The organism is Geodermatophilus sp. SYSU D00691 (assembly GCF_054050275.1).
The window spans coordinates 1-48,095 of sequence record NZ_JBJGYZ010000043.1 but is presented as its reverse complement, the minus strand read 5'-3'; the positions used below and the strand labels follow the sequence as shown (position 1 = coordinate 48,095).

Genomic DNA, 48,095 nt, shown 5'->3' with positions numbered 1-48,095 from the left:
ACCACCGCCGGCCCACCGTGCCCGACGTCCCCGCCCGCCGCGCAGCCGCCTCCGTGGACAACCCCGCACCGACCCCGCGCCAGAACAACCGCCGCATCAGCTGCAGCTCAACCGTCCTCGCCATCAAACCCCCCGGCCTCAGGAGGTGTTGCATTCACCCCCTGAAACCGGGCCACCTGATCCCGACAGGTCCTCCCCCACGGTGCAGCGTGAGGGAGGAGCTATCACGATCAGGTGGGCTGATCGTGGCCGGGCCTCTCAGCGCGGGAGCTCCCACCCGGCGGTCACCGAGCGGCGGCACGGCTCGGGCTGGTCCCCGGCCTCGAGGAACACCGCGGTGGCCAGCGCCGGCCCGTGCACGTCCAGCGCGTCGCCGCCCAGGACGCCGGTGACCACCAGCATCGCCAGGCCGTGGCCGGCCGCCCAGAAGCGGACGGCGACGTCCTCCGGAGCCGCCGCGAAGCGCCCGTCCGACCTTGCTCGCTCGGCGCACCCGGCCAGCGCGGCCAGGCCCGCGCCCGCCGCCTCGGGGTCCTCCAGCTCCGCGGCGGCGTCGAACATCGCCCGGTACAGGTGCGGAACGGCCACCGCGACGCCGCAGTAGGCCGAGCCCAGGGCGGCGAGGTCGCGCACCGGGTCGTCGGTGCGAGGGACGGCCTCCAGGGCGGCGTTGAGCCGGGTGAAGCCCTCCTGCCGGACCGCCCGCCACAGCCCCGGCATCCCCCCGAAGTGCGTGTAGACCGCCATCGTCGAGGTGCCGGTCGCCTCGACCAGCCCGCGCAGGGTCACCGGTTCGCGGCGGGCGAGCAGCTCGGCGGCCCGCTCGACGAGAGCGGTGCGGACGGCGGGATCGGCGGCGCGGGGCACTTGCCCAGGATACATAGACCTGTTATGCATAACCCCGTCATGCAACCCCGAGGAGGGATCCCCGTCATGCCGGTCCAGCTGCTCGACCCCGCCGCCCTGCCCCAGCCCGAGCACTACCGCCAGGTCGCCGTGGCCACGGGCTCGCGCACCGTCTACCTCGCCGGCCAGGTGGCCCGCACCGCCGACGGCACGCCCGTCGGCGCGGGCGACCTCGCCGCGCAGGTCGAGCAGGCCTACCTCAACGTGTCCGCGGCCCTCGAGGCCGTCGGCGGCAGCTTCGACGACGTCGCCAAGCTGACCGTCTACGTCGTCGACTGGAGCGCCGACAAGCTGGCCGCGCTCGGCGAGGGCGTGGCCAGGGCCGCGGCCCGCATGGGCAAGGACCCGGTCAAGCCGGTCACCCTGCTCTCGGTCTCCGGCCTCGGCGAGCCCGACCTGCTGGTCGAGGTGGAGGCCGTCGCCGTCCTGCCGTGAGGGGTCAGCGGGCGCGCAGCGCCCGCAGCGCGTTCTTGCGGGCGTCGCCGGTCAGCCGGTCGAGGAAGACCGTGCCGTCGAGGTGGTCGACCTCGTGCTGGAGGCAGCGGGCCATGAGCCCCTCGCCCTCCAGCCGCAGCGGCTTGCCGTTGACGTCGAAGCCCTCGGCGGCGCACCACATCGCGCGCACGGTCGGCGCCCAGATGCCGGGCACCGACAGGCACCCCTCGTCGCCGTCCTGGGTCTCCTCGGAGCGCTCGGTGATCACCGGGTTGACCAGGTGCCCGATCTCGCCGTCGATGTTGTAGGAGAAGACCCGCAGGCTGACGCCGATCTGCGGACCGGCCAGCCCGGCCCGCCCGGGGTGGTCGACGGTCTCCTCGAGGTCGCGGACGAGGGCGGCGAGGTCCTTGTCGAACGCCTTGACCTCGTCGGCGGGCGTGCGCAGCACCGGGTCGCCGAGCTCGCGGATGGGTCGGACGGTCACGGTCGCAGTCTGTCAGCCCAGCGACGGGCGCCGGACCAGCACCATCTCGTCGCGGTGGACGACCTCCCGCTGGTACTCCGGCTCCAGCTCGGTGGTCTTGCGGCCGAGCAGCGCCGGCAGCTCCCGGGAGTCGTAGGCGACCAGGCCCCGGGCGACGACGACGCCGTCCGGTCCGACCAGCTCCACCGGGTCGTCGGCGAGGAACTCCCCCACCAGGCCGGTGACGCCGGCGGCGAGCAGCGAGGCGTGCCGCTCGCGGACGGCGGCGACCGCGCCCGCGTCGAGCAGCAGCCGCCCGCGCGGCCGGGTGGCGAACCGCAGCCAGAACTGCCGCGTCCGCGGCCGCGGCGCCATGACCGCGAAGTGGGTGCCCACCTGCTCGCCGGCCAGCGCCTCGGCGGCCTGGGGGGTGGAGGTGACGACGACGGGCACGCCGGCGTGCGCGGCGATGAGCGCCGCCTCGACCTTCGTGGCCATGCCGCCGGTGCCGACGCCGTTGCGCTTGGCGGTGCCGAGCTCCACGGCGTCGAGGACGGCCGGGTCGGTCACGGTGTCGATCAGCCGGGCCGGGCCCTTGCGCGGGTCGCCGTCGTAGACGCCGTCGACGTCGGAGAGGAGGACGAGCGCGTCGGCCCTGACCACGTGCGCCACCAGGGCGGCGAGCCGGTCGTTGTCGCCGAAGCGGATCTCCTCGGTGGCCACGGTGTCGTTCTCGTTGACGATCGGCAGGGCGCCGAGCGCGATCAGCCGGTCGAGGGTGCGCTCGGCGTTGCGGTAGTGGCTGCGCCGGGTGAGGTCGTCGGCGGTGAGCAGCACCTGCCCGACGGTGACCCCGTGCCGGGCGAAGGCGTCGGCGTAGGTCTCCACCAGCCGCAGCTGCCCGACGCTGGCCGCCGCCTGCGCGGTGGCCAGGTCGCGCGGCCGGCCGGAGATGCCGAGCGGGGCAAGCCCGGCGGCGATGGCGCCGGAGGAGACCAGCACGACCTCGCGGCCGGCGGCGCGCAGCCCGCCGAGGACGTCGACGAGCGCGGTCAGCCGCTCGGCGTCCAGCCCGCCGGGCAGCGTGGTCAGCGACGACGAGCCGACCTTGACGACGACCCGCTGCGCCTTGGCGATCTCCGGGCGCGCCGTCACTCCAGCCCCTCCAGCTCCTCGTCGGTCCAGCCGTCCTCGGTGACCTCGTAGGGCACCCGCCGGGCCTTCTTGGCCGCGAGCCGCTCGGCCGCACCGACCCGCCCGGTCGCCTCCAGCCGGTTGTCGGTGCCGCGGCCGCCGAGGCCGGCGGCCTCCTCGGCCGACAGCGTGCCGGCCGGCAGGGTGGGCACCCAGTCGAAGGTGACGTCGCCGATGGTGACCGCGTCGCCCTCGACCGCGCCGGCCCGCGCCAGCTCCTCCTCCACACCCAGCCGGTTGAGCCGGTCGGCGAGGTAGCCGACGGCCTCGTCGTTGGCGAAGTCGGTCTGCCGCACCCAGCGCTCGGGCTTGGCGCCGCGGACGACGAACGCTCCGCCCTCGCCCGGCCCCGCCCCGGCCGGGTCGCGCTCGACGGTGAACCCCGAGTCGTCGACCGCCCGCGGGGTGAGCGTCACCCGCACCGGCTCCGGCGGCGGCAGCGTGGCCCGGTGCTCCTCGACCGCGGCGGCCAGGGCGTAGCCGAGCTCGGGCAGCCCCTCGCCGGTGGCCGCGCTGACCGGGAAGACCCGCAGGCCGAGCCTCTCCAGCGACTCGCGCACCAGGTCGACCAGGTCGCGCGCGTCCGGCACGTCGATCTTGTTGAGGACGGCGAACCGCAGCCGCCCCACCAGGTCGAGCTCGTCGCCGCCGTACTCGCGCAGCTCGTGGGTGAGCACCTCGATGTCGGTCTCCGGGTCGCGGCCCGGCTCCATGGTGGCCATGTCGACCACGTGCACCAGGACGGCGCAGCGCTCGACGTGGCGCAGGAACTGCAGGCCGAGGCCCTTGCCCGTGGAGGCCCCCGGGATCAGGCCGGGGACGTCGGCCATCGTGAAGGTGACGTCGCCGGCCCGGACGACGCCGAGGTTGGGCACCAGCGTGGTGAACGGGTAGTCGGCGATCTTGGGGCGCGCGGCCGACATCGCGGCGACCAGCGACGACTTGCCGGCCGAGGGGTACCCGACCAGGCCGACGTCGGCGATGCTCTTGAGCTCCAGGACCGCGTCGACCGCCTCGCCGGGCTCGCCGAGCAGGGCGAAGCCGGGGGCCCGGCGCCGCGGGTTGGCCAGCGCGGCGTTGCCGAGGCCGCCCTTGCCGCCGGCGGCGAGCACCACGCGTGTGCCGGCGCCCATCAGGTCGGCGACGACCTCGCCGTCCACGACGACGACCGTGCCCTCGGGGACGCGCAGCACGCGGTCCTCGCCCTTCGCGCCGTTGCGGTTGCTGCCGGCGCCGGGGCGGCCGTTGCCGGCCTTCTGGTGCGGGCGGTGGTGGAAGTCCAGCAGCGTGTGCACGCTGGGGTCGACCTCCAGGACGACGTCCCCGCCGTCCCCGCCGTTGCCGCCGTCCGGCCCGCCGAGCGGCTTGAACTTCTCCCGGTGGACCGACGCGACGCCGTGGCCGCCGTTGCCGGCGGCGACGTGGACCGTCACCCGGTCGACGAACGCGGCCACCGCTGAACTCCTACCTGGGAAAAGCAAAGGCCCCTCTGCAGGGCCCCACCGCGAGCGTGCGAGCGGTGGGGGGCAGAGGGGTCCTTCGTCAGGCCTCGACGGCGGTGATCGACACCGTCTTGCGGCCCCGGCGGGTGCCGAAGGTCACGGCACCGGGCTCGAGCGCGAACAGCGTGTCGTCGCCGCCACGGCCGACCCCGAGACCGGGGTGGAAGTGGGTGCCGCGCTGGCGGACGATGATCTCGCCGGCCTTGACGACCTGGCCGCCGAAGCGCTTGACGCCGAGCCGCTGGGCGTTGGAGTCGCGGCCGTTGCGGGAGGACGAGGCGCCCTTCTTGTGTGCCATCTCGGCGTCAGCCCTTCGTGATGTCGCGGACCACGACGTCGGTCAGGGGCTGACGGTGCCCCTGCCGCTTGTGGTAGCCGGTCTTGTTCTTGAACTTGTGGATCTTGATCTTCGGGCCCTTGCCGTGGCCGACGATCTCGCCGGTCACGGTCACCTGGGCCAGCGCGGCGGCGTCGCTGGTGACGCTGTCGCCGTCGACCAGCAGGATCGCCGGGAGGGTGACGGTGTCGCCCGCCTCACCGGCCAGGCGGTTGACCGTGAACCGGTCCCCGACAGCCACCTTGTGCTGGCTGCCGCCGGCCTTCACGACTGCGTACACCACTGACTCCTCGTTCTCGCTCTAGCTCTGTGTCCTGCGCGCACGATCCGGTTCGGCGCCGGGTGCTGGACGGGTCGCGCTCGCCGGCGCGGCGGCACCGGGAGGTGCGCAGCCGGGGCGGTGCAACCCGACCAGCGTACCCGAGGGACGCCGGGCCGGTCGAACCCGCCCTCAGGCGACCGGCGGTCCGGCCGGGCGGCTGGCGGCCCGCCGGCGGCGCGGCCGCGGCACCGACCCGACCTCCGGGGGGACCTCGGCGTCCGCGGCGGGCGCGGGCTCCTCGGTCACCGGCTCGATCGGCGCCTCGTCGGTCACCGCGACGGTCTCGCCGGGCAGCTCTACGACGTCCTCCACGACCGGCTCGGGAGCCGGCTCGGGAGCCGGCTCGGCCTCGACGGCGATCGCCTCGTCGCCGGCCGGCGGCTCCTCGGTCGCGGCGGCGTCGGCGCCGACCTCGACCGGCACCTCGTCCAGCGTCGCGGTGAGCACCGCGGCGTCCTCGGCGGCTCGCTCCTCCCCCGACTGGCCGCGGTTGCGCCGGCCGCGGTTGCGCCGGCCGCCGCCGGAGCGGACGACCTCGCCGTCCTCGTCGGTCGTGACCTCGGCCGCAGAGGCCGCGGAAGGCGCGGAAGCCGCGGAAGCCGCGGGGGCCTCGGGCTCCTTGGCCTTCTCGGCACCCTTGTCGGCGCCCTTGTCGCGGTCGCGCTCGGCGCGGCCGGAGTCGCGCCGGCCGTTGCCGCCGCCGTTGCTCCCGCCGCCACCCCCGCGGCGCTTCTCGTCGACGGGGTCGGTGTGCACGAGCACGCCCCGGCCGCGGCAGTGCTCGCACGGCTCGGAGAAGACCTCGAGCAGGCCCTGGCCGACCCGCTTGCGGGTCATCTGCACCAGGCCCAGCGAGGTGACCTCGGCGACCTGGTGCTTGGTCCGGTCGCGGCCGAGGCACTCGGTGAGCCGCCGCAGCACGAGGTCGCGGTTGCTCTCGAGCACCATGTCGATGAAGTCGATGACGATGATGCCGCCGATGTCGCGCAGCCGGAGCTGGCGGACGATCTCCTCGGCCGCCTCCATGTTGTTGCGCGTGACGGTCTGCTCGAGGTTGCCGCCGGAGCCGGTGAACTTGCCGGTGTTCACGTCGATGACCGTCATGGCCTCGGTGCGGTCGATCACCAGCGAGCCGCCCGAGGGCAGCCACACCTTGCGGTCGAGGGCCTTGGCCAGCTGCTCGTCGACGCGCAGGTCGGCGAACACGTCGCCGGTGCCGGCGTAGCGGGTCAGCCGGCCGACCAGCTCCGGGGAGACGTGCGCGACGTAGGCCTCGACGGTGTCCCAGGCGTCGTCGCCCTGGACGACGAGCTCCTTGAAGTCCTCGTTGAAGACGTCGCGGATGACCCGGATGGCCAGGTCCGGCTCGCCGTACAGCAGGGTCGGCGCGTTGCTGGTCGACGAGGCCTTCTGGGAGATGACCTCCCACTGCGCCTTGAGCCGGTTGACGTCGCGGGTGAGCTCCTCCTCCGAGGCGCCCTCCGCGGCGGTCCGGATGATCACGCCGGCGTCCTCGGGGACGATCTTCTTGAGGACGTCCTTGAGCCGCTGCCGCTCGGTGTCGGGCAGCTTGCGGCTGATGCCGGTCATCGAGCCGCCGGGGACGTAGACCAGGAAGCGGCCGGGCAGGTTGATCTGCTGGGTCAGCCGGGCGCCCTTGTGCCCGATCGGGTCCTTGGTGACCTGCACCAGCACCTTGTCGCCGGACTTCAGCGCGGTCTCGATCGAGCGCTGCTTGCCCGACAGGCCGGCGGCGTCCCAGTTGACCTCGCCGGCGTAGAGGACGGCGTTGCGGCCCTTGCCGATGTCGACGAAGGCCGCCTCCATGCTCGGCAGCACGTTCTGCACGCGGCCGAGGTAGACGTTGCCGGCGAACGAGGTCGCCTGCGCCTGGGTGACGTAGTGCTCGACGAGGATGTCGTCCTCGAGGACGGCGATCTGCGTGCGCTCGCCGCGCTGGCGGATGACCATCTTGCGGTCGACGGCCTCGCGGCGGGCGAGGAACTCGGACTCGGTGAGGATCGGCGTCCGCCGCCGGCCGTTGTCGCGGCCGTCCCGGCGGCGCTGCCGCTTCGCCTCCAGGCGGGTCGAGCCGGTGACCCCGCGGACGTCGTCGTCGCTGGTGGTGCGGCCGTCGCGGCCGGCCCGCTCGGGGCGCTCGTCGTCGCCGGTCTCGCCGCGGTCCTCGCTGCTCCCGCGGCGACGGCGGCGTCGCCGGCGGCGGGTGGTGGAGCCGGTCTCGGCCTCCTCGGTGTCGCCGTCCTCGTCGGCGTCGCCCTCGGTCTCCTCGGCGTCCTCGGCGTCCTCGGTGTCGTCGGCCTGCTCGTCGCGGGCCTCGTCGCCGTCCTCGTCGGAGTCGCCGTCCTCGCTGGTGCGGCCCCGCCCGCGGCCGCGGCGGCCGCGCCGGCGGCGCCGGCTGGCGGTGGTGGAGCTCTCGTCGCGGTCGGCGTCCTCGTCGCCGGCCTCGTCGGTCTCCTCGACGTCCTCGTCCTCGGTGGTGGTCGCCTCGACGTCCTCGGGCTCGGGACGGCGGCGGGACCGGCTGCGGCGCGGCCGGGACGGCGCGGCGTCCTCGTCGGCGGCGGACTCGGGCGCGAGGTCGGCGTCCTCGACCTCCGGGCTCTCGGCGGGCCGGCGGCTGCGGCGCCGCGGCGCGGGGGCGGCCTCGGCGTGCGGGGCCACGAAGCTCACGAACGCGGGGACGGCCGCCGCCGGCGGGACGACCGGCTCGACCGGGTCGGGGTCGGGCGCGGCGGCCGGGCGCGTGGCCCGGCGGCGGGGGCGGGCGACGACCGCGGTCGGCTCCGGGGAGCTGAACTGAGCCCCGAACCGGGAGACCGGCTCGGGCTCGGGCTCGGGTTCGTGCTCGGGTCCGGCGACCTCGGTGGTGGCCTCCTCGGCCTCCTCCTCGGGCACCGGCGGGGTCTCGTCGGCGAGCGGCTGCTCTGCGCCGTCCGCCTCCGGGGCGGCTGCGGTCGTGTCGTCGTTCTGGTCTGCCACGAGGGCCTCCTCGTACGTCCCCGGGCGCCGATCTCTCGACTGGCGGCCGCGCAGGAACGCGGGGTCAGGGCGGGGCTGGGCGACCGCACGGGGTGCGGCGGGTCGCCCGACCCGCGAAGTCTGTGGGCGGTCCCTGCGCGGCGGTTGCCGGCCGGGGACCGGTGGTGCGGGGTGCTGCGGTGGTGCCGGGTCTTCGGGTGCGGCACGCCTGGCAGCCGTGCGCGCGTACGGCGCGGGGCGCCGGTTCGCCGGTCAGACCGCCGCGTGCTCCCCCTGGCAGCGGGTGCGCGCCGCACGGTCGGGACCGAGCGGATCGGCCACGGTCCCGTCGTCGTCGAGCCGGCCTTGCGCCTCACGCACGGCCCGTGGGGGCGACGGCGGGCGCAGGTCGGCGACGGCAGCGAGAGCGGCCACCACGTCGTCTGGTCGAACAGCGGGCGTCACCTGCCGGACGACCACGTCCAGTATGGCACAACCTGCCTCCTCGCCCGCCGACGCGCGGGCGACGGCGGCCCGCGCGTCGACGTCGCGCAGGCCGTTCTTGGTGCGCCGCGGCACGGTGACCTCGGCGCGGGCCAGGAACTCGGCCACGGCCGCGCGCAGGTCGGCGGGCGGCACGCCGGGCAGCTCGACCCGCCAGCAGGACGCGTCGATCCGGTCGGCCAGCGACCCGGTGCCCTCGGCGGCCTCCACGCACTCGAGGACGGCGACGTCGGGCGGCAGCGCGGCGTCCAGGGCGGCCCGGACCTCCTCCGGGTCGCGCCGCTCGGCCAGCCCGAGCTCGACGTACTCGGCCTCGCTGGCCGCGCCGGTCGGCGCCGCGCCGAGGTAGGAGATCTTGGGGTGCGGGGTGAACCCGGCGGAGAAGGCCATCGGCACCCGGGCGCGCCGCAGCGCCCGCTCCAGCGCCCGGGCGAGGTCGCGGTGCGAGGCGAAGCGCAGCCGGCCGCGCTTGGCGTAGCGCAGGCGCAGCTTCTGCACGGTCGGGGGCGGCGGCGGCCCCTCGGGCATGCGGGCCACTAGCGGCCGACCACCGTCAGCGGCAGCAGGCTGCGCCCGGTCGGGCCGATCTGGATCTCGGTGCCCATGGTCGGGCAGACACCGCAGTCGTAGCAGCCGGTCCAGCGGCAGTCGCCGACCTCCTCCTCGGAGATCGCCTCCTGCCAGTCCTCCCAGAGCCACTCCTTGTCCAGCCCGGAGTCGAGGTGGTCCCAGGGCAGCACCTCGTGCTCGGTGCGCTCACGGGTGGTGAACCAGTCGAGGTCGACCCCGAACGCGGCGAGCTCCTCGGCGGCGGCCGCCGTCCACCGCTCGAAGGAGAAGTGCTCGCTCCAGCCGTCGAACTTCCCGCCCTCGCGCCAGACCCGCTCGACCACGCGGCCGACGCGGCGGTCGCCACGGGAGAGCAGGCCCTCGACGATGCCGGGCTTGCCGTCGTGGTACCGCAGGCCGATCGAGCGGCCGACCCGCTTGTCCGCGTTGATCGCCTGGCGCAGCACGCGCAACCGGTGGTCGATGGTCTCGGCGCTGGCCTGCCCGGCCCACTGGAACGGGGTGTGCGGCTTGGGCACGAAGCCGCCGATCGAGACCGTGCAGCGGATGTCGCGCGACCCGCTCGCCTCGCGGCCGGCGCGGATGACCTCGACGGCGAGCTCGGCGATCTCGAGGACGTCCTCGTCGGTCTCCGTGGGGAGCCCGCACATGAAGTAGAGCTTCACCTGCCGCCAGCCGTTGGCGTAGGCGGTGGTGACCGTGCGGACGAGGTCCTCCTTGGACACCGTCTTGTTGATCACCCGCCGGATCCGCTCGCTGCCGCCCTCGGGCGCGAAGGTGAGGCCGCTGCGCCGTCCGTTGCGGGACAGCTCGTTGGCCAGCGTGACGTTGAAGGCGTCGACGCGGGTCGACGGCAGCGACAGCCCGGTGTTGGTGCCCTCGTAGCGGTCGGCGAGCTCCTTGGCGACCTGGCCGATCTCGGAGTGGTCGGCGCTGGACAGCGACAGCAGCCCGACCTCCTCGTAGCCGGTGGCGCGCAGGCCCTGGTCGACCATCGAGCCGATGCCGGTGATCGTCCGCTCGCGCACCGGGCGGGTGATCATCCCGGCCTGGCAGAAGCGGCAGCCGCGGGTGCAGCCGCGGAAGATCTCGACGCTCATCCGCTCGTGGACGCTCTCGGCCATGGGCACCAGCGGCGTCTTCGGGTAGGGCCACTCGTCGAGGTCCATCACCGTCCGCTTGGACACCCGCGGCGGGACGTCGTCCCGGGTGCGGGTGACGGCGGCGATGGTGCCGTCGGGGGCGTAGGAGACGGCGTAGAAGCGGGGCACGTAGACGCCCTCGACCCGCGCCAGCCGGGCGAGCAGCTCCTCCCGGCCGCCGGGGCGGCCCTGCTGCTTCCAGGCCCGGACGACGTCGGTGATGTCGCCGACGACCTGCTCCCCGTCGCCGAGGACGGCGCAGTCGACGAAGTCGGCGATCGGCTCGGGGTTGAACGCGGCGTGCCCGCCGGCGACCACCACCGGGTGGGTCTCGTCGCGGTCGACCGCGTGCAGCGGCACGCCGGCGAGGTCGAGCGCCTCGAGCAGGTTGGTGTAGCCGAGCTCGGTGGCGAAGCTGACGCCGAGCAGGTCGAAGGCGCGCACCGGCCGGTGGCCGTCGACGGTGAACTGGCCGACGCCGTGCTCGCGCATGAGCGCCGCGAGGTCGGGCCAGACGGCGTAGGTGCGCTCGGCCAGGGCGTCGGGCCGCTCGTTGAGCACCTCGTAGAGGATCATGAGGCCCTGGTTGGGCAGCCCCACCTCGTAGGCGTCGGGGTACATCAGCGCCCAGTGGACGTCGACGGCGTCCCACTCCTTGACCTGGGAGTTCAGCTCACCGCCCACGTACTGGATCGGCTTCTGGACCTGGGCCAGGAGCGGCTCGAGGACGGGGTACAGCGACTCACCAGACATGACCGGTCCAGGGTAGCCGCCGCTGCGGAACGCCCTCCCCCGGCGACATCGGCGATCTCGCACGTCTTGACGGCTCAAAGCGTGCGACATCGCCGATCTCGCCGGCGGAACGGGCTACTTCAGGAGCAGGTTGCCCAGGCGGCGGGCGCCGATCGCCAGCCCGACCAGCCCCATGACCAGCAGGTACGCCGCGTGGCCCAGCAGCCACCAGCCGACGTCGCCGGTCACCAGCCCGCGCACCAGCTCGATGCCGTGGTACAGCGGCGTGCACCGGACGACGACCTGCAGCGGCTCGGGGTAGGTCGACAGCGGGTAGAAGGTCGTGGAGAACAGGAACAGCGGCAGCAGCGCCAGCTGGACGAACTCGAAGTCCTGCCAGCCGCGCAGGAACGTGGTGGCGGCCAGGCCGACGGCGGCGAACGCGAAGCCGATGAGGACCGCCGCCGGCAGCGCCAGCACCGCCCACCACGAGCCGACGAGCCCGAGCACGGTCATGATTACCAGGAACGCCGCCGAGTAGGTGGCGCCCCGCAGCAGCGACCAGATCGTCTCCCCCACCGCGGCGTCGGGCGCCGACAGCGGCGTGGCCAGGACGGCGTCGTAGAGCTTCGAGTACCGCAGCTTGAAGAACAGGTTGAAGACCGAGTCGTAGATCGCGCCGTTCATCGCCGCGGCCGCCATCAGCCCCGGCGCCACGAACTGCTGGTAGGTCAGCGCCGACCCGGAGTCGGTGACCACGGTGCCGACCAGACCGCCGATGCCCACGCCGATGGACAGCAGGTAGAAGAACGGCTCGAAGAGCCCGGAGACGAACAGCAGCCAGGTGCGCCGGGCGACCAGCAGGTTGCGGGCGACCAGGTGCCCCGCCCGGCGGGCCGACAGCGGGTAGAGCGGGAAGACCCGCCACAGCAGCGCCTGCCGCGGGGCCGCGGCCTCGACCGCGGTCACGTGACCAGCCGCCGGCGGAACGCCCGCCCGGCGAGACGCACGCCGACGACGAACCAGAGCAGCAGGTAGCCGACGCTCACCAGCGCCGGCCCCGCCTCCAGCGTGCCGAGCGCCAGCCCGCGGGACAGCGCGACGCCGTGCCACAGCGGGGTCGCGTAGGCGATCCACTCGAAGACCGCCGGCAGCTGGCTGACCGGGAAGAACGTCCCCGAGAACAGGAACATGGGCAGGATCAGGAACCGCTGCAGCCCGGCGAACCCCGAGTCGTTGTCGAGCGTGGCCGCGAACGCGGTGATGGGCGCGGCGAACGCCAGCCCGGTGAGCAGAGCGGCCGGCAGCGCGAGCAGCACCAGGGCGCTGTCGGCGGCGCCGAAGAGCACGAGCACGCCGAGGAACAGCGCCGCCGACGTCCCCACCCGGAACGAGACGTACAGCAGGTGACCGACCAGCAGGTCGCGGACGCCGGCCGGGGTGGCCAGCACCGCCTCGTACGTCTTGTCCCACTTGATCGAGCCGAGCACCGGGTAGGTCGACTCGAAGCTGGCCAGCTGCATCGCGGCGGCGGCCAGCAGCCCCGGCGCCAGGAACGACAGGTAGCTCACGCCGCCGGGCAGCTGGCCCGGCCCGCGGTCGACGAGCACCCCGAGGGTCAGCCCCATCGCGGCGAGGAACAGCGCCGGTTCCAGCACGCTGCTCACCAGGCTGCTGCGCCAGTAGTGCCGGTAGGCGGTCAGCCGGTGGGCGGCGAAGGCCAGCGCGCCGGGCGCGGGAGCGGTCACCTCAGTCGACCAGCGTCCGGCCGGTGAGCCGGAGGAAGACGTCCTCCAGCGAGCTGCGCCGCACGAGGCTAGACAGCGGGTGCACGCCGCCGGCGGTCACCGCCGAGAGCGCCGCGTCGCCGTCGGCGGTGTAGAGCAGCAGCCGGTCGGGCAGCACCTCGACCCGGTCGACCGCGCCCCGCTCCACGACCGGGTCGAGCTCGGGCACGTACCGCTCCGGCCCGGGCTGGCCCTCCAGCAGCGGGAACCGCAGCTCCAGCACCTCACGGGTGGAGTAGCGGCGGATCAGCTCGGCCGGCGAGCCCTCGGCGGCGATCCGCCCCTTGTCCATGACCACCAGCCGGTCGCACAGCTGCTCGGCCTCGTCCATGTAGTGCGTGGTGAGCACGAGGGTCACCCCGCGCTGCTTGAGCCGGTACAGCCGCTCCCACAGCACGTGCCGGGCCTGCGGGTCCAGCCCGGTGGTGGGCTCGTCGAGCAGGACGACGTCGGGCTCGTTGATCAGCGAGCGGGCGATGGTGAGCCGCCGCTTCATCCCCCCGGAGAGCGGCTCGACCTTGTCGCCGGCGCGGTCGGCGAGCTGCACGAACTCCAGCAGCTCGGCGGCCCGCTCGCGCAGCAGGGGCTTGGGCAGCCCGAAGTACCGGCCGTACACCAGCAGGTTCTCGGCGACGGTGATCTCGAGGTCGAGGTTGTCGGTCTGCGGGACGACGCCGAGGCGGGCGCGGATCGCCGGGCCGTCGACGGTCGGGTCGAGCCCCAGGACCCGCAGCTCCCCCGCCGTCGGCGGCGAGACCGCGCCGATCATGCGCATCGTCGAGCTCTTGCCGGCGCCGTTGGGGCCGAGGAACCCGAACGACTCCCCCGGCGCCACGTCGACGTCGATGCCGTCGACGGCGGTGAAGTCGCCGAACTTCTTCACCAGGCCGCGCGCGCTGATGAGGGCCGTCCGCCGTTCCACGCGCCGCACCCTAGTGACGCGCACCGACAGCGGACGAGCGAGTTCCGCAGGGGACGTGGCGACGGTCACGTCGCCCTCGGGTGGCCGCCGTCGGCCGGACCCGCCAGGATCGGGAACGTAACCTTCCGGCTACGGTCCGTGAAAGATCAAGGGGACCAGGTGGACGCAGCAGCGCAGATCTCCGCTGCCGGTGGCCTCACCCGTCTCCGCCGTCCGTTCCTCGGCCGCGAGCTGCCCGACGAGCAGTGGGCCGAGCACCACGGCTTCGTGCTGCGCACGCTGGTGGCGCTCTGCGTCGCCGTCGCCGGCTACGCCGTGGTCCGGGGCCACCCGCCGCTGCAGTCGGCCGCGCACGCCGCGCCCCTCGTCGCGCTGACCCTCGCCGCCCGCGCGACCGTGCTGCCCCGGGTCTACCGGGCGACGGCCGGGGCGGCGGCCCTGATGACCGCCGCCGCGCTGGTCGTGCACCTCTCCGGCGGGCGGACCGAGGCGCACTTCCTCTTCTTCGCGCTGCTGCCCCTGGCCACGCTCTACGCGACGCCGGTGCCGTTCGTGCTCGCGGTCGCCTACGTCGCGGTGCACCACTTCGTCTTCGGCTCGCTGTTCCCGGGGTCGGTCTTCGCCGACGACGTGACGCCGCTGGGGATGGCCGCAGTCCACGCCGCCTTCGTCGTCCTCGAGAGCTGGGCGTGCGTGGTGGCCTGGCGGCGGTTCGAGGACCGGCGGACCCGGGTCGAGTCGCTGGTGACCAGCCGGACGGCGGAGCTGCGGGCGCAGCGCGACGAGCTCGCCCGGCTGGCCGCCGTCGTCCAGTCGACCGACGACGCCGTCGCCACCCTCGCCCCCGACGGCCGGATCCTCACCTGGAACCCGGGTGCGGAGAAGCTCTACGGGTGGACGGCGGAGGAGGCCGTGGGCCGGACCGTGGCGATCCTGGTCCCCGACGACCAGCCCCGGTCGTCGCGGGCGGTCCTCGACGAGGTCGTCGCCAACGACGGGCTCAGCGTCGAGCGGGTCCACCGCCGCCGCGACGGCCGGCGCTTCGACGCGCTGCTGACGCTCTCGACCATCCGCGGCGACGACGGCGCGATCACCGGCATCGCCGCGATCGCGCGGGACATCAGCGGCCAGAAGCGCAGCGAGGCCGAGGCGCTGGCCGCCGCCCACCGCCTGCAGGAGCAGGCCGACGAGCTGGCGCGCCTGGCGCTGCACGATCCGCTCACCGGGCTGGCCAACCGCGCGCTGATGCGCGACCGGCTCGAGCACGCGCTCGCCGCGCGCCGGGTGCCGCGCCGCGACGCCGTCCTGCTGCTCGACCTCGACGACTTCAAGTCGGTCAACGACGTGTTCGGCCACGGCGCCGGCGACGCCGTCCTCACCGAGGTGGCCCGCCGGCTGCAGGCCTGCGTGCGCCCCGACGACACCGTCGCGCGGCTGGGCGGCGACGAGTTCGTCGTCCTCATGGAGGACGTCGACGGCCGCGGCGACGCGTCCGCCGTCGCCGAGCGCCTGCTCTCGGCCATCGGGCGGCCGGTGCCGTGGGGCGCCGAGCGGTTCGAGGTCGGCTGCAGCATCGGCATCACGCTCACCGGGACGCTGGACCGCCGCGGCCCCGACGAGCTGCTCCGCGATGCCGACATCGCCATGTACGCGGCCAAGGCGGCCGGCCGCAACCGGGCGCGGCTGTTCGAGCCCGGCATGCACGACGACGTCGTGGCGCACAACCGGCTGGTCGGCGAGCTGCGCGAGGCGATCCCCGGCGGTCAGCTGCGGCTGCTGTTCCAGCCGCAGGTCGACCTGCGGTCGGGCCGGGTGGACGGCGTCGAGGGGCTGGTCCGCTGGGAGCACCCCGAGCGCGGGCTGCTGGCGCCGGACGCCTTCCTGCCGGTGGCGGAGAGCACCGGGCTGGTCGACGAGATCGACGACTGGGTGCTCGAGACCGCCTGCACGCAGCTGCGCGCCTGGGCCGATGCCGGCCTGGCGCCGCTGCGGATCGCGATCAACGTCTCGGCGCGCACGCTGGCCCGCGGCGACCTGCCGGCCGCGGTGGCCGCGCGCAGCGACCGGGCCGGGGTCGACGTCGGCCGCCTGGAGCTGGAGGTCACCGAGACCCTGGCCATCGGCTCGGACACCGACGCCGCCGGGACGCTGGACGGCGTGCGGCGGCTGGGCACGTCGGTCGCGATCGACGACTTCGGCATGGGCCACTCGTCGTTCAGCCGGCTGCAGGCCTTCCCGCTGGACCGGCTGAAGATCGACCGGTCGTTCGTGGCGCCGCTGGGGCCCGGGACGGCGGAGCGCTCGATCGCCGGCGCCATGATCGCGCTGGGCACCAGCCTCGGGCTCGGCGTGGTCGCGGAGGGCGTCGAGACCTGCGAGCAGCTGGCCGCGCTGCAGGAGCTGGGCTGCCGCAGCGCCCAGGGCTTCCTGTTCTCGCCGCCGGTGCCGGCCGACGAGGTGGAGCGCCTGGTGCGCGACGGCGCCCCGCTCCTGCCGCGCTAGGAGCGTCGGCGACGCGGCTCAGCCCAGGTCGGGGAAGAAGAGCTTCACCTCGCGCGCGGCCGACTCGGGCGAGTCCGAGCCGTGCACGATGTTCGACTGCACCTCGAGAGCGAAGTCGCCGCGGATGGTGCCCGGCGTCGCCTTGACCGGGTCGGTGGCGCCGGCCAGCGCGCGGAACGCCTCGATGGCCCGCGGGCCCTCGGCGACCAGCGCCAGCAGCGGCCCGCTGGTGATGAACTCGACGAGGGAGCCGAAGAACGGGCGCTCGCGGTGCTCGGCGTAGTGGGTCTCGGCGACCTCGGCGGTCAGCGTGCGCAGCTCGGCGGCGACGAGCCGCAGGCCCTTGGCCTCCAGCCGGGAGATGACCTCGCCGACCAGGCCGCGGGCGACGCCGTCGGGCTTGACCAGGACCAGGGTGCGCTCAGCAGTGGGTGCGGACACGAGGCGGCAGCCTACGGGGTCCGCCCCGCTCACCCCGCGAGACCACCGTCGACGACGAGCGTCGTCCGGGTCATGAACGCGCTCTCGTCGCTGGCCAGGTAGAGCGCGGCGGCCGCGATCTCGTCCGGCGAGGCGTGCCGCTTGAGCGGCAGCAGGTCGTCGAACACCGCCGCCGCCTCGGCCCGCGGCAGGCCGGTCGCCGCCATCTCGATCTCGTCCTGGAAGGCGGTGGACGTGGGCCCGGGGTGCAGCGTGTTGACCCGGATCCGCCGCGGGGCCACCTCCGCGGCGACGGACCGCATGAGCCCCACCTGACCGTGCTTGGCCGCCACGTACCCGCAGATGCCGGCGAAGCCGACGACGCCCACGACGCTCGAGGTGATGATCACGCTGCCGCCGTCCCGCATCCGCGGCAGCCCGTGCTTGAGCACGTGGAAGGCGCCGGTGACGTGCACGGCGAGCGTGCGGGTGAAGACGTCGGAGGGGTAGTCGAGGACGCCGCTCACCGCCCCGCTGATGCCGGCGTTGCTGAACAGGACGTCGAGCGTGCCGAACCGGTCGACCGCGGCCTGCAGACCGTCCCGGACGGCGGCCTCGTCGGTGACGTCGGCGACGGACCAGCCGCAGGAGGTCCCCAGCTCCTGCTCGGCGTCCTTCAGCCGTCCCTCGTCCAGGCCGAGGATGTACACCTCGGCCCCCTCGGCCACGAAGCGGCGGGCGGTGGCGAGACCGATCCCGCTCTCGCCCCCGGTGATGACCGTGACCTTGCCCTGCAACCGCGCCATGGCGCACCCCCTGGACCTCGGCCGGCGCCCGGTCGGGCACCGGACCGGACGAGCGTGCGCCCGTCGGCGGTCGTGCCGGTATCGCGGAAACCTCGTAGTGGAGGCAGGGCGCTCAGCCGGACCGCCGCAGCGCGAAGGCCGTGGCCTCCGCCCGGTTGCGGGCGCCGATCTTGCTGTACACGTTCGTGACGTGCCGCTCGACGGTGTGCACGCTGATCGCCAGCCGGCGGGCGATCTGCTTGTTGGCCGCCCCCTCGGCGAGCAGCCGGAGCACCTCCCGCTCCCGATCGGTGAGCGCGGCCGGCGCCCGCTCGGGGACGTGCCCGCCCCGTCCCGGGAGCGCGGCGAGCGCGTCCAGGCTGGCGCGGATCCAGGGCACCGCCGCCCAGGCCTCGTGCTGCCGGAGCCCGGACCGCAGCAGCCGCTCGGCCTCGTCCTCCCGGCCGAGCGCCGCCGCGGTCAGCCCCAGGTAGTGGTCGACCGCGCCCCACCACACGACGACCCCCTCGATCACGACGGCTCCGCTGTGCGGCAGGAGCAGGCGGTGCAGGGTCTCGGCCTCCGCCCGGCGTCCCAGGCGGACGGCGGCGAGGGCCAGCTGGGCGACGCCGGACAACCACAGCGCGTCCGGCGGCACCGCCCGGCAGCCGTCCGCGGCCAGCTCGCCGAGCAGGGCCTCGGCCTCGTCCCGCCGTCCGGCCTCGGCGAGCAGCAAGGCGAGGGAGCAACGGAAGGTCACCACGCGCGGGTAGGCGAGGACGGTCTCCCGCACCTGCTCTTCCGCCTCGGCACCCCGACCGCACTGGCGCAGGAGGAAGAACCGCTGCCCCACGCCGTACATCGCCGCCGGGTGCGCGCCGATCCGCCGTCCGAACGCCTCGGTGCGGTCGACCAGCTCGAGGCCCTCTTCCGGACGGCCCGCCAGGCCGGCCCGCACGCACTCGTTGACCATGACGTGCCAGCGCGCCACCGGGCGGCGGGTCTCGCGGGCCAGGACGTCGAGGTCCCGCAGGTCGGCGTCGACGGCGGCCAGGTCCTGCTGCCAGCGGTCGGCCAGCAGCAGCCGGCGCGCCTGGACCTCCAGCGGCTCGTCCCCGAGCGCGCGTGCGTGCCCGACGAGCTCCTCGCCCAGGCGGGCCCGCTCCGCCAGGTGGCCCGGGCCGCGCAGCGCGTACTGCTGGGCCGAGAGGGCGACGGCGAGCGCCCCCCGGTCGCCGAGCCGCCGGGCCGCCGCGACCGCGTCGGACGCGATCCGCCGGGCCTCGGGCAGGCGCGGGCCCCAGTACACGGCGACGGCCAGCCGCGCGGCGAGCCGGATGCGGACCTCCCGGGCGGCGGGGTCCGCCCGCGCGAGGCTCTCCTCGAGCTGGTGCACCAGCTCGGCGTCCACGGTCCCGGGCGCGTCGACCACCGCGCCCAGGCCGAGCGCGACCTGCGCGAGCCGGTCCGCCCGGCCGCTCGCCCGCGCCAGCTGCCAGGCCTCGTCGTAGGCGGCTCGGCTCAGGGGTACCAGCGAGGCCCCACCCGCGCTGGCGCCGAGCGCCATGAGCAGCGCGAACCGCTCCTCCGGCCCCTCCGGCCCGAGCCCGAGGGCGCGCTCGTACCAGGCGGCGGCCTCCTCGTGCGCCAGCCGGCCGAGCGCCTCCTCCGCCGCCTCCTCGGCCAGCCGGCGGGCCCGCTGCCGGTCCTCCGGTGTCCGCACCGCGCGCGCGGCGTGGCTGGCGAGGTCGCCGGCCCCGCTCTCCGCCCCCGCGGCCGTCAACGCCGTCACCACGCGCCCGTGCAGCGCCGCCCGGCGCACCGGCGGGATCGCCGCGTAGAGCGCGTCGCGGACCAGCACGTGCGGGAAGCGGTACCCCGAGGCGCCGGCCTGCAGCAGGCCGCTGTCCACCGCGGCGGCCAGTCGGGCCTCGACCCGCTCCCCCGGCACCCCGCCGAGCACCTCCAGCAGCCGGACGGAGCACTCCCGCCCCACCACGGCGGCCAGCTCCAGCAGCCGGCGGGTGGCCGCGGGCAGGCGCCGGACCCGGGCCGCGATCGCCGCGCTGACCGTCGTCGGCACCGCCGCCCCCTCCTCCGGGCGCAACCGGAGCAGCTCGGTGAGGAAGAACGGGTTGCCGTCGCTGCGCCGCTGCAGGTCCGCCAGGGGCAGCGCGCCGCCGGCCGGCGCCAGCACCGCGACCAGCCGGGCGACGTCCTCCTCGCCGAGCCCGCCCAGGGCCAGGTGGTCCGTGCCCGCGGCCCCGACCCGCTCCCCCACGAGGGCCGCCAGGGGGTGCGGCGCTCGTACCGCGGTGTCCCGGTACGTGCCGATGAGCAGCAGCGGCACGTCGCGGGCGGCGGGGACGACGAAGTCGAGCAGGCGGAGCGAGGCGGCATCGGCCCGGTGCAGGTCGTCCAGCACGAGCACCAGCGGCTGCCGGGCGGCGCAGGCGCAGAGCCGGGCCAGCACCGCGTCGAACAGGCGGAAGCGGTCGGCCTGCCGCGGGACCGCGGATCGGCGCTCCAGCAGAGGGCGCAACTCGTCGGGGACGGCCGCACCGGGATCGGCCAGCACGACCTGCAGGACCTGGGTCCACGGCCAGAAGGCCGGCGCGCCCTCGGTCTCGCGGCAGCGCCCCCACACCACCCGGCACCCCTGCCCGGTCGCCCGCCGGCCGGCCTCCTCGGCCAGGCGGCTCTTGCCGATGCCCGGTTCCCCGGCGAGGAGGACGAGGCCGCCGCGGCCGGCCACGGTCTCGGACACGCGGCGGTCGAGGACCGCGAGTTCCCCGGTCCGCCCCACGAGGGCGGCGCCGGACGTGGTCTGCGTGGAGGTCATCGGCGATCCCGTCGCATGCCCGGCGCATCGGTGCGCCGGATCGGGCACCAGGACGGTGCCGAGCATCTCGCACCGGCGCGGGTCGGAGGAGCCCCCCGCGCGCCCGCCTCGTGTCAACTCCGGTTGACACCTGTCGGGCGTCAACCTACGTTGACAGTCATGGCCTCACCCACCGACGTCACCACGGCCGCGGCCGCCGACGACCCGGACACCGGGTTGCGGGCGGTGCGGGCGCTGCGCGACCTCGCCGAGCGTCTCGAGGTGCTCCAGGTGCGCAACGCCCGCGACCGCGGCTGGTCGTGGCAGCAGATCGCCGACGCCCTCGGCGTCACCCGGCAGGCCGTGCACAAGAAGCACGCCCGCGGCAGGAAGGACGGCTGACGTGTTCGAACGCTTCACCGAGGAGGCCCGCCGGGCCGTCGTCCACGCGCAGGAGGAGGCACGCGACCTGCGGGCGTCCCGGATCGAGCCGGTGCACCTGCTGCTCGCGCTCAGCCGCGACCCGGCCCGCGGCGGCGGCGCGCTGCACGCCGCCGGGGTGGACGCCGACCGGCTGCAGTCGGCGTTGCGGCGGTCGGCCGGGCTGGACGCCGACGCGCTCGCCGCCGTCGGCATCGACCTCGACGAGGTCCGCGCCGCCGCCGAGGCCGCGTTCGGCCCGGGCGCGCTCGACCGCGGCGGGCCCCGCTCACCCGGCCACCTGCCCTTCACCCGCGACAGCAAGAGGGCGCTGGAGGAGTCGCTGCGCGCCGTCCTGCGGCACAGGGGGCGGCGGATCGACAGCGGGCACGTGCTCTCCGGCGTCCTCGCCGTCGACGACCCGACGGTCACCCGCGTGCTGCGGCAGCTGGGCGTGGACGCCGACGCGCTGCGGCAGCGGCTCGAGGGCTCAGCCGCCGCCTGAGAAACGGGGTCGCGCGCCGGCCGCCGGCCCGGTCAGGGTGGGCCGGTGCGCGAGGTGTGGTTCGACGAGCGGGTGGCGGCCGGCTACGACGAGGACTCGCGGGAGATGTTCGCCCCCGCCGTCCTCGATCCCGCGGTCGACCTGCTCGCCGAGCTCGCCGCCGGTGGACCCGTCCTCGAGTTCGCCGTCGGCACCGGCCGGATGGCCCTGCCCCTGGCCCGGCGCGGGCTCCGGGTCAGCGGGATCGACGTCTCCGAGCCGATGCTCGCCCGGCTGCGCGCCAAGCCGGGCGCGGCGGCCGTCGCGGCGTCGGTGGGCGACTTCACCACGACCCGGGTGCCGGGCCGCTTCTCCCTCGTCTACCTGGTCTTCAACACGATCATGAACGTGACGTCGCAGCAGGAGCAGGTGGCGACGTTCCGCAACGCCGCCGCCCACCTCGCCCCCGGCGGGCGTTTCGCGGTGGAGGTGGGCGTCCCGGCGCTGCAGCGGCTGCCGCCCGGCGAGCGGGTGCGGGCGTTCGCGCTCACGCCCGAGCACCTGGGCTTCGACGAGTACGACGTCGTCACCCAGATCGTCCGGTCGCACCACTACCGGCTCGCCGACGGCCGGGCGGAGCTGTTCTCGGCACCGTTCCGCTACGTGTGGCCGGCCGAGCTCGACCTCATGGCCCAGCTCGCGGGGCTGGAGCCGGAGCACCGCTGGGCCGACTGGGCGCGCTCGCCCTTCGGTGCGGACAGCACCGCGCACGTGTCGGTGTGGCGGAAGCCTTAGCCCTCGCCGTCCTCGGGCGCCGGCGTGGGCGGGCCGAACGTGCTGCCCAGCAGCTCCTTGCGCACCTGCAGCAGGTACAGCCAGATCAGCGCGAAGATCCCGCCGAGCAGCCACATCACGCTGTTGAACAGCCCGGTGAGGACGACGGGCACCTGCAGCACCGTGCCGATCAACAGCCCCTGCGGCCGGCGCTGCAGGCCGGCGGCCACCACCAGCAGCGCGAACAGCACCAGCAGCGCCGTCAGCCGGAAGCCGGTGAGCCCCGGGCCGGACTGGGCGATGCCGCGCGGCACGAACAGGATGACGACGGCCTCGAGCAGCAGCGCGGCGGCCGCCCCGCCGTTGAGGGCCTTGGCGGCGCGCGCCGGGTCGAGCGCCCTCACGAGGTGGCACCCCCGAGCAGGGCCCGGGCCTCCCCTGCGGTGATCACACTGCCGGTGACCAGGACGCCGGAGCCGCCGAGCGCGTCGTCGGGACCGGCCTCGGCCAGCTCGATCGCCGACTCCAGCGCCTCGGGCAGCAGCGGGTGCACGCTCACCCGGTCGGCGCCGAAGACGTCGACGGCCAGCGCGCCGAGCTCGTCGGCCGGCATCGCCCGCGGCGAGCTGTTCTGGGTGACGACCAGCTCGGCGCAGATGTCCTCGAGCGCGGCGAGCATGCCCGGGACGTCCTTGCCGCGGACGCAGCCGACCACACCCACGAGCCGGGTGAAGTCGAACGACTCGCGGATCGCGCCGACCGTGGCGGTCATGCCGGCCGGGTTGTGCGCGGCGTCGACCAGCACGGTCGGCGAGCTGCGCACCCGCTCCAGCCGTCCGGGCGAGCGGACGGCGGCGAACGCGCTGCGCACCGTCTCCACGTCGACCGGCCCGGTGGCCGCACCCGCGCCGAGGAACGCCTCGACGGCGGCCAGTGCGGTGCTGGCGTTCTGCGCCTGGTGGGCGCCGAAGAGCGGGAGGAACACCTCGGGGTACTCGCCGCCGAGGCCCTGCAACCGCAGCAGCTGGCCGCCGACGGCGACCTTGCGCTCCAGCACGCCGAACTCGGTGCCCTCGCGGGCCAGGGTCGCCTCGACGTCGACCACCCGGCGGACCAGCGCGTCGAGCGCGGCCGGCTCCTGGTGGGCGAGGACGGCGATCGAGTCGCGCTTGATGATCCCGGCCTTCTCCCCGGCGATCGTTCCGACGTCGGGGCCCAGGTACTCGGCGTGGTCCAGCGCCACCGGGGTGACGACGGCGACGCGGGCCTCGGCGACGTTGGTGGCGTCCCACGTGCCGCCCATGCCGACCTCGATGACGGCGACGTCGACCGGGGCGTCGGCGAACAGCGCGTACGCCATGCCGACCATCACCTCGAAGAACGACATCGGGACGTCGGAGCCGTTGTCGACCAGCTCGACGTACGGGGCGATGTCGTCGTAGGTCTCGACGAAGCGCTCGGCGCTCACCGGCTCGCCGTCGAGCACGATCCGCTCGCGGATCGACTGCAGGTGCGGGCTGGTGAAGCGGCCGACGCGCAGCCCGAAGCCGCGCAGCAGCTCGTCGACCATCCGCGCCGTCGTCGTCTTGCCGTTGGTGCCGGCGACCTGGACGACCGGGTACGCCCGGTGCGGCGCGCCGAGCAGGTCGACCAGGGCGTTGATGCGGGTGAGCGAGGGCTCCAGCCGGCTCTCCGGCCACCGGGCGAGGAGGGCCTTCTCGACGCGCGCCATCTCGCCGTGCTCGGTGCTGCTCATCCTCTCCAGGATGCCAGCCGCCCGGTTCCTAGGATGGAGGGCATGGAAACCCGCGGCGTGCCCGAGAAGCCGTCCCTGGACGGGCTCGAGGAGAAGTGGATCAAGCACTGGGCCGCGGAGGACACCTACGCCTTCGACCGCGCCGCCGCGCTGGCCGCGCCCCGCGAGCAGCTCTACTCGATCGACACCCCGCCGCCGACCGCCAGCGGCTCGCTGCACGTGGGGCACGTCTTCAGCTACACCCACACCGACATCGTCGCCCGCTACCAGCGGATGCTCGGCAAGCACGTCTTCTACCCGATGGGCTGGGACGACAACGGCCTGCCCACCGAGCGCCGGGTGCAGAACTACTACGGCGTCCGCTGCGACCCGTCGCTGCACTACGACCCGTCCTTCACCCCGCCGGAGAAGCCCGGCAAGGACCAGCAGCCGATCTCCCGGCGCAACTTCGTCGAGCTGTGCGAGCGGCTGACCGAGGAGGACGAGCGCGCCTTCGAGCAGCTGTGGCGCCGGGTCGGGCTGTCGGTGGACTGGTCGAACGTCTACCGCACGATCTCCGAGGCCTCGCGCGCCACCGCGCAGCGGGCGTTCCTGCACAACCTGGCCCGCGGTGAGGCCTACGCCCAGGAGGCGCCGACCCTCTGGGACGTCACCTTCCGCACCGCCGTCGCCCAGGCCGAGCTCGAGGACCGCGAGCGGCCCGGCGCCTACCACCGGATCTCGTTCCACGGCCCGTCCGGACCCGTCTTCATCGAGACCACCCGGCCGGAGCTGCTGCCCGCCTGCGTCGCGCTGGTCGCCCACCCCGACGACGAGCGCTACCAGCCGCTGTTCGGGCAGACGGTGACGACGCCGGTGTTCGGCGTCGAGGTGCCCGTGGTCGCCCACCGCCTGGCCGAGCCGGACAAGGGCTCCGGCATCGCGATGATCTGCACCTTCGGCGACCTCAACGACGTCACCTGGTGGCGGGAGCTCGACCTCCCCACCCGGGCGATCGTCGGCTGGGACGGCCGGCTGGTCGCCGAGGCGCCGGCCGGGGTGCCCGCCGGCCCGTACGGCGAGCTGGCCGGGAAGACGCCGTTCAGCGCCCAGCAGCGCATGGTGGAGTTGCTGCGCGAGTCCGGCGACCTCGACGGCGAGCCGAAGCAGATCAGCCACCCGGTCAAGTTCTACGAGAAGGGCGACCGGCCGCTGGAGATCGTCACCACGCGGCAGTGGTACATCCGCAACGGCGGCCGCAACGCCGACCTGCGGGACGCGCTGGTCGCGCGCGGCCGGGAGATCCAGTGGGTGCCCGAGCACATGCGGCACCGCTACGAGAACTGGGTCGAGGGGCTCAACGGCGACTGGCTGATCAGCCGGCAGCGGTTCTTCGGCGTCCCGTTCCCGGTCTGGTACCGGCTCGACGACTCCGGGGAACCGGTGCACGACGACCCGATCCTGGCCGCCGAGGAGACCCTGCCGGTCGACCCGTCGTCCGACGTCCCGCCGGGCTTCGACGAGTCCCAGCGAGGCGTGCCCGGAGGGTTCGTCGCCGACCCCGACGTGATGGACACGTGGGCGACGTCGTCGCTGTCGCCGCAGGTGGCCTCCGGGTGGGACACCGACCCGGAGCTGTTCGCGCACGTCTTCCCCATGGACCTGCGCCCGCAGGCGCACGACATCATCCGCACCTGGCTGTTCTCGACGGTCGTGCGCTCGCACTACGAGTTCGGCACGGTGCCGTGGACGCACGCGGCGATCTCGGGCTTCGTCGTCGACCCCGACCGCAAGAAGATGTCGAAGTCGAAGGGCAACGTCGTCACGCCGATCGACGTCCTGGAGCGCTACGGCACCGACGCGGTGCGCTGGCGGGCCGCCGGGGCGCGGCCGGGTGCCGACTCGCCGTTCGACGAGGCGCAGATGAAGGTCGGCCGGCGGCTGGCCATCAAGATCCTCAACGTCGGCAAGTTCGTGCTGGGCCTGGGCGCCTCGGCCGGGCTGACCGCCGACCAGGTCACCGAGCCGCTCGACCTCGCGCTGCTGGCCGGGCTGAGCGACGTCGTCGACGAGGCGACCGCGGCCATGGACGCCTACAACTACACCCGCGCGCTCGAGGTGGCCGAGACCTTCTTCTGGTCGTTCTGCGACGACTACGTGGAGCTGGTGAAGTCGCGGGCGTACGGCTCGGGCGCCGCCGCCGAGTCGGCCCAGGCCGCGCTGGCGCTGGCGCTGTCGGTGCTGCTGCGGCTGTTCGCGCCGGTGCTGCCGTTCGTCACCGAGGAGGTCTGGTCCTGGTGGCAGGGCGGCTCGGTGCACCGGGCGCTGTGGCCGCGGGCGACCGAGCTGCCGCGCGGCGGCGACCCGGCGCAGGTGGGCGTGGTCGCGGCCGCGCTGGCCGGTGTGCGCAAGGCGAAGTCCGACGCGCAGGTGTCGATGCGGGCCGACGTCGAGTCGGCGACGGTCACCGCGCCGGCCGCGCAGGTGCCGCTGCTGGAGGGCGCGCGGTCCGACTTGGTCGACGCCGGGCGGATCGCCTCGCTGAGCATCGAGCCCGGCGAGGGCGAGCTGCGCGTCTCCGTCGTCCTGGCCCCGCCCGCGGAGGCCTGACCTGGCAGGCTGTGTGCGTGGATGGCGCGTTCCCGGCACAGGACTGCGCCGTTCACGCACACAGCCCCAGCGATCCACAGGCCGGCCGGATCTCCACATCCGTCCGAGGCGGCCCGACGGGTCGTCACCGTGGCGGCAGCGTGGCCGCATGGCACACGACCTGGTTGCGCTGGTGGGCCGTGACGGCGCCGTCCGCACTCGCGACCTGCTGACCCGGGTGGACCGGCACTCGGTGGCGCGCTGGGTCCGCACCGGCCGGTTGCTGCGGCCGCACCCTGGCGTCGTGGTGATCCCCGAGCGCTTCGACGAGTGGCACACCCGTGCGCTGGCTGGCGTGCTCGCCACCGGCGGCGCCGTGAGCCACGCCTCCGCGCTGGCCCTCTGGCGCGTGGCGCCGAAGGCGGATCCCCTCCACCTCTGCGTGCGCGCCACCCGGCGTGCCGTGAAGTCGCCCGGGCTCGTCGTCCACCGTGTCCGGCATCTCGACCCCGACCGCGTCGGTGGTCTCCCGGTCACCGATCTCCCCCGGGCGCTGGTCGACACGTGGGGGCTGGCATCCCGTTCCGGCCGCCGGCGGGACGTCGAGATGGCTCGGGGCGCCGTCATCACCGCCCTCCGGGAACGACGCGTGCGCCCCGCTGCGCTGCGTGCGGAAGTGACGGCGCAGACGGCGGTGGCCGACCGCAGCGGCTTGATCGCCCTCATCGACCTGGTGGAGGGCGGCTGCCACAGCGAACTCGAGATCTGGGGCGTGCTGGACGTGCTGCGCGGCCCGGGCATGCCGACGTTCGTGCAGCAGCACCGCGTCGTCCTGCCGCACACGACCGTCCACCTCGACGCGGCGATCCCCGAGCTCAAGATCGCGGTCGAGCTGGACGGCGCCGCCTTCCACGGCTCCGCGGACGACCGCGAGCGCGACACCCGACGAGACGTCGCCCTCGCGGCGCTGGGCTGGGTCGTCCTGCGCTTCAGCTACCGCCGGCTGACGAGGGAGCCGGAGGCGTGCCGGCACGAGATCCTGCGTGTCTGCGCGGCCCGGCGGGCGATGCTGCCGGGGTGATGTGCGGATCCGGCGCACTCCTGGGTTGCGGATGCGCCGGATCCGCACACGCCTCGCGGCGCCGGCGCGGTCGGCTCAGGCGGGGTCGTCCTCGAAGGTCACGGTGAGCTCCTCGACGCCGAAGCCGGCCGCGAGCGAGGTCAGCATGTCGCGGGTGTTGTCCTCGGCGCGCTCGCGCAGGTCGCTGGCCGTGGCGGCGGACGCCAGCCGGTCCTCGGCCTCGGCGTAGAGCGCGGTGTCGTCGGTGGTGTCGCCGCCGATCGCGTCGCCCACCCGCTGCACCAGGCCGCGGTCGCGGTCGAGCACGCGGCTCTCCGCCGGGTCGATGCGGGGCTCGGCGAGCTCGGGCGCCGGCAGCACGAGGGTCGCCGTCCGCCCGTCGTCCGAGAGCTCGACGGCCTCGCCGACGCCCTCGAGGTCGACGTAGGCGTCGACGGTGCCGGTGGCGAGGAAGCTGGTCCGCTCGCCGCTGATCGCCGAGGGCAGGTACGGGGTGTCGCGCTCCTGGTCGATCACGACCTGGAAGCTGCCGGTGGCCGCGTGGTAGTCGTGCAGGTCGGCCAGAGCCAGCAGCAGCGGCGTGGTGCTGCGGTCGACCACCTTCTCCTCGAAGGGGTTCTCCCAGCCGACGAGGGTCTGCAGCCCGACCCCGGCGGCGGCGAGGGCCGCGGCGCCCACGAGGAGGCGGCGGCCGCGGAGGCGGCGCCGGCGCGGCGCGAGGGGGGCGGGGATCGGACGGTCCAGCAGCATCGGCACGCGCGGGCTCCCTGCGTTCGATCGGGGGATTGTGTCGTAGAGCACCGGATGCCGCCCCGCCATTCCCGCCAGAGCAAAGAAAAACGGCCCGCCTCCCAGCAAGGGAGGCGGGCCGCGGACGAGCGGGAGCTACGCCGACTTCTCGCGCGGGGCGCGGGCGGGCTTGCGCGGCACGATCGTCGGGTTGACGTGCTCGAGCACGACCTCCTTGGAGATCACCACGGTGGCGACGTCGTCCCGGCTGGGGACGTCGTACATCACCGACTGGAGCACCTCCTCCATGATCGCGCGCAGCCCGCGGGCGCCGGTGCCGCGGAGGATGGCCTGGTCGGCGATCGCCTCGAGGGCGTCGTCGGTGAACTCCAGGTCGACCCCGTCGAGCTCGAAGAGCTTGCGGTACTGGCGGACCAGGGCGTTCTTGGGCTTGGTGAGGATCTGGATCAGCGCCTCGCGGTCCAGCGCCTGCACGCTGGTGATCACCGGCAGCCGGCCGATGAACTCGGGGATCATGCCGAACTTCAGCAGGTCCTCGGGCATGACCTCGGCGAAGGCGTTGGCCTCCTCGATCTCCTTCTTGCTGCGGATCTCGGCGCCGAAGCCGATGCCCTGCTTGCCGATCCGCTGCTCGATGACCTTCTCCAGACCGGCGAAGGCGCCGCCCACGATGAACAGCACGTTCGTCGTGTCGATCTGGATGAACTCCTGGTGCGGGTGCTTGCGGCCGCCCTGCGGGGGCACCGACGCCGTCGTCCCCTCGAGGATCTTCAGCAGCGCCTGCTGCACGCCCTCGCCGGAGACGTCGCGGGTGATCGACGGGTTCTCGCTCTTGCGGGCGATCTTGTCGACCTCGTCGATGTAGATGATCCCGGTCTCGGCGCGCTTGACGTCGTAGTCGGCCGCCTGGATCAGCTTCAGGAGGATGTTCTCGACGTCCTCACCGACGTAGCCGGCCTCGGTGAGGGCGGTGGCGTCGGCGATGGCGAACGGCACGTTGAGCATGCGGGCCAGGGTCTGCGCGAGGTGGGTCTTGCCGCAGCCGGTGGGGCCCATGAGCAGGATGTTGGACTTGGCCAGCTCGACCGACTCGTCGCGGCTGCCGCGCTCGCCGCCGGCCTGGATCCGCTTGTAGTGGTTGTAGACGGCCACGGAGAGCGTGCGCTTGGCCTTCTCCTGGCCGATCACGTACTGCTCGAGGAAGTCGTGGATCTCCTTGGGCTTGGGCAGCTCGTCGAACTTCAGGTCCGACGACTCGGAGAGCTCCTCCTCGATGATCTCGTTGCACAGGTCGATGCACTCGTCGCAGATGTAGACCCCGGGGCCAGCGATGAGCTTCTTGACCTGCTTCTGGCTCTTCCCGCAGAACGAGCACTTGAGCAGGTCGCCGCTCTCACCGATTCGTGCCACCTGCTGACCTCCACCTCGGGTTTCGGAGCCTGGGAAGCGGCCCCGTGTGTGCATGTCGTGCTGCTGTGTCCCGCTGCCGTGCCCCGCTGCCAGCTGACGGCCTGAGGCGGCTCGCCCCGCGAGGCTCTCCTCCCGGCTTCGTCCGCCGGGGATCGGGTCTCGCCGACCGTACCTGCTCCCCCGGACCCGGTCGGGCAATGACGCACCCGGCCGGGCGGGGGAACCACATCTGTCGCCTGTGCTCCCTGCGCCCCTTGACGGTACGGGCCGAGACCCCGACTCGCGAAGCCCCGGCCCGCACCGAATTGCCGCCGATCAGGCGGGGAGGGCGTTCAGCTTCCGGCTCTGGATGACCTCGTCGACGATGCCGTAGGCCTTCGCCTCCTCGGCCGTGAGGATCTTGTCGCGCTCGATGTCGGCGCGGACCTGGTCCAGCGACTGGCCGGTGTGCCGGGCCAGGATCTCCTCCATCTGCGACCGCACGCGCTGGATCTCCGCAGCGTGGATCTCGAGGTCGGACACCTGGCCGCCGGACTCGCCGGAGGGCTGGTGGATCAGCACCCGGGAGTAGGGCAGCGCCAGCCGCTTGCCCGGCGTGCCGGCCGCGAGCAGGACGGCGGCGGCGGAGGCGGCCTGGCCCATGCAGACGGTCTGGATGTCCGGGCGGACGAACATCATCGTGTCGTAGATGGCCATCAGCGAGGTGAACGAGCCACCGGGCGAGTTGATGTAGATCGTGATGTCGCGGTCGGGGTCGGCGGACTCCAGCGTGATCAGCTGGGCCATCACGTCGTTGGCCGAGGCGTCGTCGATCTGCACCCCGAGGAAGATGATCCGCTCCTCGAAGAGCTTGTTGTAGGGGTTGCTCTCCTTCATGCCGTAGCTCGTGCGCTCCACGAAGGAGGGCAGGACGTACCGGCTGGAGGGCATCTGGAAGCCGCTCATGATCAGTCCCTCCGGACTCAGTTGTCGGTGACCGGGTTGGCGCTGTCGGTCATGGCCGCACGGCTGACGACGTGGTCGACGAAGCCGTACTCGAGGGCCTCCTGCGCGGTGAACCAGCGGTCGCGGTCGGAGTCCTTCTCGATCTGCTCCACGCTCTGGCCGGTGTGGAAGGACTGCAGCTCGTTGAGCTCGCGCTTGGTCCGGCGGAACAGGTCGGCCTGGATCGCGATGTCGGACGCGGTGCCGCCGACGCCGGCCGAGGGCTGGTGCATCATGATCCGTGCGTGCGGCAGGGCGTAGCGCTTCCCCTTGGTGCCGGCGGTGAGCAGGAACTGGCCCATCGAGGCCGCCAGGCCCATGCCGTAGGTGGCCACGTCGCAGTCGATGAACTGCATCGTGTCGTAGATCGCCATGCCGGCCGTCACCGAGCCGCCGGGCGAGTTGATGTAGAGGTGGATGTCCTGCTTGGGGTCCTCGGCCGACAGCAGCAGCATCTGCGCGGCCAGCTGGTTGGCGATGACGTCGTCGACCTGGCTGCCGAGGAAGATGATCCGCTCGCGCAGGAGACGCTCGTAGACCGAGTCGTTGAGATTCATCCCTCCGGCGGCGGCGCGCATCAGGGGCGCGCCCGCCGGGATCGGGTCGGTGCTCACGGGTGGAATGACCTCCGTAGGACTGTTGCGCGGTCGGACTGGCGAGTGGTGCCGGGCCCCTCCGGGGCCTCCGGCGGGCGGTACCCGCCGGGATTCGCCTGAGTCACGTCGACCCTAACGCGCGCACCGGCGGCGGCAGTCCTCCGCGGGCCGGTGTTCGCCGTGGGCGCAGCGATGTCCCCGCGGACGCGACGACGCCGCCCTCCCTGGCAAAAGAGAGGACGGCGTCGTACCGGATCGAGCGCCGCGGCTCAGGCCTTGGCGGTGTCCCCGGTCTCCTCGTCGGCGGTGACGACGGCGGCCTCGACGGCCTCCTCGGTGGCGGCCTCGGCGTCGGCGATCTCGGCCTCGTCGCCGGGCTCCTCGGACTCGACGACCGGCTCGGAGGCCGGCGCCTGGACGGTCTGCGGGCGCAGCGCCTCGAGGTCGACGACGTTGCCCGACTCGTCGGTGATCGTCGTCTGCTCCAGCAGCTGGGCCAGCGCCTTGGTGCGGCGGACGTCGGCGACGAACTCGGCGATGTTGCCGCCCTGCTGCAGCTGCTGGGCGTACTGCTCGGGGCTCACCCGGTTGCGCTGGGCCTGGGCCACGATCTGCGCCGAGAGGTCGTCGTTGTCGACTGTGACCTCACGGGCGTCGGCGATCGCGTCGAGGATGAACTGCGTCTTGACCGCGTCGACGACGTTCTTGCGGGCGTCCTCGTCGTAGGCCTCGCGGCTCTCGACGCCGGCCGCCGACAGGTAGGCGTCCCAGTCCATGCCGGCCTGGGCGAGCTCCTGGCCCAGCGCGTTGGCGCGCCACTCGACCTCGCGGTCGACCAGGTTCTCGGGGATCGGCACCTCGACGGTCTCGATGAGGTGCTCGACCAGCTTGTCGCGGGCCTGCGCGCCCTGCTGCATCGTCTTCACCCGCTGCAGCCGCTGGCGGACGTCGTCGCGCAGCTCCTCGAGGGTGTCGAACTCGCTGGCGGTGGAGGCGAAGTCGTCGTCGAGCTCGGGCAGCTCCTTGGCCTTGACCGAGCGGACGGTGACGGTGACGTCGGCCTGGTGGCCGGCGTTCGGGCCGGACAGCAGCGGGGTGCTGAAGGTCGTCGACTCGTCGGCGGACAGGCCGCGGACGGCCTCGTCGAGACCGGCCATCAGGCTGCCGGTGCCGACCTCGTAGGACATGCCCGTGGTCGAGCCGTCCTCGAGCACCTCGTCGTCGAGCTTCGCCTCGAGGTCGATGGAGACGAAGTCGCCGTCCTCGGCCGCGCGCTCGACGCCGGTGAGCATGGCGAACCGCTCGCGCATGACGTTCACCTGCTGGTCGATCTCCTCGTCGGTGACCTCGACGTCGTCGACGGTGACCGCGAGGTCGTCGAGGGCGGGGAGCTCGAGCTTCGGCGCGACGTCGACCTCGGCGGTGAAGGCGAGGGTGTCGTTGTCGTCGAGGCGGGTGACCTCGATGTCGGGCTGGCCGATGACGCGGACCTGGTTCTCGCGGACGACCTCGGAGTACACCTCGGGGATCGCGTGCTGCACGACCTGCTCGAGGACGAGCGGGCGGCCGACCCGCTGGTCGAGCACCTTGTTCGGGACCTTGCCGGGGCGGAAGCCGGGCACCCGGACCTGCTTCTTCAGCTCCTTGTAGACCTCACCGAAGGCGTGGTCCAGGTCGCCCCACGGCACCTCGATCGCCATCCGGACCCGCGTGGGGCCCAGTTCCTCGATGGTGCTCTTCACAGCGGCAGTGCTCCTCGGTAGACGTTCTGCGGGGGTGGGCACCGGTCAGGGCGGACGGCGCCGGGTCGGCCCACGAGTCTAGAGACGTCGCGGAGCGTCGCGTCGGGGTGGCGGGATTTGAACCCACGGCCCCCCGCTCCCAAAGCGGGTGCGCTACCAAGCTGCGCCACACCCCGTGGCCCCCGCGAGTCTAGGCGTGCACCGCCCGGGCGCCGTCCGGCCCAGGGCGACGCCTCCTCCAGCGCGGCCGCCACCCGCACCAGGAGGTCCTCCCGGCCGGCGGCGGCGACCAGCGGCCGGCGCCGAGGCGCTGGTCGCCGAGCACCCGCTGCGAGAGCGGCCGTGGGTGCAGCTGGTCGACGCGCTGGTGGCGGCCGGTCGCACCGCCGACGCGCTGGCCCGCGGTGACCGTGCTGGCGCCGGCCCGCCGGGCGGTGGCGCGGCTGGTGCTGGGTGACACGGAGGGCGACGGGGAGGACCTCGCCCGGGCGTGGGACGTCGCCGAGCGGGCGGGGCTGACGCTGGCGCAGGCGCAGCTGATCAGCCTCCAGGCGGCGCGGGCGCTGCTGCACGGGGACTTCGAGGTGGCGGTCGAGCTGATCGACCGGTCGCGGGCGCTGACCCAGCAGACCCAGCTGTACGCGCAGGCCCGCCAGGACCTCGTCATGCCGTACCCGCAGCAGTGGGACGCGCCGTCGATCACCTGCTGGCAGGTGGTGGTGGCCGCGTCGCTGGCCGGGTCAGTGGGGCTCGACCCCGCGGTGCCGGCGGCGATCGCCGACCGGCTGCTGCCGTTCGCCGACCACCTGGCGGTGCACGGGGGCATCGGGGCGCTGGGGCCGGTGGCGGTCTACCTCGGGCTGGCGAAGGGCCGGCTGGCGCTGGCATCGCTGCACGCGGGCCGGGGAGAGTGGGCGGCCGCGGCTGCGGAGGCCGCCGCGGCGCGGGAGGTGGCCGAGGAGATCGGCATGCGCCTGGTGGCTCTCGAGGCTGCGCGCCTCGCGCACGAGTGAGGGGGACGGCGTGGGGACGACGGTCTCGCACCCGGTGTTCGCGCGGTTCTGGGCGCGGATGGCGGCCTCGGCCGAGCGCAACGGAGCGGCGGAGATCAGGGACCGGCTGCTGGCGGGCGTGACCGGCCGGGTGGTGGAGATCGGCGCGGGGACGGGGACGAACTTCGCGCACTACTCGGCGGGTGTGGTGGCGGTGGAGCCGGAGGCACGTCTGCGACGCCTGGCTGCGGAGGCCGCTGGCTCCGCGCCGGTGCCGGTGACCGTGGTGGACGGGGCCGCGGACCGGCTGCCCGCCGACGACGGCTCGTTCGACGCGGCGGTCGTCTCGCTGGTGCTGTGCACGGTGCCCGACCAGGCCGCCGCGCTGCGGGAGGTGCGCCGGGTGCTGCGGCCGGGTGGGGGGTGCACTTCTGGGAGCACGTGCGGTCGGCCCGCCCGGGGCACGCGCGGGTGCAGCGGGCGCTCGACGCGACCGTGTGGCCCTTGTTCGGGGGTAGCTGCCACACGGGTCGCGACACCCTCGCGTCGATCGAGGCGGCCGGCTTCACCGTGGACCGCTGGAGCGCTTCGCCTTCCCGGAGGCCGGCCCGCCGATGCCGACCCGCCCGCAGATCCTGGGGACGGCCGCCGTCCGGTGAACCGGCCACCCTCGGCCACGGCGGCGCGAGCGCCTCAGGAGAGCCCGACGCCGGTGCCCAGCGCGATCGCCACGAGCGCCGCGGCGACCCAGTCGACGGCGGCGCAGAACGGCGGCCACCAGCGGGTGCCGGCCACGAAGCCGGTCCGGTGCTGCCAGGCGTCCTTGACGCCGTGACCGGCCAGACCGGCTACGAGCAGCCACGGGGTGGCCGCCAGCGCGACCGCGGCCAGGACGACGAAGACCGTGGCGACGACCACCTCCACGACTAGGACGCGCGGGCGTCCGTCGGCGACGGCGAACCCGATGTAGACGGCGGCGATCAGGGCGAGACCCAGCGCGTAGACGGTGTCGGGACGCAGCCAGGGGAACGCCAGCGGGGAGGCCGCCTGGACGACGCCGAGGACGGCACCCCAGAGCAGGGGCGCGCGCACGGCTACGCCACCTGCTCGGCGCGGCCGGTCGTCGCCAGGCACACCGCCAGCACGACGGCCACCGGTCCCCACAGGGTCAGCCCGTCGGCCGACAGCTGGCCGATCGCTGCCAGCGGGGCCAGCAGCGCGGCCGGCGCCGCCCAGGTCACCAGGTGCACCAGCGGCCGCGGCCAGCGCTGCAGGTGCAGCCACGCGGCGCTGATCGCGCTCGCGGCGGCCACCGCGGCGCACGCGAGCGGCCAGCCCTCGGCCGCACCGAGGGTCCACCCGGCGGGCACCGCGACCAGGCCGATCAGCGGCACCAGGACGGTGCGCGCGTAGCCGCCGACGAGGTCCCGCACCGCGGTCACCGGACCGCTCCTGCCGGCATCCGCGCGGAGTCCGCCGCCATGCGGCGGTCCAGCGCCTCCGCGTCCCGGCCGACGAAGCCGAGCAGCGCCGAGCCGCGGCTGGTCTGCCAGGGCAGCCCGAGGAAGTACAGGCCGGGCACGTCCGTGACGCCGGCCTGGTGGCGGACGGCGCCGTCCTCGACCACGCCCGGCACGTGCAGCCACGAGTGGTCGGTGCGGAAGCCGGTGGCCCACACGACGGCGTCCACCTCGGCGGACGTGCCATCGGCGAAGCGCGCCGTCCGCCCGGCGACGCCGGTGAGGCGGGGACGGAAGCCGATCCCTCTGCGGCGCAGCCGGCTGCTGCGGGTGCCGATGACCAGGTCGCCGCGGGCCCGCAGCCGGCGGGCGATGCGGCTCTCGGTCGGCACGGTCAAGAACCCCGAGCGGGTCAGCCAGAAGAAGAGGTCGCGGCCGAGCACCCGCTGGGGCAGCTCCTTCGGCGTCGAGCCGACCGCCACGGTCACCGCGCAGCTGCCGGCGAGCTCGTCGGCGATCTGCAGACCGGAGTTGGCCGCGCCGACGACCAGCACGCGGCTGCCGGCGGGCAGCTGGGCGGGGTTGCGGTACCCCGCGCTGTGCAGCTGCGGCACCAGGGGGTCGAGGTCGGCGGCGATCGCGGGGACGGACGGCGTCTGGAACGGACCGGTGGCGACGACGACCTGCCGCGCGTGCAGCGTCCCGGTCGGCGTGGTGACGGCGAAGGTGCCGTCGTCCTCGCGGTGCAGCCGGGTGACGGGGCTGTCGAGCCGCACCGGCAGCCGGAAGTGCCGGGCGTAGGCGGCCAGGTAGTCCGCGACGTCGTCCTTGGTGGGGTGGGTGTCGGCCGGCGCGGGGAACGGCAGGCCGGGCAGCGAGTCGTACCGGGCGGGGCTGAACAGCCGCAGCGAGTCCCACCGGTTGCGCCACGACGAGCCGATCTCGGCGCCGGCGTCGAGCAGCAGGAAGTCGGCGCCGCGGGCGGCCAGGGAGTGCCCGAGGGCGAGGCCGGCCTGGCCGGCGCCGATTCCGATCACGTCGAAGGTCATGCCGAGGACGCTAGGAACGCGCCGCCCGGCTCACGCCGGGAGAACCGCCAGGTTCTCAGAGCTCCAGCGGGAGCGCGATGAGCTCCGCCCGAGAGGCGACGCCGAGCTTGCTGAACACGTTGCGCAGGTGGAAGTCGACGGTGCGCGGGCTGACGAACAGCTGCGCGGCGGCGTCCCGGTTGGACAGGCCCTGGCGGACCAGCCCGGCCACCTGGCGTTCCTGCGCGGTGAGGTCGGTGGCGGTCGAGACGTCGCGTCGGCGCGCGGTCTCACCGGAGGCACGCAGCTCCTGCGCCGCGCGCTCGGCCCACGGCGTGGCGCCGAGCTCCTCGAAGAGGGTGAGCGCGGTCCGCAGGTGCTCGCGCGCGTCGACCCGGCGGCGGTTGCGGCGGAGGAACTCGCCGTAGGCCAGCTCGGTGCGGGCGCGGTCGGCCACGCGCGGCGATCGTGCGTGGGCGGCCAGCGCCCGCCGGAAGTGCTGGTCGGCGTCGTCGCCGTCGCCCAGCAGGGCGCGGCCGTGCTCGACGACGGCGACGGCGCTCGGCGTGCCCGTGCCCTCGGCGAAGTCGTCCAGCTCCTCGACCCAGGCGCGGAGGACGTCGCCGTGACCGGCCCGGAAGGCGGCGTCGAGCACGTCGAGGGCGGCCAGGCGGCGGATCAGCGGCAGCCCGATGTGCTCGTAGTGGTGCAGCGCGGTCGCCGGCTGCGCCGCCGCGCGCAGGCCGCGCCCCCAGTGGAGCATGCCCACGACCTGCCCGTCCGTGACGCCGAAGGGGTGCGCCTCGCGGAGCTCGGCGGCCTCGGCCAGCCGGCGGTCGGCGTCGTCCTCCCCGCGGAGGGCGCCGACCAGGGCGAGCTGGACGGCCGGCAGCGTCGTCAGGACCGTCTGCCCGGCTCCGGCCATGAGCGACAGCGCCTCCGCCGCGGCCGCCACCGCCGTCGTCCACGAGCCGGTCGCGAGGCGGGACAGGAAGCCGCGGGTCAGCGCGTGCTCGACCATGGTGAGGGCACCGGCGCGGCGCGCGGCGACGAGCTGGTCCTCGTGCAGCCGCAGGCTGCGCTCGTCGTCGTCGATCACCCAGGCGGCGATGGCCAGGTTGGGCTGGAGCACGTGGTCGCCCTCGAGCGGCTGCGCGTCGGTGCGTGCGAACGCGCAGCGGAAGGCCTGCGCGGCGGCTGCGGGATCCCGGTGGGCCAGCGCGTGGAACCCGTGCATGAGGTGGAACGCGACCTGGTGCACGGCCGGCGCGTCCGGCGGGGGCTGCGGCACCAGCGGGACCGGGTCGAAGGTGCGCGGTGACCGGGCCCCGAAAGCCGACAGCGACGCCGCGAGCATGGCCATCTGCCGCGCCATCGCCTCGTCGGTGCCGGTGGCGACCTCGGCGGCCTGCAGGACGAGGTCGTACCCCTCGTCCAGCGAGCGGGTGTTCCACAGGACCGTCCCCTGCAGCAGGAGCAGCCGCGCCCGCAGCAGCGGATCGGTCACCAGGGCGGTGGCCGCGTCGGCCAGCGCGATCGCCCGCGAGGGGTGCGCACCCAGCCAGGACGACGACGCGGCGAGGTACAGCCGCCGGCCGCGCTCCTCGCCGCCGGGGGTGAGCTCGGCGGCCCGTGCCCAGGCCGCGGCCGCCGCCTCGTGCCCGCCCCGGGCGGCGGCCCGCTCGGCGACCCCGTCCAGGGCGGCGACGACCGTCTCGTCCGGGCGGTCGGCGGCGGCCGCCAGGTGCCACGCGCGCCGGTCGGCGTCGGCCCCGAGGACGTCGGCGAGCGCTCGGTGCGCGGCCCGGCGCTGCGCGCTGGTCGCCGCCCGGTAGACGGCCGAGCGCACCAGCGGGTGGTACATCGACAGCGCGTCGCCGTCCACCCGCAGGAGCCCGGCCCGCTCCACCGCGTCCAGGGCGTCGTCGCCCGCGTCGAGCGCCTCGGCGGCGTCGCGGACGACGGTCAGCCGGCCGGTGTCGTCGGCGGCGGCCACCACCAGGAACCGCCGCGCCGCCTCGGGCAGCCGCCGGTGGCGCTCGAGGAACCCGCGCTCCACTCCCCCGGTCAGCGGCAGCGGGCTGGGCAGCGGCTCGGTGCCGGCCAGCTGCCCCGCGGTGAGCACGCCGGCCAGCTCGACCAGGGCCAGCGGGTTGCCCCCGGTGCTCGCGACCAGCGCGTCGCGCACGGCCGGGTCGACGGCACCGCGGGCGGAGAGCAGCGCGTCGGCGTCCGGGCCGGTCACCCCGCCCAGGACGACGGTCGGCAGGTCGTCGGCCTCGAAGCGGCGGACGTCGCCGTCCCGGGCGGCGAACAGCAGCCCCACCCGCTCGGCCTGCAACCGCCGGGCGACGAACAACAGCGCCGCGGAGGAAGCGTCGTCCAGCCAGTGCGCGTCGTCGACGACGGCCAGCAGCGGGCGCTCCTCGGCGGCGTCGGCGAGGAGGCTCAGCGTGCCCAGGAAGGCGAGGAACCGGTCGCCCTCGCCGTCGGCCTCGCCGAGCGCGGCGCGCAGCGCCGCCCGCTGCGGAGCCGGCAGTGCCTCGAGCCGACCGCGCAGCGGCCACAGCAGCCGCTGCAGAGCGGCGAAGGCCAGCGGCGACTCGGACTCCACGCCGGAGGTGCGCAGCACCGTCAGGTCCTCGACCGCCGCCAGCGCCTCGGTGAGCAGGGTCGTCTTGCCGGAGCCGGCGACCCCGCGGACGACCAGCGCTCCGCCCCGTCCCGCGCGGGCGGCGTCGACCGCCGCGGCGACCGCCGCGCGCTCGGGGTCGCGTCCGGCCAGCACGGCCAGACCGTACCGAGGCGGACGAACGAAACCTGGCGATTTCCCCGGCGTGAGCGATCCCGCCGGCGGCGAGCGTGGCGGCGAACCCACCCCTGCTCCCGAGGAGGACCGATGTCGGCCCACTCCGCCGTCTCCCCCGCACACCACCCGCCCACCGACGAGCCGCGCCGCCCGTGGACCGTCTTCGCGCTCATGATCGCCGCGCAGGTCATGGTGATCCTCGACGTCTCGGTCGTGAACGTCGCCCTGCCGTCGATCAGCCGCGGCCTGCACCTGTCCGCCGCGGACTACCAGTGGACGGTCAGCGCCTACGTGCTGCTCTCCGGTGGCCTGCTGCTGCTCGGCGGCCGCATCGCCGACGTGCTCGACCGGCGCCGCGCGTTCCTCGCCGGGGTCGGGCTGTTCACCGCCGCGTCCCTGGCCAGCGCGCTCGCGCAGGCCCCGTGGATGCTCATCGTCTCGCGGGCCGCCCAGGGCGCCGGCGCCGCGCTGCTCACCCCCGCGGCGCTGTCGATCATCATGACCGCCTACGCCGGCAAGCAGCGGCAGACCGCGCTGGCCGTCTGGGGCACCGTCGGCAGCCTCGGCATCGCCGCCGGCGTGCTGTTCGGCGGGGCGCTGACCAGCGCGTTCGACTGGCGGGCCGTGTTCTTCATCAACGTGCCGATCGGGATCGCCGTCGTCGCCGGCACCCTGCGGACCGTCGCCCGAGGCACGCGGACCGGAACACTGCGCCGGCTGGACCTGCCGGGCGCGGCCACGCTGGTCGGCGGGCTGCTGGCGCTGGTGTTCGGCATCGAGGCCACCCGCTCGGCCGGGTGGACGGCGCCGCGCACCTGGATCGCCCTGGCCGTCGCCGCGGTGCTGCTGACCGCCTTCGCCCGGCTCGAGCGGCGGGTGGCCGACCCGCTGGTGCCGCCGGCCACCTGGCGCATCAGGTCGCTGGTCTCCGCCTCGGCGGTGATGGCCGGCGTCACCGGTGTCGTGGTCGGCGCGATCTTCCTGTCGTCGCTGTACCTGCAGGCGGTCGTCGGGGCGTCGGCGCTGGTCGCGGGCCTGGAGTTCCTGCCGCTGGCCGGGGCGATCACGCTGTCGGCCGCCGCGGCGTCGCACGCGATCGGGCACCTGGGCGCGAAGCCGCTGATCCTCGGCGGGCTGGTCGTGATGGCCGGTGGCGTGCTGCTGCTGGCCGCCAACGCCGGCGGCACCTCGTACGCCGCCGACGTCCTTCCCGGGTTCCTGCTGGTCGGCGCCGGCGTCGGGCCGATGTTCGTGGCCATCGCCGTCGCCGCGATGGGCGACGTCCCGGCCGAGAGCTCGGGCCTGGCCAGCGGGCTGATGATGACCGGCCACGAGATCGGCGCCGCGCTCGGCGTCGCCGGCCTCACCGCGGTCGCCGGTGACCTGGCCACGCGGGCCGGGCTGGTCGACGGCTACGGCCGCGCCTTCACCGCCACCGCCGTCGTCCTGGCCGGCCTGTTCCTGCTCACCCTGCTCGCCGTCCCCGGCGGCAAGCCGGCGACCCCGGCCGGCCACGGCCACGGCCCGCACGGCCACTGAGTCCGCTCCCCCACCCACCCTGAGGAGTTCCCGATGCTGTCCAACACGCCCCGCACGTTCGTCGGCTCGACCACCTTCACGGTCGACGGCATGACCTGCGACCACTGCCGGCGCGCGGTCACCGAGGAGATCTCGGCCGTCGACGGCGTCGAGTCCGTGACCGTCGACCTGGCCACCGGCACGGTCACCGTCGCCACGACCTCGCCGGTCGACCGCGCCGACATCGCCGCCGCGGTCGACGAGGCCGGCTACTCGCTCGTCCCCTGACCTCCCCCTTGCTCGAGGAAGGACACCGCCATGACCGCCGTAGACGAGTACCTCGTCCGCAACCACCAGGCCGACCTGCTCCGCGCCGCCTCCCGCCACCGCGCCTCGCGCCGGTCCCGGAAGGCCTCGTGACCGTCACCATCCGGTCGGCCGGGCCGGACGACGCCCCCGAGGTCGCGGCGATGGTATGCGAGATCGCCGAGCACGAGGACCAGTCGGCGCACGTGCACGTCGACGAGGCGCTGTGGCGGACGCTGCTCGGTCGGCCCGACGTCACCGTGCTGCTCGCCGAGCGGGACGGCGCGGCCGTCGGCTACGTCTCCGCCGTCCGCCGTCTGCACCTGTGGACCGGCGGCGACGTCCTCGCCCTGGACGACCTGTTCGTCCGGCCCGGTTCTCGTTCCGGCGGGGTCGGGCGGCGGCTGATGACGGCGCTGGCCGCCGTCGCCGCGCCCGAGCGGCTGCTCATCACCTGGGGCGTCGAGCCGGAGAACACCGACGCGCAGCGGTTCTACCGCCGGCTCGGGGCGCGGCTGCGGCCCAAGGTGCTCGCCGCCTGGTCGCCCGAGGCGTACGCGAGCGCCTGAACCCTGGCGATTCCCCCGGTCCGAGCCTCGCGCCCGCCGCCGAGGCTCGGACCACGCCCCGACGAGGAGAGATCCGATGACCACCACCGCTCCGCCGCCCACCGCCTGCACCCTTGAGATCGGCGGCATGACCTGCGCGTCGTGCGTGCGCCGGGTGGAGAAGGCGCTGTCGAGGGTGGATGGCGTCGTCGCCGCCGAGGTCAACCTGGCCACCGAGGTCGCCACCGTCCGCTTCGACCCGGCGACCGTGGGCCTCGCCGAGCTGACCGAGGCCGTCGCCCGCTCCGGCTACACCGCGACGCCGCGGCGGGAGGCGGCGGAACCGTCGGCCCCGTCGCCGCAGCCGGAACCGGACGACGACTCGCGCCTCACCGCGCTGAAGCGGAAGTGGCAGATCACGCTCGGCGCCGGCCTCGGGCTGATGGTGCTGATGTACGTGCCGCTCTACCTGGACACGATGGACTGGCTGATGCCGGCGATCCTCGTCGTCGCCACCGTCGGGCAGTTCTGGGCCGGCCGCGACGTCTACCGCGCCGCGTGGACCGCCGCGAAGCACCGGTCGACCAACATGAACACGCTGGTCGCGCTCGGGACGCTCGTCGCCTACGGCTACAGCGCGTTCGTCACGCTCTGGCCGGCGGCGGCCGAGCGGTGGGGCCTGCCGTTGCACGTGTACTTCGAGACGTCGCTGGTGATCCTGGCGCTGGTCCTGGCCGGCCGGTGGATGGAGGGTCGCGCGAAGAAGCGCACCGCCTCGGCGATCACGGCGCTGGTCGGGCTGGCGCCCAAGACCGCGCGGGTGCTGCGCGACGGCACGGAGGTCGACGTCCCGGTCGAGCAGGTCGTCGTCGGCGACCTGGTGCGGGTGCGGCCCGGCGAGAAGGTGCCGGTGGACGGCGTCGTCACGTCCGGCGCGTCGGCGATCGACGAGAGCATGCTGACCGGCGAGAGCCTGCCGGTGGACAAGGCTGCCGGCGACACGGTCATCGGCGCGACGCTGAACCGCACCGGGACCGTCGTGCTGCGGGCGACCGCGGTGGGCGCGGACACGGCGCTGGCGCAGATCGTCCGGCTGGTGGAGGACGCGCAGGGTGCGAAGGTGCCGCTGCAGCGGCTGGCCGACCGGGTGTCGTCCTGGTTCGTCCCGATCGTGCTGCTGCTGGCTCTCGCGACGTTCGTGGGCTGGGCGCTGTTCGGCGCGATGACGATGGCGATCACCACGACCATCGCCGTGCTGATCATCGCCTGCCCGTGCGCGCTGGGGCTGGCCACGCCGACCGCGGTGATGGTCGGCACCGGCCGCGCCGCCGAGCTGGGCATCCTGATCGGCAACGGCGACGCGCTGGAGACCGCCCGCCGGGTCACCGCCGTCGTCCTGGACAAGACCGGCACGATCACGCGGGGCAAGCCCGCCCTCACTTCTGTCGTGGTGGCTCCCGGCTGGGACGAGGACGACGTCCTCGCGCTGGTCGCGGCCGCGGAGACGGGCAGCGAGCACCCGGTCGGCGAGGCTCTGGTGGCCGCTGCGGCCGAGCGCTTCCTCGACCTGCCTCCGCTGCGCTCGTTCGACGCGGTGCCCGGGCACGGGATCGACGCCGTCGTCGGCGACCGGGACGTGCACGTGGGCAACGCGGCGCTGATGGCGGCGCGCGGGATCTCCGTGGACGGGCTGGCCTCCGCTGCCGCCGCCGAGGCCGCTGCGGGCCGGACGCCGATGTTCGTCGCGGTCGACGGGTCGTTGGCTGCGGTGCTGGCGGTGGCCGACACGGTCAAGCCGGAGTCCGCCGAGGCGGTCGCGCACCTGCAGGCGCTGGGCGTGCAGGTGTGGATGCTGACGGGCGACAACGCGGCGACCGCCGCCGCGATCGCGCAGCAGGTCGGCATCGAGCACGTGCTGGCCGACGTGCTGCCCGCGGACAAGGCGGCCACGGTGCGCCGGCTGCAAGCCGACGGGCACGTGGTCGCGATGGCCGGCGACGGCATCAACGACGCCGCCGCGCTGTCGGCCGCAGACGTGGGCATCGCCGTCGGCACGGGTGCGGACGTCGCGATCGCGGCGTCGGACATCACGCTGGTGGGTGGCGACCTGCGGGGCATCGTCTCGGCGATCGCGCTGTCGCGGCGGACGGTGACGACGATGAAGCAGGGCCTGGCCTGGGCGTTCGGCTACAACCTGCTGCTGATCCCGGTCGCGGCCGGCGCGCTGTTCTGGTGGGACGGGCTGCTGCTGGACCCGGTGCTGGCGTCAGCCGCCATGGCGATGAGCTCGGTGAGCGTGCTGACCAACGCGCTGCGGCTGCGGCGGTTCCGCCGTCCGGCGTCCGTGTCAGAGGTGCTGCGGCCACCGCTGCGGGCCCGGGTGGGCCAGTACGCGTACCTGACCGGCGTGGCCGTCGTCGCGCTGGCGCTGGGGGCTTCGCTGACCGCGGTGTCGCGGATGGACTTCGCCGAGCGCGGGATGAACGGCCAGCTGGCGTGGGTGCAGGGCACCGGCATGCCGATGCGGCCGGAGATGAGCGTGATGATGACCGCGGAGGTGCCGCCGGTCGACGCTGCTGACGCTGCGGTCGACGTCCGGCTCTCCCTACCGGCCGACGTGCAGCCGGGCGAGCCGACGCGACTGGTGGTCTCGCTTCGGGACGCCGCTACCGGTGAGCCGATCGAGGACGTCACCCGCAGCCACGAGGCGTGGATGCACCTGATCGCCACGCGGGAGGACTTGGGCACGTTCGCGCACGTCCACCCGGAGCCGACGGGCCGGCCGGGTGAGCTGGCGGTTTCGGTGACCTTTCCGTCGGCCGGGCGGTACATCGTGAACACGGAGTTCCGGCGGCAGGGCGAGATGGCCGACGTCCACGCGCGGCAGGTTCTTACCGTGGCGGGGGCTGCGCCTGCGCCGGTGACCCTGACGGCCGGCCCGCGGGCGGTCGAGGTGGCCGGCGTGCGGGTGTCCCTGGACGGCGCGGCCTCGGTCGGCGGCGGGAGCGACCTGCACTTCACTCTCACCGACGCGGCGACCGGCCGGCCGGTGGACGACCTGCAGCCGTACCTGGCGGCGGCCGGCCACGTCGTGGTGATGCGGGCCGACGGGCAGACCTTCGCCCACGAGCACGCCGAGGTGACCGACGCCGCCGGCCGACCGGTGTTCGCCCTGCCGGGGACGACGTTCGGCCCGGAGCTCGAGGTCCACGCCGAGTTCCCGACGGCCGGGGTCTACCAGCTGTGGGCCCAGTTCCGGCTGGCCGACGGCGACGTGGTCACCGCGCCGTTCACGGTGCAGGCCGGGTGATCCGTAAGCCGCGAGGGCGTCCGCTTCGGGCGCCCTCGCGGCCGCGGCTCGGTGGCCCGCTACTCTGGGCGGGCACCTCCGCGGGTGTAGCTCAATGGTAGAGCCCCAGCCTTCCAAGCTGGCCATGCGGGTTCGATTCCCGTCACCCGCTCCAGCGCGAGTGTCGCGGGAGACCGGTCCGCCGCTCGACCGATCGATCGCCGGCAACCTTGGTCTTGTCTTCATCACGCCGCAGCCCACCGCGAGATGGCCGGCGTCATCGACGTCGCGCCGGCCCGGGGCACTTCTCGCTCGAATCGGCCGCCCCGTGACGGGCCCGAACACCCGTGTGGGCCGGGGCACCGGAGACGGTCGACCTGGCACGCGCGTCGGCCTTGACGTCGCCTGGCACGGGGTGGAGCGTCGGCTCCCTGACTGGCTGGGGAACGACGGGACACCGGCCGCATGAGCCCTCCGGATGCTGGGTCTGGGTCTACGTCGACGCGCGTCCTCGAGGGGACGTCTCTCGGGCGCCCGGCACGTCGCACGCGCGCTTGGTGGCGGGCCTCGTGCCGCCTCGGCTGGACTCGACGACCGCCGGGCGGCAGGTGGGCGTCGCTCGGGGTGGCCGGCCATGCACCGCGCGGGACGGCTACATCAGGCCCTATCCCCAGCGTGCGCCGGGTCCTCCAGCGCTGCGTCCGCAGGCTTGAGAGCATGCGATGACCCGACGAGTCGACGCACGCGGTTCGGTGGCGCAGTCCGGGCGCCCTGGGTTGATGCCGCCGTCCCGATATCGCCATCCGGGGGACGTGCTGTGGCTGATCGCGGCCGGCCTGTTGCTGCTGGTCGTCCTGGCGGCGTCCTTGGTCGCGGCCGATGCGCTCTGGGGTCCCGACGCCGCGGTCGTGGCAGGGGCCGGGCCACATACGGTGGTCGGCCGGCTCCTGGTCGGCACGGTCCAGGCGATCGCGGTACTGGCCCCGGTACTGGCAGTCGGTGCACTCCTGTGGTTCCGGCGGTTCCGGTTGCTGGCCTCACTCGTCGGGACCGCGGTCGCCGCGGCGGCCGGGTGGGCCGGACTCGTCCTGCTGCTCTCCTCCGCCGACCCAGCGGAAGTCGAGGCAAATCGACGCTCGGCGGGTTGGCTCTTCGGCGCAGGCTATCCGGGGCCCGCCGCCGTGGCCGCTGCGGTCGCGGTGACCCTCGCCGCCGGACCGTGGTTGAGCCCGTCGTGGCGCCGGGCCGCGTGGCTCGTCGTCGGTCTGTCGGCGGTCGCGGAGCTGGTCGCAGGTGTGGCACTGCCGATCGAGCTGCTCCTCGCCTTGGCGGTGGGCGCGGTCGTCGGGGCCGGCGTGCTGGTCGCACTCGGAACGCCGGACCAGCGGATCGACGAGGAGGCCGTGGCGGAGGCGTTGAGCGCGGCCGGGCTCCCGGTCCGATCGGTACGCCGGGCGGATGTGGTGACGAAGGGGTCGTGGCCCTTCATCGCGACCCTGACCGACGGGGACCGGCGTTTCGTGAAGGCACTCGGCCGGGACCAGCGGCACGCCGATCTGCTGTATCGGGGCTATCGGCTCGCACGGCTGCGTGGGGTCGGTGACGTTCCCCCGGCGTCGTCGTTGAAGCAGTCCGTCGAGCATCAGGCGTTGGTCGGGCTGGTCGCCGAGCGGGCCGCCGTCCGGGTGCCGCACTTCGACCGGCTCGCCGAGGCGTCCGACGGATCCCTTCTCCTGGTCATGCAGTACATCGACGGCCGGTCTCTTCAGGACGGGCCGGTGGAACAGGTCACCGACGAACTGCTCGAAGGCCTGTGGGATCAGGTGAGCTGCATGCACGGAGCGGGCATCGCCCACCGGTCGCTGCGCTCGGCGAACGTGATGGTCGACGACGCGTCCCGGCAGTGGATCGTCGACTTCAGCTTCGCCGAGCTGGTGGCCACCGAACGGCAACAGGCGCTGGATCGAGCCGAACTGCTGGCCTCGACTGCCGGCCTGGTCGGTCCCGACCGCGCCGTCGCGGCCGCTGCCGCAGTGCTGGGCCGCGCGGATCTTGCCAGTGCTGTCCCGCTGCTCCAGCCGTTGCCGCTGTCGTCGGCAACGAGACGGGCAGTCCGCGGCGAGCCGGACCTGCTCGGCCGCACCAGGACGGCAGCCGCCGCTGCGGCGTCCGCGCCGGCCAACGACATGCCCCGCCTGCAACGGATCCGGCTCAGAACCCTGCTCATGATCACCGCGGCCGCAGGGGCGTTCTACTTCCTCCTCCCCCAGCTCGCGCAGGTCGGCAGCAGCTGGCGAGTGTTCCTCTCCGCGGACTGGGCATGGGTCCCGCTGCTGCTCGTGCTGTCGGCGGCGAGCTACGTGGCCAGCGCCGTCTCGGTCCTCGGATCGGTGCCGCAGCGGCTGTCACCGCTGCCCACTCTGCTCAGCCAACTGGCGTCCTCGTTCGCGAACCGGGTCTCACCGGCCAACATCGGCGGGATGGCGCTCAACGTCCGGTTCCTGCAGAAGAGCGGAATCGAGTCCGGGCCTGCGGTGGCCGCGGTCGGGCTCAACAGCCTCGCCGGCGGCATCGTGCACGTTGGGTTGCTGATCCTGTTCTTCGCCTGGGCCGGCAACAACCTCGCCGGCGCGTTCCACCTGCCATCCACGAGCAAGCTGCTGCTCGGCCTGGCCGCCCTCGCGGCGACCGTGGGTCTCCTCATGGTCACCCGTTGGGGACGGCGGAGAGTTCTCGCCCCCGTGGTCGGCGCGGTGCGTAGCGGGGCTCGCAGTCTCCGCCGGGTGGCACGGAGCCCGGGGAAGCTCGCTCTGCTGATCGGCGGTTCGGCAGGGGTGACCCTCGCGTACATCGGCGCGCTTGCCACCGCCGTCCACACCTTCGGCGGCACCGCAGCATTGGCGGGGATAGGCGCGGTCTATCTCGCCGGTTCGGTGATCGCAGCAGCCGCCCCGACACCTGGTGGCCTCGGGCCGCTGGAGGCCGCCCTCATCGCCGGCCTGACCGGCATCGGCGTCGCCAGCGGCGTCGCGGTTTCCGCCGTCCTCACCTACCGGCTGGCGACCTACTGGCTGCCGGTGCTGCCCGGCTGGCTCGCGCTCCACCTGCTGCAACGGTGGAACTACGTCTGAGAGGGTGTTGGGTAACTGATCGGCTACTGCTGCTCGTCGAGGTCTTCGGCGAGGCGGCGGGCGGCCTCGGTCTCGATGGGGCCGTGCGGCTCGATGTGCCGTCCGGTGAGCCGGGCGGCCATG

The 48,095-nt window shown here is 74.5% G+C and carries 40 protein-coding genes, 2 tRNA genes and 2 pseudogenes; 16 read left to right on the top strand and 28 right to left on the bottom strand.

Annotated elements, in window-relative coordinates:
• Nucleotides 1–258: 258 nt before the first annotated feature.
• Nucleotides 259–867: a TetR/AcrR family transcriptional regulator gene (locus ACI797_RS24385; RefSeq protein WP_456862274.1), complete on the bottom strand. Its 609-nt coding sequence runs from the start codon at nt 865–867 to the stop codon at nt 259–261.
• A 66-nt stretch (nt 868–933) separates the two neighbouring features.
• Here ACI797_RS24385 and ACI797_RS24380 point away from each other — a divergent pair, with 66 nt between their 5' ends.
• Nucleotides 934–1,341: a RidA family protein gene (locus ACI797_RS24380; protein ID WP_456862272.1), complete on the top strand. Its 408-nt coding sequence runs from the start codon at nt 934–936 to the stop codon at nt 1,339–1,341.
• Between the two features lie 4 nt (nt 1,342–1,345).
• On the opposite strand, the gene def is transcribed toward ACI797_RS24380, so the two are convergent.
• The 11 genes from def to ACI797_RS24325 all read right to left on the bottom strand — a co-directional run bounded on the left by def (nt 1,346) and on the right by ACI797_RS24325 (nt 13,798).
• A complete protein-coding gene (gene def / locus ACI797_RS24375; RefSeq protein WP_456862270.1) occupies nt 1,346–1,828 on the bottom strand; it encodes a peptide deformylase in 483 nt (160 codons plus the stop codon).
• A 12-nt stretch (nt 1,829–1,840) separates the two neighbouring features.
• Nucleotides 1,841–2,962, bottom strand: coding sequence for a glutamate 5-kinase (gene proB / locus ACI797_RS24370; protein ID WP_456862268.1), 1,122 nt, complete (start codon nt 2,960–2,962; stop codon nt 1,841–1,843).
• A complete protein-coding gene (obgE, locus tag ACI797_RS24365) occupies nt 2,959–4,455 on the bottom strand; it encodes a GTPase ObgE (RefSeq protein WP_456862266.1) in 1,497 nt (498 codons plus the stop codon). Before obgE ends, proB begins: the two co-directional genes overlap by 4 nt.
• Nucleotides 4,456–4,543: 88 nt before the next feature.
• On the bottom strand, nt 4,544–4,801 hold the full coding sequence (gene rpmA / locus ACI797_RS24360) for a 50S ribosomal protein L27 (RefSeq protein ID WP_456538170.1): 258 nt from the start codon (nt 4,799–4,801) through the stop codon (nt 4,544–4,546).
• 7 nt (nt 4,802–4,808) lie between these two features.
• Entirely contained in the window at nt 4,809–5,120 is a 312-nt protein-coding gene (rplU, locus tag ACI797_RS24355; RefSeq protein WP_456862263.1) for a 50S ribosomal protein L21, read from the bottom strand.
• Nucleotides 5,121–5,291: 171 nt separating this feature from the next.
• Nucleotides 5,292–8,162: an Rne/Rng family ribonuclease gene (locus ACI797_RS24350; RefSeq protein ID WP_456862261.1), complete on the bottom strand. Its 2,871-nt coding sequence runs from the start codon at nt 8,160–8,162 to the stop codon at nt 5,292–5,294.
• A gap of 252 nt (nt 8,163–8,414) precedes the next feature.
• Nucleotides 8,415–9,173 (bottom strand): TIGR03936 family radical SAM-associated protein, encoded by a 759-nt coding sequence (locus tag ACI797_RS24345; protein ID WP_456862259.1) that lies wholly within the window; start codon nt 9,171–9,173, stop codon nt 8,415–8,417.
• Between the two features lie 8 nt (nt 9,174–9,181).
• On the bottom strand, nt 9,182–11,110 hold the full coding sequence (locus ACI797_RS24340) for a TIGR03960 family B12-binding radical SAM protein (protein ID WP_456862257.1): 1,929 nt from the start codon (nt 11,108–11,110) through the stop codon (nt 9,182–9,184).
• 114 nt (nt 11,111–11,224) lie between these two features.
• Nucleotides 11,225–12,058 carry an ABC transporter permease gene (locus ACI797_RS24335; protein WP_456862255.1) on the bottom strand — a complete coding sequence of 278 codons (834 nt, stop codon included), beginning with the start codon at nt 12,056–12,058 and terminating at the stop codon, nt 11,225–11,227.
• On the bottom strand, nt 12,055–12,837 hold the full coding sequence (locus ACI797_RS24330; RefSeq protein WP_456862253.1) for an ABC transporter permease: 783 nt from the start codon (nt 12,835–12,837) through the stop codon (nt 12,055–12,057). Before ACI797_RS24330 ends, ACI797_RS24335 begins: the two co-directional genes overlap by 4 nt.
• 1 nt (nt 12,838) lies before the next feature.
• Nucleotides 12,839–13,798, bottom strand: coding sequence for an ABC transporter ATP-binding protein (locus tag ACI797_RS24325; RefSeq protein ID WP_456538177.1), 960 nt, complete (start codon nt 13,796–13,798; stop codon nt 12,839–12,841).
• 159 nt (nt 13,799–13,957) lie between these two features.
• Here ACI797_RS24325 and ACI797_RS24320 point away from each other — a divergent pair, with 159 nt between their 5' ends.
• Nucleotides 13,958–16,300: a putative bifunctional diguanylate cyclase/phosphodiesterase gene (locus ACI797_RS24320; RefSeq protein ID WP_456862250.1), complete on the top strand. Its 2,343-nt coding sequence runs from the start codon at nt 13,958–13,960 to the stop codon at nt 16,298–16,300.
• 18 nt (nt 16,301–16,318) lie between these two features.
• Here the strand turns inward: ACI797_RS24320 and ndk are convergent, their stop codons facing one another.
• The 3 genes from ndk to ACI797_RS24305 form a co-directional block, all read right to left on the bottom strand.
• On the bottom strand, nt 16,319–16,741 hold the full coding sequence (gene ndk, locus ACI797_RS24315) for a nucleoside-diphosphate kinase (protein WP_456862248.1): 423 nt from the start codon (nt 16,739–16,741) through the stop codon (nt 16,319–16,321).
• Between the two features lie 29 nt (nt 16,742–16,770).
• A complete protein-coding gene (locus ACI797_RS24310; protein WP_456862246.1) occupies nt 16,771–17,526 on the bottom strand; it encodes an SDR family NAD(P)-dependent oxidoreductase in 756 nt (251 codons plus the stop codon).
• Between the two features lie 112 nt (nt 17,527–17,638).
• A complete protein-coding gene (locus tag ACI797_RS24305) occupies nt 17,639–20,347 on the bottom strand; it encodes an ATP-binding protein (RefSeq protein WP_456862244.1) in 2,709 nt (902 codons plus the stop codon).
• Between the two features lie 159 nt (nt 20,348–20,506).
• On the opposite strand from ACI797_RS24305, the gene ACI797_RS24300 reads away from it, so the two are divergent.
• Genes ACI797_RS24300 through ACI797_RS24290 form a run of 3 tightly spaced genes read left to right on the top strand, consistent with a single transcriptional unit; the run spans nt 20,507 to nt 22,025 of the window.
• Nucleotides 20,507–20,728 (top strand): helix-turn-helix domain-containing protein, encoded by a 222-nt coding sequence (locus ACI797_RS24300; RefSeq protein ID WP_456538180.1) that lies wholly within the window; start codon nt 20,507–20,509, stop codon nt 20,726–20,728.
• A 1-nt stretch (nt 20,729) separates the two neighbouring features.
• The gene (locus tag ACI797_RS24295; RefSeq protein WP_456862242.1) at nt 20,730–21,251 is read left to right on the top strand and encodes a Clp protease N-terminal domain-containing protein; all 522 of its coding nucleotides are present in this window, start codon (nt 20,730–20,732) and stop codon (nt 21,249–21,251) included.
• A 45-nt stretch (nt 21,252–21,296) separates the two neighbouring features.
• Nucleotides 21,297–22,025 carry a class I SAM-dependent DNA methyltransferase gene (locus ACI797_RS24290; RefSeq protein WP_456862240.1) on the top strand — a complete coding sequence of 243 codons (729 nt, stop codon included), beginning with the start codon at nt 21,297–21,299 and terminating at the stop codon, nt 22,023–22,025.
• On the opposite strand, the gene ACI797_RS24285 is transcribed toward ACI797_RS24290, so the two are convergent.
• Both ACI797_RS24285 and ACI797_RS24280 read right to left on the bottom strand, forming a co-directional pair.
• On the bottom strand, nt 22,022–22,408 hold the full coding sequence (locus tag ACI797_RS24285; protein ID WP_456862238.1) for a DUF4233 domain-containing protein: 387 nt from the start codon (nt 22,406–22,408) through the stop codon (nt 22,022–22,024). The two genes, ACI797_RS24290 and ACI797_RS24285, sit on opposite strands and share 4 nt — an antisense overlap.
• Complete coding sequence (locus ACI797_RS24280; protein ID WP_456862236.1) at nt 22,405–23,760, bottom strand: bifunctional folylpolyglutamate synthase/dihydrofolate synthase; 1,356 nt, start codon at nt 23,758–23,760, stop codon at nt 22,405–22,407. The genes ACI797_RS24285 and ACI797_RS24280 overlap by 4 nt, the downstream gene beginning before the upstream one ends.
• Before the next feature lie 42 nt (nt 23,761–23,802).
• On the opposite strand from ACI797_RS24280, the gene valS reads away from it, so the two are divergent.
• Nucleotides 23,803–26,349 carry a valine--tRNA ligase gene (gene valS, locus ACI797_RS24275; RefSeq protein ID WP_456862234.1) on the top strand — a complete coding sequence of 849 codons (2,547 nt, stop codon included), beginning with the start codon at nt 23,803–23,805 and terminating at the stop codon, nt 26,347–26,349.
• A gap of 148 nt (nt 26,350–26,497) precedes the next feature.
• Nucleotides 26,498–27,409, top strand: a complete 912-nt coding sequence (locus ACI797_RS24270; RefSeq protein ID WP_456862233.1) for a DUF559 domain-containing protein — start codon at nt 26,498–26,500, stop codon at nt 27,407–27,409.
• A 75-nt stretch (nt 27,410–27,484) separates the two neighbouring features.
• On the opposite strand, the gene ACI797_RS24265 is transcribed toward ACI797_RS24270, so the two are convergent.
• From ACI797_RS24265 to ACI797_RS24240, 6 genes are all read right to left on the bottom strand, one after another.
• A complete protein-coding gene (locus ACI797_RS24265; RefSeq protein WP_456862276.1) occupies nt 27,485–28,159 on the bottom strand; it encodes a DUF4230 domain-containing protein in 675 nt (224 codons plus the stop codon).
• 135 nt (nt 28,160–28,294) lie between these two features.
• Nucleotides 28,295–29,569, bottom strand: coding sequence for an ATP-dependent Clp protease ATP-binding subunit ClpX (clpX, locus tag ACI797_RS24260; RefSeq protein WP_456862231.1), 1,275 nt, complete (start codon nt 29,567–29,569; stop codon nt 28,295–28,297).
• A 315-nt stretch (nt 29,570–29,884) separates the two neighbouring features.
• Nucleotides 29,885–30,514 (bottom strand): ATP-dependent Clp protease proteolytic subunit, encoded by a 630-nt coding sequence (locus ACI797_RS24255; RefSeq protein ID WP_456538188.1) that lies wholly within the window; start codon nt 30,512–30,514, stop codon nt 29,885–29,887.
• A gap of 17 nt (nt 30,515–30,531) precedes the next feature.
• Complete coding sequence (locus tag ACI797_RS24250) at nt 30,532–31,167, bottom strand: ATP-dependent Clp protease proteolytic subunit (RefSeq protein ID WP_456862229.1); 636 nt, start codon at nt 31,165–31,167, stop codon at nt 30,532–30,534.
• A 251-nt stretch (nt 31,168–31,418) separates the two neighbouring features.
• Nucleotides 31,419–32,891, bottom strand: a complete 1,473-nt coding sequence (tig, locus tag ACI797_RS24245) for a trigger factor (protein WP_456862227.1) — start codon at nt 32,889–32,891, stop codon at nt 31,419–31,421.
• A 102-nt stretch (nt 32,892–32,993) separates the two neighbouring features.
• A tRNA-Pro gene (locus tag ACI797_RS24240) sits at nt 32,994–33,067 on the bottom strand.
• Between ACI797_RS24240 and ACI797_RS24235 the strand changes: the two genes are divergently transcribed.
• The 3 genes and pseudogenes from ACI797_RS24235 to ACI797_RS24225 all read left to right on the top strand — a co-directional run.
• The gene (locus tag ACI797_RS24235; protein WP_456862225.1) at nt 33,040–33,348 is read left to right on the top strand and encodes a BTAD domain-containing putative transcriptional regulator; all 309 of its coding nucleotides are present in this window, start codon (nt 33,040–33,042) and stop codon (nt 33,346–33,348) included. The genes ACI797_RS24240 and ACI797_RS24235 overlap by 28 nt on opposite strands.
• Nucleotides 33,296–33,904, top strand: coding sequence for a hypothetical protein (locus ACI797_RS24230; RefSeq protein ID WP_456862223.1), 609 nt, complete (start codon nt 33,296–33,298; stop codon nt 33,902–33,904). The genes ACI797_RS24235 and ACI797_RS24230 overlap by 53 nt, the downstream gene beginning before the upstream one ends.
• A 58-nt stretch (nt 33,905–33,962) precedes the next feature.
• A pseudogene (locus tag ACI797_RS24225) lies at nt 33,963–34,316 on the top strand (class I SAM-dependent methyltransferase); the annotation flags it as partial.
• A gap of 260 nt (nt 34,317–34,576) precedes the next feature.
• On the opposite strand, the gene ACI797_RS24220 reads toward ACI797_RS24225, so the two are convergent.
• From ACI797_RS24220 to ACI797_RS24205, 4 genes are read right to left on the bottom strand one after another with little or no spacing between them, the layout of a single operon-like run.
• Nucleotides 34,577–34,975 carry a hypothetical protein gene (locus ACI797_RS24220; protein ID WP_456862222.1) on the bottom strand — a complete coding sequence of 133 codons (399 nt, stop codon included), beginning with the start codon at nt 34,973–34,975 and terminating at the stop codon, nt 34,577–34,579.
• Nucleotides 34,976–34,977: 2 nt separating this feature from the next.
• Entirely contained in the window at nt 34,978–35,325 is a 348-nt protein-coding gene (locus ACI797_RS24215; protein ID WP_456862220.1) for a hypothetical protein, read from the bottom strand.
• On the bottom strand, nt 35,322–36,392 hold the full coding sequence (locus ACI797_RS24210) for a flavin-containing monooxygenase (RefSeq protein WP_456862218.1): 1,071 nt from the start codon (nt 36,390–36,392) through the stop codon (nt 35,322–35,324). The genes ACI797_RS24215 and ACI797_RS24210 overlap by 4 nt, the downstream gene beginning before the upstream one ends.
• 55 nt (nt 36,393–36,447) lie before the next feature.
• Entirely contained in the window at nt 36,448–39,159 is a 2,712-nt protein-coding gene (locus ACI797_RS24205) for an AAA family ATPase (protein WP_456862216.1), read from the bottom strand.
• Between the two features lie 111 nt (nt 39,160–39,270).
• Between ACI797_RS24205 and ACI797_RS24200 the strand changes: the two genes are divergently transcribed.
• The 6 genes from ACI797_RS24200 to ACI797_RS24175 all read left to right on the top strand — a co-directional run bounded on the left by ACI797_RS24200 (nt 39,271) and on the right by ACI797_RS24175 (nt 47,972).
• A complete protein-coding gene (locus ACI797_RS24200) occupies nt 39,271–40,719 on the top strand; it encodes an MFS transporter (RefSeq protein ID WP_456862214.1) in 1,449 nt (482 codons plus the stop codon).
• 33 nt (nt 40,720–40,752) lie between these two features.
• A complete protein-coding gene (locus ACI797_RS24195; protein WP_456862212.1) occupies nt 40,753–40,986 on the top strand; it encodes a heavy-metal-associated domain-containing protein in 234 nt (77 codons plus the stop codon).
• A 128-nt stretch (nt 40,987–41,114) separates the two neighbouring features.
• Nucleotides 41,115–41,573, top strand: coding sequence for an N-acetyltransferase family protein (locus ACI797_RS24190; protein WP_456862210.1), 459 nt, complete (start codon nt 41,115–41,117; stop codon nt 41,571–41,573).
• Nucleotides 41,574–41,649: 76 nt separating this feature from the next.
• The gene (locus ACI797_RS24185; protein ID WP_456862207.1) at nt 41,650–44,862 is read left to right on the top strand and encodes a heavy metal translocating P-type ATPase; all 3,213 of its coding nucleotides are present in this window, start codon (nt 41,650–41,652) and stop codon (nt 44,860–44,862) included.
• An 80-nt stretch (nt 44,863–44,942) separates the two neighbouring features.
• Nucleotides 44,943–45,016: transfer RNA gene (locus ACI797_RS24180), tRNA-Gly, on the top strand.
• A gap of 637 nt (nt 45,017–45,653) precedes the next feature.
• On the top strand, nt 45,654–47,972 hold the full coding sequence (locus ACI797_RS24175) for a lysylphosphatidylglycerol synthase domain-containing protein (protein ID WP_456862205.1): 2,319 nt from the start codon (nt 45,654–45,656) through the stop codon (nt 47,970–47,972).
• Nucleotides 47,973–47,995: 23 nt separating this feature from the next.
• Here ACI797_RS24175 and ACI797_RS24170 read toward each other — a convergent pair.
• Nucleotides 47,996–48,095 (bottom strand): annotated as a pseudogene (locus ACI797_RS24170) (IS5/IS1182 family transposase); the annotation flags it as partial.

Coding starts and splice junctions, on each gene's coding strand:
- ACI797_RS24300 (WP_456538180.1), top strand. CDS start 20,507: ATGGCCTCACCCACCGACGTCACCACGGCCGCGGCCGCCGACGACCCG.
- ACI797_RS24310 (WP_456862246.1), bottom strand. CDS start 17,526: ATGGCGCGGTTGCAGGGCAAGGTCACGGTCATCACCGGGGGCGAGAGC.
- valS (WP_456862234.1), top strand. CDS start 23,803: ATGGAAACCCGCGGCGTGCCCGAGAAGCCGTCCCTGGACGGGCTCGAG.
- ACI797_RS24200 (WP_456862214.1), top strand. CDS start 39,271: ATGTCGGCCCACTCCGCCGTCTCCCCCGCACACCACCCGCCCACCGAC.
- ACI797_RS24255 (WP_456538188.1), bottom strand. CDS start 30,514: ATGAGCGGCTTCCAGATGCCCTCCAGCCGGTACGTCCTGCCCTCCTTC.
- ACI797_RS24380 (WP_456862272.1), top strand. CDS start 934: ATGCCGGTCCAGCTGCTCGACCCCGCCGCCCTGCCCCAGCCCGAGCAC.
- ACI797_RS24185 (WP_456862207.1), top strand. CDS start 41,650: ATGACCACCACCGCTCCGCCGCCCACCGCCTGCACCCTTGAGATCGGC.
- ACI797_RS24270 (WP_456862233.1), top strand. CDS start 26,498: ATGGCACACGACCTGGTTGCGCTGGTGGGCCGTGACGGCGCCGTCCGC.
- ACI797_RS24265 (WP_456862276.1), bottom strand. CDS start 28,159: ATGCTGCTGGACCGTCCGATCCCCGCCCCCCTCGCGCCGCGCCGGCGC.
- rpmA (WP_456538170.1), bottom strand. CDS start 4,801: ATGGCACACAAGAAGGGCGCCTCGTCCTCCCGCAACGGCCGCGACTCC.
- ACI797_RS24340 (WP_456862257.1), bottom strand. CDS start 11,110: ATGTCTGGTGAGTCGCTGTACCCCGTCCTCGAGCCGCTCCTGGCCCAG.
- ACI797_RS24195 (WP_456862212.1), top strand. CDS start 40,753: ATGCTGTCCAACACGCCCCGCACGTTCGTCGGCTCGACCACCTTCACG.
- ACI797_RS24345 (WP_456862259.1), bottom strand. CDS start 9,173: ATGCCCGAGGGGCCGCCGCCGCCCCCGACCGTGCAGAAGCTGCGCCTG.
- ACI797_RS24210 (WP_456862218.1), bottom strand. CDS start 36,392: ATGACCTTCGACGTGATCGGAATCGGCGCCGGCCAGGCCGGCCTCGCC.
- ACI797_RS24280 (WP_456862236.1), bottom strand. CDS start 23,760: ATGAGCAGCACCGAGCACGGCGAGATGGCGCGCGTCGAGAAGGCCCTC.
- ACI797_RS24305 (WP_456862244.1), bottom strand. CDS start 20,347: ATGACCTCCACGCAGACCACGTCCGGCGCCGCCCTCGTGGGGCGGACC.